We start from the raw sequence: 57,671 nt of genomic DNA, 5'->3' as shown, positions 1-57,671 counted from the left end.
TCATGGTGCATCCTTTCGTGTCGGGGAAAGGATAGTCGTTGCATAGCGGCCTGATTAGATGGCCTATGCGCGACAGGTGTTGCATACGATGCAACAATGATGGACCTGTCTGATCTTCGTGCCTTCGTGCGCATCACCGACCTGATGAGCGTTTCGGCCGCGGCAAGGTCATTGGGCTTACCGAAATCAGGCGTCAGCCGCGCGCTGGCGCGGCTTGAGCAGCAGGTCGGCGCAGTTCTGCTCGATCGCTCGACCCGGCATATGCGCCTGACCGACGCTGGCACCCTGTTTCGGCCGCATGCCCTTCGCATTCTTGCTGATGTCGACGAGGCAGGGGCAGCGCTTGAGGGTCTTGCCGCCGTCCCGAGCGGCACGTTGCGGATCAGTCTGCCGTTCACGATCGCAAGCGCGCTGGTCGCGCCGATGCTGCCCCGCTTCATGGCGGCATTTCCGCAAGTGCGCGTGGTGCTGAAGATCGAGGACCGCATCATCGACATGCCGGCCGAGCTCGTGGACATGGTTGTCCGGGTCGGCCCGTTGGCCGACAGCGATCTGATCGCGAAGCACCTACTGACATCGAAGACATGGCTGTGTGCGAGCCCTGACTATCTCGCGGTGCGCGGCACGCCGCTTCGCGCCACCGATCTCCATGCCCATACGCTGCTCGACTATGCGGATCGGCCAGTGGCCTATCACGACGGCACAGCCGGACCAGCGGGCATCGCCGAATTCTGCCCGCACGCCATCATCTCCGACGCCGCAGCGATCCTGCCTGCGGTTCTTGGCGGCTGCGGCATCGCACGGCTTCCAGACTTCCTCGTGAAATCACATCTCGATAACGGCCGACTTGTCCGGTTATGGCCTGCCGGACGCACCCACGAGGTCGCGATCCACGCGCTCTATCCAAGCCACCGAGCATTATCAGCGAAGGTACGAGTTTTCATAGACGCTTTGGTCGAAGCTGTGAAAAGCCACGCAGATGGATGAGGATCCCGGTTGGCTACAGGGCCATGAGGAATACTCGCGGCATCGGCTGCCTCCGACCTGAACGAACGTCGGATCCTGGTAAGCCGGCGGGAAAGTGCGAGTGTCCGCTTCTGGGTCTTGTCACGGAAGGGTAGGGGCAGCTGTCGACGCAGCTTATGCGCTGCAGCCGGCGAGGTGCTTGACGTCGCAAGTGCCATCTCAGCAGGAGTGACCGCTCTCCAGCAAGGCAGCCTGATCCAAGCGAAGGTCGCGCACCAGGAAGTCGATGAAGGAGCGCACCCGAACCGCCAGCCGCTCGTGCGGCACGAAAAGGGCGTGGATGTCCTCGCCGTCGCCGGGATTGAAAGCGGGTAGTACTTCCACCAGGCGGCCCGAAGCGAGGTCCTCCGCGATGTGGAAGCGGCCAAGGCGAGCGATGCCGCCGCCCGCGAGCGTCATCAGCCGCACCGTTTCGCCGGAACTGCCGAGGAAGGGACCTGTAGGAGTTCGCTGCACCGTCCTTCCGTCGATGCGGAACGGCCAGCTGTCGATGGATCGACGGAAGTTGAAGCGCAGGCAATTGTGATGCTCCAGATCGTGCGGATGCATCGGCTCGCCTCGCTCTTGAATGTAGGCTGGGCTAGCTACGACGGCCATCGTGCTTCGTCCAAGCTTGCGCGCCCTTACGTCGGCATCACGCAATGGGCCGACACGGATAGCCACGTCGGCACGTTCCTCGACTAATCCGACAAGCGCGTCTGTCTCGGTCAGGTCAACCGTCACCGCGGGGTTCTCGCGGAGATACGTGGGAAGGATTGGCAGCAGGCAATGCGTGCCGAACGGGACCGATGCATTGACCCGCAGAAGGCCTCGCGGGGAACGATCTACATCGAAACTGCGCTCAACTGAGTCGATCTCCGCGACCAGCCCCTCGACGCGCTCCCGGTAGGCTCGGCCCTCTGCTGTTAACGCGAGCGCTCGGGTCGTCCGAGATGCCAGCTGCACTCCCAACCGCTGCTCCAAACGTGCCATTGCACGGCTCACGGCTGAGGGCGTGAGCCGCAGCGCTCGTGCAGCCGCAACGAAGCTGCCGTGCTCCGCCACAGCTAAGAAGATCATCATCTCGCCAAGCCGATTATCCATGCTGATTGGTGACTCCGATGCACTTCTGCGTTGATGAAGTTCGATCTAATCAGCATTGGTTGGAGCGCATAGGTGTAGCGGCGTTAACAAGGAGATGACACTTGGACCTGCAACTCGATGGCAAGACCGCGGTTGTTACCGGCTCGACCGCCGGTATCGGCTTGGCGATAGCCGAGCGGCTTGCACTGGAAGGGGCCGCGGTTACGATCTGTGGCCGCGATCGCGCGAAATTGGACGCGGCCGCACATCGGCTGAGCAAGGCAGGACGCGTTGCAACCGTACTCGCCGACACGGCGACGTCAGCCGGTGCCATGGCGCTTATCGCGGCAGTGCCCGACGCCGACATTCTTGTGAACAATCTCGGGATTTACGAGGCGAAGCCGTTCACCGAGATCAGCGACGATGATTGGCATCACATGTTTGAAGTCAATGTCGTGAGCGGAGCCCGGTTGGCACGTCACTACTTTCCTCGCATGCTAGCGCGTGACTGGGGGCGGATCGTCTTCGTCGCGAGTGAGAGTGCGCTCGTAGTGCCGAGCGAAATGGTCCACTACGGCATGACCAAGACCGCACAGCTCGCGATCGCACGCGGGTTGGCTGAGCAGACGCGCGGTACAGGCGTGACAGTCAATTCGGTTCTGCCTGGGCCTACTCGCTCTGAAGGTATTGTCGAGTTCATCCGATCGGTCGTGGACAACAAGGACGCGCCTGAGACTGAGCGCGAGGCTGAGTTCTTCGCCAAGATGCGGCCGCTATCGCTCATCCGCCGGCTGATTGAGGCCGACGAGATTGCCGCGCAGGTGGCGCTGCTCGCGAGCCCGCTTGGAGCGATCACCAACGGAGCAGCGGTGCGGGTCGAAGGCGGTATCATACCGACCATTGCGTAGGTGGGGCCAATCTCTCTCGACGCAGCCTCTGAATGAAGATGAACGAACGACGAAAGTAGGGATGCGCGCGAGGTGGCGCGAATGACCGCAAATGTGAAGGAAATCAGGCGCCGGCAGGTGTATGATTTCCTCCAAGGCAGGAAGCCGCGGGCCACGGGCGAGGGCTTATGGGGAAAGCGGTTTTCGGGCGGTCGGCTGGTCGGTGCGTTGGCGTGCGGGATGCGCCGTAGCGGGCCGTGATGCGGCACTTGGGAAGGATCTTGGCCATGGATGCCGGGCAAGATCGGCGGTCTGGGCGAGCGTCGATGTGGCTGACGATGTTGCCGGCGCGAGCGGCCTGAACGCCGGAAACGCGGTGACCGCGTGGCGGGATTGGAATGGGCCATGCCGGGTCATGACGCGACGGTCCCGGTCGCGCTGGCGCCATGAGGCGGTGCGCGGGGCTGGCGCCAGCGTTTGAAGGTTTCGATGACGAGCATGCGCCCACCGCAGCAAGGGCATGGCGGGCGGGCGTCATCGGGTTCCACCGGCTCGGTAGCGGTGACGGGCTGCGCGACCCCGAGCAACTCGCGGGCACGTTCGAGATGCGCCTTGCGGGTGGCACCGGCGAGCAGGCCGTAGTGGCGGATGCGGTGGAAGCCCTTTGGCAGGACGTGGAGCAGGAAGCGGCGGATGAACTCGTCCGGGCTAAGCGTCATGACCTGCTGGCGGTCAGCACCACCCCGGCGGTAATCCTTGTAGCGGAAGGTGACGCCGGTGCGGTCGAAGCGCAGGAGCCGGCCGTTCGAGATTGCAACGCGGTGGGTGTAGCGCGACAGATAGGCGAGCACTGTCGCGGGGCCAGCAAACGGCGGTTTGGCGTAGACTACCCAGCGCTTCTTCCGGACCGGCGCCAGGTGACGCAAGAATGCGCGCCGGTCGGCAAGATGCGCGAGGCTGCCGTGGAAGCCGAGCCGCCCGGCATCGTGCAGCGCCATCAGCCGGGTCAGGAACAGGCGGCGGAACAGCTTGCCCAGCACCCTGACTGGCAGCAGAAACGCCGGGCGCGACGATACCCAGCGGCTGTCGTCAGGTGACAGCCCGCCGCCCGGGACAATCATGTGAATGTGGGGATGGTGGGTCATCGCCGAGCCCCAGGTGTGCAGCACCGCGGTGATGCCGATACGGGCGCCGAGATGCTTCGGGTCGGAGGCGATGGTCCTCATCGTCTCGGACGCCGCCTGGAACAGTAGCCCATAGACCGCTGCCTTGTTCTGCCACGCGATGTCGGCAACCTCGGCGGGCAGCGTGAAGACGACATGGAAATAGCCGACCGGCAGCAGATCGGCCTCGCGCTCGGCAAGCCAGGTGCGTGCCGCCGCGCCCTGGCACCGCGGGCAGTGCCGGTTGCGACAGGAATTATAGGCAACCCGCCAGTGCCCACAGTCGGTGCAGGCCTCGACGTGCCCGCCCATGACGGCGGTCCGGCAGGTTTCTATCGCCGACATGACCTTCAGCTGGTCGAGGCTCAGATGCCCGGTACGAGCGGCCCGGTATTCAGGACCGGCAGCGCGGAAGATGTCGGCGACCTCGAGCGAGGCGCGCACCGCACTTTCACCCGGCGGGCGTTCTGCCCTCCATCAGCGCCATCAAATGGTCCAGCGGGCCGGTGACGGCGCGGATCGTGCGCGTCGCGACCTTGGTATAGAGCGCAGTCGTTTCCAGCTTACTGTGCCCGAGTAGCACCTGGATGACGCGGATATCGACGTCCTGTGCGAGCAGGTGGGTAGCGAAACTGTGCCGCAGCGTGTGCGGGCTGACCCGCTTGCGGATGCCCGCTGCCTCGGCCGCCTCGTGAACCGCGCGGTGCAGCTGTCGCGTCGAGATCGGGTCGGTGTAACTGCGGCCCGGGAACAGCCAGCCGTGCGGCAGCAGGACGCTGCGCCGCTTGCCCTCGCGCCACCAGAGCCTGAGCAGTTCGAGCAGCTGCGGCGACAGCATCGCGTTGCGGTCCTTGCGACCCTTGCCCTCCTCGATGCGGATCAGCATGCGCCTGCTGTCGATGTCGTCGGCCTTGAGGTGCGCGACCTCGGATACGCGCAGGCCGGCGCCGTAAGCCACGCCGAGCGCGGCGCGGTACTTGATGCCGGGTGCCGCCTCGAGCAGACGTGCGACCTCATCGACGCTCAGCACATCGGGCAGCTTCCTGGGACGCGGCGCAAGCACCAGCTTGCGCGACAGATCCGGCCGGTCGAGCGTCACGCCGAACAGGAAGCGCAATGCCGATACCGTGGCGCCGATAACGGACTCGCTGGTGCCGTGCTCGCGCTGGTGGATCTGGAAGCGCCGCACATCCTCGGCGGTCGCCGTGTCGGGCGGGCGCTTCAGGAACGCCGCGAAGGCGCGGACGTGGCGGACATAGTCGTGCTGGGTTCGCGCCCGCATCGAACGCATCGCCATGTCGTCGAGCATCCGCTGACGCAGCGGGGTGACGGTGGGTTCGACAGGTGCAGTAGCCATTATGACGTTCCTCTCGTTGAAGGAACTTCATCGTCTGCTGCCGTCGCCGGGCAGCCAAACCTCACCGTCGACGCGCTACCTCACCGCCGGGAACCCATGCCGCGCAGCGGCTTCGTGCATTGGGTCGTGCTAATCGTGGATAGTCGAGGCAGTATTCGACTGACTGGGCTGAGCCGAGCTAGGTCCAAGGGGAGGTGACGTGGAGGACGCTTCCGTGACGTACCTGTCCCATACGGCTTCCTTCCGTTTCAACGAGAGGATCGCACCATCAAACCGTGGGATCAAACACCTAAGCGCACAGCGAGCTTGACCGCCATGTTTGAGGGGTGGCTTTGATAACGGGATGATTTCAGGCTGCGGAGGTGATGGCCGAGATTGAACGGGGCTTCAGCATCATCGTCTGCCTGATGCTCTCGGGATCGGCCAAGGTGCGCGACGGCCGCCCGATCAGATACCCCTGTATCGCAGAGCATCCCTCGCGCGCGACGATCGAAAGCTGCGAAGGCTCTTCGATGCCTTCCGCCAGGACCCGCATTTGCAACGTGGCGCCAAGGCTGGCCACCGATCGCAGGATCGATACGGCCTGCTCGTCATGCTCGATCTCGGCAACGAATGATGCATCGAGCTTGATGCAGTCGAACGGCACCGATCGCAGAACATCGAGCGAGGAGTAACCCACGCCGAAATCGTCCAGCGCTATGGCTATTCCCATGGCTTTCAGCGCGCGGAGTTGTTCGAGCGCGAAGCGGCGATCATGGATGATCGCACTTTCTGTCAGTTCCAAGGTCAGGCGTCCGGCTGGTAATCCGCTGTCAGCCAGCGCGGCACGAACGGTATCGATGAGGCGCGGATCACTCAGATGTTTCGGTGACAGGTTCACCGACACATTATGCTGGTCCGGCCACAACGCCGCTTCGAAGCAGGCTCGACGCAAGATCCAGATGCTGAGCGGCACGATCTCGCCGCTTTCTTCGGCCAGCGGGATAAAGGCCGCAGGCGAAATCATGCCCCTGGCCGGATGGTGCCAGCGCACCAGCGCTTCGTAGCCCGTAATCTCCCCGGTCGCGACCGCGGCCTGCACCTGGAAATGAAGCTCGAACGCTTCGGTTTCTATCGCGGTCCGAAGGTCGGCGACGAGCTCGCGCCGGATACGCGCCGCATCGTCCATTTCCGCGTCGTAGAAGCACGGTTCTGCTGAATGGGCGGACTTTGCCCGGTACATCGCCAGATCAGCTTTCGCGAGCAAGGCATCGGCATCGAAACCGTCGTGCACCGCCAGAGCGACACCGATGTTGGCGCCGATCGCAGCGGTGAACCGATCGAACACGAACGGCGCAACAAAGGCGGTGCGTAGGCGATCAAGGAAATCACTGAGATCTTGTGGTTCGTCATAGGATATGATCGCGGCAAACTCGTCGCCGCCCAACCGCCCGACACATTCCTCAGGTTTCAAAAGGGCTGTCAACCGGGCGGCCAGCGCCATCAGAAGCTGGTCGCCGGCCTGGTGCCCGTAGGTGTCGTTGACCACCTTGAAGCGGGAAAGGTCCATCATGACGACGGCCATGCACGCATAGCCGCCCTTCACCAGGAAACGACGCTCCAACTCCTCAATGAAGCTCATTCTATTTGGTAGATCGGTTAGTCCGTCGTGCAACGCCATGCGACGCAAGCGGCGGTAGGACTCGCTTTGCGTATGGCCGTCGATCAGGGCACTTATCGCTGCGCAGCCGACGATGATGAGTGATGCAACGGCCGTGGCAATGGCAAGGCCAACCATTGTCAGGTCAGACAGACCATCGCCCAGCTTCAGCACGGTGATGCTCATTGCCGCCATGCCTGTGAAATGCAGCGCGGCGACGGCGAGGCTCAACAGCAATACCGCATGCATTCGCCGCCATGGCCGGCGCGTGGTCAGCAGGTGGAAGGCGATTCCGCCGAGTGCGACCGACAGCAGCACCGATGCCACGACATAGCCCCAGGCCCAGGTCACGATGCCGTCGACCCGGTAAGCGGACATGCCAAGGTAATGCATAAGTGAGATCGCGATCCCGACAATGCCACCCCCGGCCAGGCCGCCCCATCGCTTGCAAGTGGCGGCAGTGGCCAGACCGGGCACCGCCAGCCCGATAGCGGCGAGCAGCGACAGGAGCGTCAGCAAGGGGTCAAGCACGACCGGCGCGTGAGCACGAAAAGCCATCATCGCAACGAAGTGCGTGGCCCAGACCATGGTCCCCGTGGCGACGGCCGCCAGCAGCACCCAGCCCAGCCGGCTTTTACCGCTTGCCGATTTGATGCGGCCGAACAGCTGGATGGTCGCCGATGACCCGACGAGACAGACCAGCAAGGCCAAGGCGACGAGCCGTGCATCGTGTTCCTGGGCGATGCACAAGGCTATGCGCATCATGCGGCGTGCCCCCACAGGTCCAGACGGCTTTCCAGCGACATGGCAGCTTGGCGGGCAAGACCCAGAAGATAGGCTTTTTGATCGTCGGAGGCCGGCGCTCGATGGGCCGTATCAACCACGCAAAGGGCGCCGACATCGATACCATTCAGCAGGCGTAGTCGCGCACCGATATAATAGCGGACGTGCGGTTCCCCGAGGACGCCAGGCAAGGTGGCGAAGCGCGGATCGCGCTGCGGGTCACAGCACTCCAGGACGTTCGCGCAACCGAGCGTATAGCTGCAGAAACCTTCATCACGCGGCATGCAGCCTGTTGGAAAACCGTGGCCAGCCGTGACAATCTGTTTGTCACCATGGATCAGCGACATCGCCGCCATCGGAGCGGCAAAGGCGGAAGCAGCGGCGTTGACGAAGCGGTCGAAAACAGGCCCCGGCGACGGGTCCGGACCGGTCAATTCGCGAACCGCCAGGGAACGGCGGTGTTCACGAAACAAGAATTTGAGCATCGACTTCCCGTATCGTCATAGCGAATTCATTCCATGATCGAACGTGTGCTAACAGCTGACTAATGCCGCGGAATAAGGGCATGAATCGCGATATAGCGGCGGGGGAGACGGTTTCTGCGCGTCCGTGCGCGCTTGCGGTCCGAAGCTGTCAATCAGGCAATGGCGCCAACGGCAGTGGCAACGAGGCGGAAAACAGGTCGTAAATCAATGTTAGTCGCTATTGCGTTCCCAAAGGCCCGAACTGCACGCCGCCTTTGTGGCGCTCGGAGTGGTCGTTAATCTGTCATGGCGCGATGAGACCGCGACCGAGACGTTCTGGGTACTTCTTCGCGGACTAGCCGAGGTGGAGTGCTCAGGCTGGATCAGGCCCGGCGTAAGTGAGGATCAGATGGCTCTGGTAGTCAGCGGACTTGCCGGTGCCAAGTGACCTAGGCGTACCCCCCGCGGCAGGCTTTCCGACTACTCGATCGTTTTCGAGACAACTGGTTCGTTGCCGTGCAGGGTCGCTATCATGCGCATTGAACGTGAACGGATGTCTGAAGTTGGCAAGCGCAAGAAGGGGCGTGAGCGTCTGTAACTGGGTCTACTTACACCTCGGTTCGTTCCGCCAACTCCAACGCATCTTCCACGTCCACGCCAAGGTAACGCACTGTACTGTGGACTTGCCTCGGCAAAGTGGAGAGTTCCCTTGAAGTGAAAGGCGAACTCAATGACGAAGCAGCGACGGTTCACGAAGGAGTTTGAGGACGAAGCGGATCGGCTGGTGGCGACCAGCGGACGGACGCAGCGCGAAATAGCGGAGGATCTGGGAGTGGGGCTATCGACGCTGGTGCGCTGGATCAGCCGCAGCCGGGATCGTCTGGTGGATACGCCGGATCAAGCGCCGCAGGCGGATATGGCTGCCGAGTTGAAGCGCCTTCGGCGGGAGAATGAGATCCTTCGACAGGAGCGTGACATACTGAAGCGGGCGACCGCTTTTTTCGCCCGGGAGGGAAATCGATGAGGTTCCAGCTCATCGATCGGGCGAGAGAGGATTTCCCGGTCCACCGCCTCTGCCGGGTGCTCGGCGTCAGCCAGAGCGGCTACTTCGCTTGGAAGGATCGCCCGGCCAGTCGGCGTCAGCGCGATGACATGGTGATGCTGGCGCATGTCCGCTCGGCTTTTGCCCTGTCGAACGGCACCTATGGCAGTCCGAGAATGACGCGCGAGTTGCAGGATGATGGCTTTGCCATCGGGCGGCGTCGCACGGCGCGGCTGATGCGCGAGAACGACCTGCGTGCCCGGCAGAAGCGCAGGTTCAAACGCACGACCGACAGCGAACACGCCTGGCCGATCGCGCCGAACATCATCGACCAGGATTTCACCGCGACGGCAACCAACCAGAAGTGGGGCGTCGACATCTCGTACGTCTGGACACGGGAGGGATGGCTCTACCTGGCGGTGGTCATCGACCTCTTCTCCCGCCGCGTCGTCGGCTGGGCTGTCGGCGACCGGCTGCACCGCGATCTGGCGCTGGCTGCCCTGCGCAAGGCGCTCGTCATGCGGCGTCCCCCCAAGGGGCTCATTCATCATTCGGACCGCGGTAGCCAGTATTGTTCGGTGGACTACCAAGCCGAGCTGCGTCGCCACGGCATCCGCATCTCCATGTCGGGAAAGGGAAATTGCTACGATAACGCCATGGTCGAGACATTCTTCAAGACCATCAAATCCGAACTCGTCTGGCCCACCGTCTTCTATACCCGTGCCCAGGCCGAGCAGGCCTTTGCCCGCTATATCGACGGCTTCTACAACCCCGTCCGGCGCCACTCCGCGCTCAACTACACCAGCCCGCCGCAGTTCGAACAAACCGCGCCACGCTGAGCAAATGCCTCTCCATTTGAGCGGGGCAAGTCCAGAAGAAGCCATCGAGGTTGGTGCGCGTCATCTGCGCATATTGCTCGAGCGTATAGTCGGTGAACGCGGCGCCGATGAAGAGCCCGGCGTTGTTGACGAGGGTATCCACGCGACCGAAGCGATCACAAGCCAGATCAACCGCACGGCGGGCGGTATCCGGATTGGCAACATCGCCGGCGACCGTCACCCAATCGTGCTCATCCGCCGCCTCGATCGATCGCGAGACGCCGACCACGCGCCAGCCACGCGCACGGTAACCGGCCGCGATGCCGTCACCCAAACCCTGCGAAGCACCGGTGACGATCGCGACCTTGGCCGGGTTTTTGGACATGTCAGGCATCTACTGCGCCGATCTGCTTGAGCAGGGTGAGATTGTCCATCAGCGCCCAATGTTCGACCAGTTGGTCGCCTTCGACGCGGAACAGGTCCATGACCTCGATATCGGTGCGAGTGTCCGTCGCCGGGGTGCCCTCATACTCACCCGAATGGGTCGCGACCTGGCGCAGGTGGACAAGGACGCGGTCGCCCTCCGCCACAACGTGCACGATCGGATAAACGATCTCCGAGAAGCCGCCGTGCAGTACCTCCGCCAGCTTTCTGATCCCCGCCAGCCCCTCGACCGCGAAGCCGAGTCCGGGATCGTGGCGGATAAATCCGGGCGCGATGTGGGCGTCCCACCACTTCTCATCTCGGTCTCGGAAGGCGGGAAAATAGGCGAGAGCAAGGGCCTTGTTCGATGCAATCGACATGCTTGGTTCCCAAGGTTGGGGAGGGGGGGACACGCGGGCCCGCCCCCAATTATTACGACAGCGGCGGTTGCCCGTTCGACGCGGTTAATCCACCATCGACCGGCAGGTTTACACCGGTAACGAACCGCGCGTCCTCGCTTGCCAGAAACGCGATCACGCCCGAGATGTCGGCGGGCTCAGCGCCGCGCCCAAGCGGAATGCGCTCTTCAAACTTGGCGATCAGATCGGGCTGTTCCTTCATCCCGGCGGTCAGCGCGGTATAGGTGAGGGAGGGATTCACCGCATTAACGCGGACGCCGTTCCTGGCCTCGTCCATCGCCAGGGCACGGGTGAAGTTGCTGACCGCCCCCTTTGCCGCGCAGTAGAAGCTGTGGTTCCAATCGCCGCCTAACCCCGACACCGACGAGACGTTGACAATGCAGCCCTTCGATTGGCGCAGATGGGGAATTGCCGCGCGGCTCATGTGAACGACGCCGTACAGGTCGGTCTCGATCACCTTGGTGAATTCGGCAAAGTCGCCCTCATCGACCTTGCCGAGATGATCGACGCCGGCGTCGTTGACCAGCACGTCGATCCGCCCGAACCGATCGACTGCCGCCTGGACCAACGCCTCGCACGCAGCGCGATCGGACACGTCGGTTTCATACGCCTCGACCGTACCGCCGAGCTCGCTCGCCAGCTTGTCGAGCGCGCTCTTGTCAACGTCGCCCAGAACCAGCGTCGCACCTTCCTCGGCGAAGCGGCGCGCTGCTCCCTCACCGATCCCCGATGCGGCACCGGTGATGACGACGACCTTGTCGGAGAAGCGCGCCATCATGCGTTCTCCGCCTGTGCGTCGTGCTTGCCTTCACAGAACTCCTCGACCAGCTTGGCGCAGAAGGCTGGTAGATCGTCAGGGTTGCGGCTGGTGACCAAACCCTGATCGACGACGACTTCCTGATCGACCCAGGTGCCACCTGCGTTCTCGATGTCGGTCTGAAGGGTCGGGAACGACGTCAGCGTCCGATCGCGGACCTGATCGGCCTCGATCAGCGTCCAGGGCGCGTGGCAGATCGCGGCAACGGGCTTCTTCGCGGCGAAGAAGTCGCGCACGAACGCGATGACCTTGTCTGACCCTCGCAGCTTGTCAGCGCCGACGCAGCCGCCCGGGATGACGAGCCCGTCGAACTCGTCGGTCGAGACGTCGTCGATCGCGTTATCGATCGTGAACTTCGCGCCAGGATCGAGATCGTTGTTGAACGTCTCCGCTTCGCCCGTCTCCAGACTGATGACGGTGACCTGCCCACCTGCTTCCTCAATTGCAGCCTTCGGCTTGGCGAATTCGGGTTCTTCAGTGCCGCGTGGCGCGATCAGAATTGCGATGTTCTTGCCTTCAAGCTTCATGGATTGTCCTCTCACTATCGGTAGCACTGGCGCTTTGGCTCAGGCCGGGATGTCGTGGATGTCGGCGGTGTTGGTAGCCGCGATACCGTTCTCGCGGTGACGGAAGTCGCTGAGCGCCTGATAGACCTGCATGCGTGCGCGCATCACACCGCCGAGCGGGCGATGGACCTCCAGGCTATGGGCCGGGCGGAACGTCATCACCTCATCGAAATAGCGGACGCGGTCCGGCGCATAGGCTGACTGTCGCGGCAGTCGGATCGTGGCGACGGTGCGGTACTCACTTTCGCTCGTCGGCCAGTCGACGGAGGTGTCCTCAATGGGCTGCGTCACGGCATCGGTCCACAGCTGCGCCCGAAGCTCGAACACCGCATCGTTGCCCTTGAAATAATCGACCGCGGCATGGCGGAAACCATCCTCATCCTGATGCGGGTCGAGCTGCCAATCGGCGAGCGCCTGTTGCCCGGCCGAAACGGGAAAGGCCCCAATCTTCGCGACGTGATCGCCGAAGCGTACCGGGCACTGGCTGAAATATTCCTCGACCAGCGGGTGGCTGAAGGGGTGGCCATAGAAGTCGAGCGTCGGGCTTGGGCCCACACCAACCGCGTTCAACACCTTGTTGATGTTGCGAGCGACGGAGGCGGCCGCGCTCTTCACCCCCTCAGGCATGGGAACCGTCAGGCCTATTTTCTTGGCTTGCGAGAGGAAACCCGCGGCGGTGCCCGCGGGGAAGGTGGTGCCGCTGGCGAGGACGAAGTCCTGCGTCGGCGCATCATGGCCGGGCAGCTTCGCGCCTTCGACGCCGAACACCTTGATCGACATGCCGCGGTGGGTCGAGACTCGATCGCCGAGCTTCTCGCCCGGTCCTTGCGCGAAGCGGACGGCTACATCGAACGTGCCTGGTTCCGCGAAGAGGCCTTGTGCGAGTTCGGGCGGCAACCCGGGCGCGACGATGAGCTTGCCGATCACACAGGCCGTACTCTTGGCATGACTCGCCCGTACCGCGTGCCCGTCTCGCTTCTCGACCGTCTGGCTCTCCTGGGTCATGCCCTGGATGATGCCGTCGATGCTCTCCTGTTCGTCGGGCTCGCGTGTTTCGATGTCGGGCGAATAGCGCAGATAGGTCATGGGATGTCCGATCATTTGGCGGGTGCGAAGGAGAACAGCTGCGTCTTGATCGACGGCGGTGCGCCGGGCGTGAACCAGTTGGTGTCCTGAATATGGCTGGCGGTGACGTACATCGTCCCGTCGCGCCCTTCGGAGAAGGTGTCGGGCCAGCGCAGCCGGCGGTCGGTCAGCACCGTCTCAACGATCGCGCCGTTCAGCCGCTTGATCGCATAGTCGGTCGGTGAGGTCAGGTAGAGCACGCCCGCCTTGCTCATCCACAGGCCGTCAGCGACGTGGGTCTGCGCGACCATCTTCACCGCTGCCGCCCTGTCGGCCTCGCTGACGTCCGACCGCAGCTTGGCGGTGTCGATTGAATAGAGCGTCTTGCCGGTCAGCGCCTGATAGTAGAGCGTCTTGCCATCCTTGGAGATGGCGATGCCGTCCGCAGCGAAAGCGGGTTGGCGGCCGTCGGGGCGGACCAGCGGCTTGCCGTCGAGCGTGACCTTCACCGTCTTGTCGATCTGGGTTGACGCGTGCCCGTCGAGGGCGCGGTGGCTCTTGCCGCTTTCCAGGTCGACAATGATGATCGCGCCGCGCGTGCCGCTGTCGGTAATGTAGCCGGTCTTGCCGTCGGGCGAGAAGCGGATGTCGTTGAGGTAGGTGCCCTGCAGCGCCACATCGCCGGGAACTAGGATCGTCTTCGTCACCGTATTCGACGCCAGATCGATACGGACGAGTTTCGGCGCGCCTTCAAGTATCTTCTCGTTGCCCGGCGCGCCGGGATCGAGCACCCACAGATTGCCGTGGCCATCGGGCACGATCGACTGGACGCAGACAAAATAGTCGCCGACCGGCAGTTCGTTGGCGCGGGCGTTGCGCCAGCTGTTCCATTTGGCGTCCGGATAAGGACGCAGACTACCGTCCTTCATCACCTCCGCGACGGAAATCGGCGCGTCATCGGTCCAGCGGGGGAAGTTGACGAAGCGCCGGCCATCCTCGGTCACGGCGACGCCGGTCGCCTGATGGTCGAACTGAGCCACCTGCGTCAGTTGGGCACTGCGTCCCTGAGCGTGGGCGACGCCGGCTGCGGCCGCGGCGACCAAGCCGATGGCGGCAATCCCAGCGGCATAGGGGGCGGCTTTTTTCATGGGCAGGCTCCTGTCGATCGTATCTGTGAGAGCGGCGAAGTCGCCGGCGAATAGAGTAAGGAGGTGGCGCACCACCGCTTGCGGGTTCTCGCGCTGCGGAAAGTGGCCGACCCCGGTCATGGTGATGCGCGCGAACGGCCCGGCAAATTTTGGTCGCACGTCCTTCGCGGTCGAGGACGGATTCACGCCGTCGGCATCGCCGTGGATGTAGAGCGTCGGCAGGGACAACGTCTTGGTCGTCTTGACCTTGTCCTCCAACCAAGCGCTTCGTGGATCAGGTTCCGCTTCGCCCCAGCGCGCGCGATAGCTGTGGAGCGTTACGTCGGCCCAGTCGGGATTGTCGAACGACCGGGCGACACGATCGAACGTCACCTCGTCGAACCATCCCGGTGGCGACCAGTTGACCCAATGCAGATGGGTGAACCCGCGACGGTCGGCACGCACCGCCTCCGCCCCGCGCGCGGTTGCCATGAACCAGTGATACCATTGCCGCTGGGTCTGCTCGAACGGCGGCGTTGGCATGCCGCCGAGCCGGGGCGGGGTCGACAGCATCGCCATCCGCTCCACCCGATCGGACCAACCGGCGGCCAAGGCCTCGGCGGTGTTCGATCCCCAGTCGTGCCCGGCGACCATGAAGCGGTCGATGCCGAGCGCGTCCATGAGCGCGATCATGTCGATCGCAAGCATCGCGCTGTTGCCGGTTCGCAAGACATCGTCGTTGAGGAAGCGGGTGGCGCCGAACCCACGCAACGTCGGCACGATGACCCGGAATCCTTCGGCGGCCAGAGCAGGTGCCACCTGATCCCACGTGGATGCGTCATCCGGCCAGCCATGAATGAGGAGCAACGGCTGTCCATCTTCTACGCCGTAAAGCGCCACCTCCATGTTGAGGTCGCCGGCGGTAATCATCGGCATTAGTCAGCCTCCTGGCGGTTCCAGCTTTTGCGAGCGTTGGTCGACCCTGCCGCTCCATCACTGCTTTGGAAGCATGGACAGGACGACCTGCAGAACGGCCAAGCGCTCAATTTGTCTCCGGGCTGACCGGCACACCTGAACATCAAAGGATCAAGCGCCACCTTTGCCGGGCGTGGTCGCAAATCCTATCGAACAGAGAAGGGGCAGCGGCCGACAGGCCGCCGCCCCGTGCGTTCAGCGCCGAGTCGCGGGCGCCGCGAACGCTGCTCGCAGTCGAGCAACCGCCAGATCGTTCGCCTGCTTGGCGCCGTTCACGACCTTGGCCATGCCGAAGAACTCATGGGTCACGCCTGGGAAGGTCTTCTGCTCGACCTTGTCACCGGCCGCCCGCATCGCGGCCGCTAACGTCTCGCCATCCGAGCGCAGCGGATCGATCTGCGCGTTGATGATCGTCGTGGGCGGAAGCCCGCGGAGGTTCGCGGCAACCAGGTTCAGGCGCGGATCCTGCGCATCGGCTTTGCTGTTCTGGTAGTAATAGCCGAACCACGGCAGCATCGCGGCGTTGAGCGGCTTGGCGTTGGCCGAATCCTTCCGCGAGGGCAGCGTCATGCTGCTGTTCGCGATTGGGTAGACCGAGACGATGTGCCGCGGCGCAGTCAGGCCGTTGTCGCGCGCGTAGATCGCGGTCGCAACCGCGAGGTTGCCGCCCGCGCTCTCGCCGACCGTGGCTATCCGTGCAGGGTCGCCACCCCAGCTCGCCGCATTCTGCAGCGTCCAGCGATAGGCCGCGGCCGCATCGTCATGCTGCGCGGGGAACTTGAACTCGGGAGCATGGCGGTATTCGACCGAAACCACGATCGCGTTTAATGCCTTCGACATAGCCCGCGGCGCGGCATCGTAGGTGTCGACGTCGGCGATGACCCAGCCACCGCCGTGGTAGTAGACGACGACCGGCATCGGCTTGCCACCTGCAGGAGCATTCGCCGGCTTGTAGATCCGCACGAACTGCTTGGGATCGCTGCCGTACGGCAGGTCCCGCGTCACCACCGCAGGATCAGGCGCGGTCGACATCCCCTTGTTCTGCATCGCTGCCCTGGCTCCGTCTGCGGCCGAGGGCTGCATACGGGCTTCCGCAGGTGTGAGCGTCTCAATCGGCTTGCCGCCGAGCGACGCAAGTGCGTCCAGGACCGACTGCATGTCGGGCGCGGCCTTGGGCGGTTGCACGGATGTCGCGGGAGGCGGTGGCGGAGGTGGTGCCGTGATCGAGCGGGCGGACTGGGCCAAAGCTGGAACGCCTGTGATCGCGGTCGAGGCAGCGATCAGCATTGAGATGGTTTTGCGCAATGGTCCCTCCTATAACTATCCGTTTCCTAACCATCTGGCGACACTTCGCGTTTCGGTACGAAAATAGACGCAAGGCTTGAGCAGCGAAGTTTGGGAGTATGGGCGGCGGCATGGATGATCAGGCTTTGAAAGCGGCTGGAACACGCAGTTCCGACGGTGCTGCCGGGTGAGGCCAATGCGCTGCTGCGTGTCTTGAACGACGCTGGCCGCGTCGTCCTCGCGCCGCATCTGGAACCGGTGCCGTTTCGCAACGGCGACATGATCGTACGCGGCGGAAAGCATCTGCTACCCGTCGACCGGCATCGCCCCGGTACTCGACTTTCTTGAGGATGACCGCCGCCACGCGGTCGCGCTGGTTGGAAGCGAAGGGTTCATCGGTTGGCAGCTACTGCTTGGCAACGGGCGCTGGTCGCATGACGTGGTGATGAGGGCCGAACACGGCACGGTGATGAGGCTGTCGGCTGCGGCGTTGCACGAGATACTTTCCGAACGTCTGGCGATTCAAGCCGTCCTGCGGTCTCCCGAAAGGAGTCCGCCTTCAAACAGCCAGACCTTCTACTTCATGAAAGTGAGAGGCTATGCCAGCGAACGTCGGGTTCTGGGACGAACGGACGTTCGAGCCGCCCAGCCGGATCGACCGCTTTGTCCCCAAAACACACCGTTCTTAGTATCAATCCGTCGACATGAACGAACGGCCGAAGCTCGGAAGCCTGAATCGGCCCGCCAATGTCCACTTGTGGGTCTACCCGCCAAGCATGTGCCGATTGGCGCCCTGCGGTTATTATGGCGCGCAATAGGCTGATGGACCACTTGAACCTCTGCTTGGCTGCCGGACCCCTAAAATTGCATCTTCCAGCGTCCACAAACACCGGCTAAATCACGATTGAAAATTGTGCCAATGCATTGTAGCAATGGTGTGTGCAGGCGGTACCTGCACGCTAGTGGAATCAAGTACTTAGCGAGCAGCTTTGCTGGGATGGGAATACTGCCGCCCCAGCCAGTTACTGATTGCCCCTGCCAAGGGTATGGACAACTGCGGTTTTCCGAGGCTTGGCCGGGATTCAACCATCGCAGTGGTGTTAAGTGACGCCAGTCCCTGATGCCAGTAATTGAGAACCTCACCCGCCGCAGCGCGGTCTATTGGTGGTGGCGAAGCCGGCGTTTGGCGCCAGCAAGTGCAAAACCTATAACCGTAGTGACGATGGTCGGCCTTCTGACGAAGGACCAGCCGGTCGCATGTCGACGCGCGGTCGCGATGACCGGGCGGAACGAGACGGTACGGATGAGCCTGCACGAGAAGATCGAGGGTGACGGCCTGACAGCCGACCAAGCCAGTGCGGTGTTTCAGGAGGAGGTGGTCCGCTACCGGCACATGCTCGCCCATCAGCCCCAGTGGATCAAGCAGGATGTCGAGAGACCCCAGATTCGGCACTGCAGATAGGGCGAAAGGTCAGCTTTCATGCCGGGTAACCGGATAACGAGCATGATCGCGGGAAGCATTATGGCCAGCAGGTAGAGGTGGCCCGGTTTGTCTGCACAGGCTCGTGGCATGGACAAGTGGGTTGCCGCTGGTTGATCATGCCGCTGCGAGTAGCGGCTGGTCGAGATATATCCGGTCGGACGTGCGGCCGCCAAGCGCGGAATCCGGCCTGACGGCATTGTACAAGGCCGTGTATCCGCCGATGCCGGCGCGGGCTTCGGGGACCGAAGCGCAGGCGTTGAGGTAGACTTCTTCATATTTTACCGGGCGCTAAAGGCGCTCCACGAACATGTTGTCGCGCCAGTAGGTTTTGCCGTCCATGCTGATGACGGTCTTCTCGCACAGGAGGACGGCGGTGAACGCGGTGCTGGTGAACTGCGAGCCCTGGTCGCTGTTGAAGATCACCGGTCTGCCGTAGCGGGCTGGTGCTTCCTGCAGCGCCTCGATACGGAAGTCGGCACCCAGCGAGATCGACACCCGCCACGCCAGTATGCGCCGGGTGAACCAGTCCATGACGGCGACGAGATAGACGACGGCGCGCGTCATCGGGAGGTATGTTATGTCCCGTCGCCCAGACCTGCTTGGGCCTCGTCACCGCCGGATTGCGCAGCAGGTGCGAACAGACATTATGCCCCGGTGCCGGCCTCGACGTGTTCGGGCGGCGGTAGAGCCCTTCCAGCCCCATCCGCGTTGCGACATGCAGCCGGCCGATCTCAACGCCTTCCCGCCGGGGCAGATCGCGCAACATCCAGCTGCCGGCAAACGGGTAGAGCAGGTGCAACTCGTCGATGTGCCGTATGACGGACAGGTCGGCGTCCGGCACGGCGCGTGGCAGATAGTAGATGCTGCCACGGCTGATCCCGAGCTGCCGCGCCTGAGCGACCAGCGGCAGCGCATGTCCACGATCGATCATCGCCTTGCGCCCGGCAACAGACCGGCCTCCCCGAGCGGCCAAAGAGCCATTCGCCAGTGTCCGCTCTCCGATTTTTACGTGCAGCACCATGACGTCGATCGCCGGCTCGGCCACCGCCGGCTGTTCCGAACACGTCCGCTCCGCCCTCCAGCGGCCGTGCCCGCCTCCTGTTCGCGGCCAGCGCGGCCGCCGTCAGATCGGCAATCACTTATCCCCGCTATGCCAAATTCCCGAGCCACCTTTCGCACCCATGACGAGCTTGTCCCATGCGGCTTACTTCTATTCCAACGAAAGGATCGCACCATAAAACCGCGGAATTAAACAGCTAGCCGGAATTGAACAGGTTGACGGCAGCAGTGATAGCATCTGTAGTGATGGTCGTGTTCATCATATCTTATAATTAGCCGGATACGCTTTGGCCATCTGCTTGTCTCATAGGAATGTACGGTGCTCCGGAATATGAAGGTTTCCAGCCAGGTCTATGCCGGCTTCGGCGCCATCATGGCGCTGTTGCTGTCTGTCGCGGCGATTGCGACGATGCTGGTCGGCTCGATCGGCGAGGATTTGAGAACGGTCAACGAGAGCAACAGCGTCAAGCAACGCTATGCGATCAACTTTCGCGGCAGCGTGCACGATCGGGCCATCGCTCTGCGTGACGTGATCCTGGCCGATACCGGCGAACTGCCCGGCATCCGCCGCCATATCGACGAGCTGACGGCCAAATATGCGCAATCGGCCGGCCCGCTGGACGCCATGCTTGCCCCCGCGGCCCAGCCGCAGCCCGAAGAGACGCGAATCTTGGCGGACATCAAGGAAACCGAACAGGTCACCCTGCCGCTGATCGATGATGTGATCCGTCGCCGCCTGAGCGGCGATGCGACCGGCGCGCATGCCGTGCTGATGGCCAAGGCCCGTCCTCAGTTCATCACCTGGCTGAAGCAGATCAACCAGTTCATCGATTTCGAAGAAGGGCGCAACAAAGCGATCGGCCAGAGCGTCACCGATCAAATCAAGCGTTTCGAGATCATCATGCTGGTCGTGTGCCTGCTGGCGCTGATCCTTGCCCTTGCGATCGTCCGGTGGTCGACGGGCAGCATGCGCATCCTGCCCGACATAATCGCCGTCCTGCAGCGGATGACGGCCGGTGACCGCACCGTCCCCATCCCGGTCGTGGCGAGCCGGAACGAGATCGGCGAGCTGGCCGAGGCGATGCAGCAGTTCCGCGACCAGCTCGCCGCGGTCGAAGCGGAAAAGAGCGATCAGACCGACCTGATCGTCGACAGCCTGGGCAATGGGCTGGCCGATCTGGCCAACGGCAACCTCGTCGCCCGCGTCAACGATGATCTGGATGGTCCATTCGTCAAGCTGAAGAACGACTTTAACACCACTGCCACCTCGCTGCAGACGACGGTCGCGGAAGTCGCCAAGGCAGTCATCGCGATCAAAGACGGGGCCGGCGAGATCCGCTCCGCCTCCGAGGATCTGTCGCGGCGGACCGAGCAGCAGGCGGCCAGCCTGGAGGAAACCGCCGCGGCGATGGACGAGATCACCGAAACCGTCCGCAGCACCGCGGAACGGGCGGCCAGTGCCAATATGATGGTGCGCAACGCGCGCACCGTCGCCGAACAGTCCGGCCAGGTCGTCCGTAACGCGGTCGTCGCGATGGACGGCATCGAGCGCACCTCAGTCGAGATTTCAGAGATCATCAGCGTCATCGACGGCATTGCTTTCCAAACCAATCTGCTGGCGCTCAACGCGGGGGTCGAGGCGGCGCGCGCGGGCGATGCCGGCAAGGGCTTCGCCGTCGTCGCCTCCGAGGTCCGCGCGCTGGCGCAGCGGTCGGCCGACGCGGCGAAAGACGTGAAGAGCCGCATCCACGCATCGGCCGAACAGGTGGCGGCCGGCGTCCGGCTGGTAGGCGAGACGGGCGAGGCGCTCGCCTCGATCATGTCGAGCTTCGGCAAGGTCGACAGCCTCGTCGAAGAGATTGCTTCCTCCGCCGATCAGCAGTCGAAGGCGCTGGTGCAGGTCAACGTCGCGATCGGTGAGATGGACAATGTGACCCAGCAGAATGCCGCAATGGTCGAGGAGGCCAGCGCCGCGGCCCGCAACCTTGCCGAGCGCGCGGACGGGCTGGGCGACCAAATCTCCCGGTTCCGCACGGGGGCGGCGCCGGCCGGATCGATGTCGCCCGTGCATCAGCTGCGCGCCCGCATCGCCCCCCTGACGTCCTCACCGCGCCCCGCCGCGCCGGCACCGCGGGTGGCGGGAAACACCGCGATTGCCGCCGACTGGGCTGAATTCTGAAAGCGGTCCTTCGGATGAGGGCCGGCACGGGATCGCCCGGCGGCCCGCCCCCGTTCGTTCGCCGCTGCCCCCTTTTGTGCTTTCTTCCCTTGCCGATGCAGCGGCAGACGGCTTAACCCTGGTTGCAAAAACTGCGCTTGGGGGTTCGCATTGCAAGTTGAACGTGCCGCACGCGCGACCTTTGTGTGGCGCGAGCGGCGAGGCGTGCGTTGGCGGGTAAGGAGTAGCGCAAGATAGCCAGGACGATCACCAATCCGTTGAACGATACGCCGGTCGAAGCCGCATGTCGTGGATTTGAGACGTGACGGGCGACAGCTTGAACGCCTTCAACTGCACTATGGGGGCGTCACATAGAAGGGGTAAAGATATACGATAGCGGCTATTATGCCGGGAGCCGGACGGTCTGACGAAGCGCGACCTCTCGACACGGGGCTGTTCCGTGGGCTGGCGCTGCGTGGCTCCTACCACACCTGCTTTCGCGCGTCGGCGCTAGCGCAGTCGGGCTACAACGCGTCGAATACGCTGATCCTGAACGGGACGCAGGCGATCGTGCGGGTCGCAGCGGTCGACAATCCCGCGGCGCGACCGATCTCAAGCCCGAAAAATCCCAAAACGTGTCGATCGGGGCAGTGTTCGAAGCGAGGGGATTTACGGCAACACTCGACGTGTATCGGATCAAGGTGCGCGACCGGATCGCGATCTCGTCGACGTTCCAGAATACGCGGCTGACCAACTTCCTGGCCGCCAACGGCAGTCCGGCTTTGCCGCGCTGTCCTTTCTGACCAATGCGGTGGATACCCAGACGCAGGGTATCGATCTGGTGGTGAATTACCGGCACAGCTTTGGCGACGGTAGCCGGTTCAGCGGCACGCTGGCAGGCAATTACAACAAGACCCGCTTCGTTCGGATCGCGGGCACGCCTGCACCGATCGCCGCGCTGGGCATCACGACGCCATTGTTCGACCTGACGCAGCAGTTGCGCTTTGCGGACAGCCTTCCCCCGCGACAAAATGACCCTCGACCTCAACTATGCGCGCAGCGTTATCATGCGATATCGGCTTTCGCTTTCAACGAGCGATCGGTCTTCGTTCGCGCCGGCCTCGCCTTTTGAACAGGGCGGGTATCGGCGGCGGCGGCAGACCGGGCGCAAATGCCCAAGTGACACCGGCCGGCATCGACGATAACCCGCCAGCGTGATCGCCGTCCGGCATCTTCTGGCGCAACGCTGTCTTGCCGTGCTGATCTGCGCGGCGGCTTTGCTGCTGAAGCTACTGGTGCCGACCGGGTACATGATCGGGAACGATCACGGGGCGCTCGGCATCGTCATCTGCCCGAGCGCGGCACCGATGATGACGATGCCGGCCGGTGACGGCGCCATGGCGGCGATGCATGACACGGCGCCCGAGCAAGGGCCATCGAAGGACCATGGCAAGTCCGAGATGCCATGCGCCTATGCGGGCCTGTCGGCGCAGATGCTCGGCGCCGTCGATCCGGTCGTGCTGGTGGCCGCGCTTGCCGTCGTGGCGGCGATGGCGCTGCTCCCGGCGCCGCGGCGCGTTCATCGATCCGCGCACCATCTACGGCCGCCCCTGCGCGGCCCTCCGCTCCCCCTCGACTGACAACTGCGGATCGCCCGGTCTGACCAGACGCGGCCGCTGGCTTTCATGTGATCCGGCCCGCACGCGCGGTGCGCGCCCGCGACGTTTCGGCGGGCATGCGGCGCCGGATCCCGGCCATGTTCGCTCTGGCCGGAATGTGGGGAATGGCATGTTTCGAGTTCATCGTCTGACAGGCGCGGCATCCTGCCTGCTGCTGTCCACGGCCGCCGTCGCGCAGGAGCGTGAGGCGTCCACCACCCGGCCCGATACGCAGGTGGCGATCGGCGGAGGCGAGATCGTCGTCACCGCGAGCGCGATGGCGCGATCGACCGCCAACGTGCTGTCCTCGGTCGACGTGCTCGGCGGCGATGTGGCGCAGCGCCAGAATGTCGACAATGCGTGGGAGCTGTTCGCGCGGCTGCCGGGCGTGCTGCTGACCGATTTCAACCAGGGTACGACCTCCGGCCGCTTCTCGATCCGCGGCTTTAACGGCGAGGGCGAGATCAACGCCGTCAAGCTGCTGATCGATGGTGTGCCGTCCAACGACAATGCCGGGCGGATGGACTTCATCGACATGGTGTCGCCGCTCGACATTGCCTCGGTCGAACTGGTGCGCGGCACGTCCGACCCGCGCTGGGGCCTCCACGCCATCGCCGGCAGCGCGAACGTCAGGACGCGTACCGGCAGCACCTATCTCGACGCGCGCGGCATCGCCGGCGCGTTCGGCACCCGGGACGCGCAGCTCTCGGCCGGGGTGGAGGGTGGCCGGCTGAGCCAGAACTACCTGTTCGCCTATCGCCGGACCGGCGGATACCGCGACCATGCCGGTCTCGACCGGCTGAACTTCGCGGGCAAGTGGTTCTACGACCTTGGGCCGGCCAAGCTCGGGGCGATCGTCCGCCACAGCCGCGCGGCGGCGGAGGAGCCCGGCTATCTGACCGATGCCGACGCGTATCGCGACCGGCGCCGGTCCTATGCGGTGTCGGAAACCGATGGCGGCACGCGCCGCTTGTCGCAATACAGCCTGCATCTCGATGCCGATCTTGCCGCCCGCCTGTCGCTGACCGCGGTCGGCTATGCCAACAGCATCGACGACAATCGCTATGTCCGCTTCTCCGCCGATGTCGCGCAGCAGCAGCGGCTGACCGACGAGCAGCAATATGGCGTCGTCACCGGCCTTCATTGGCATGCCGCCGACTGGCTGATGGCGGAGGCGGGCGGCGATGTGCAGTGGCAGCACAACCGGAGTTTGCGCTGGACCACCGACCGCCGCACCATCGTGGCGGCAACGCGCGACCAGGATTTCGACCTGACGGTCGGTGGCGCCTATGTGCAGGCGATCGTGACGCCGGTGCGCTGGCTGACGGTGACGCCGGCGTGGCGGATCGACCGGGTCGGCGGCACCTTCACCAACCGGCTGAACGGGGTCAGCTACCCCCTCAACGACTATGGCACGATCAGCCAGCCCAAGCTGTCGGTGGCGCTAACGCCGGCCACAGGCATTACCGCCTATGGCAATCTCGGCCGCACCTTTCAGATCGGTGCCGGCTCGGGCACGTTCGTCGTGCCGCCGCGGGTCCGCGACCTCGACGCGTCGATCAACGAAGGTGTCGAGGCCGGGATAAGGCTTGCAAAGGGCCGCTGGCTGACCGCGCGCGCGGCGGTGTGGCAGCAGACCGCCAGCGGCGAATTGCGCCGGCGCCTGAACGATCCGTCGGGCGAATTCGACAATCTCGGCGAAACCCGCCGCCGCGGCTTCGACCTGGAGGCAAACGTGCAGCCGGTACCGGGCCTCTCGGTTTGGGCAAGCTGGTCGCACCAGAAGGCGGTGATCCGCGTCGCCGATCCCGCCGCGCCGCTGACCGCCGGGAACGAGATCGATCACGTTCCCCGCAACGTCTACACCGCCGGCATCGAATGGGCGCCGGCGGCGCTCCCATGGCGCGCTTCGCTATGGGGCAATGGTCAGTCCGCCTACGAACTGAACACGGCGAACAGTCAGGGGCGCTATGGCGATTATTTCCAGGTCACCGCCGAGATCGCCTATCGGCTGACCAAGGCGATCGAGGTGTCGACGCAGATCCGCAACCTGACCAACGACCGTTATGAATATGTCTGGTTCGACGGGGCCCAGCGGCTGCACGCGCCCGCCGATCCGCGCAGCCTGTTCGCGGCGGTGCGGGCGCGCTTCTGACGCCCGATAGGGGCGAGGGTTTCGCCACCGCTCGGGCCGACCGGTTCGTGGCCGAGCGGTGGCGGCGGCCTCAATCCTTGCGGATCAACGCCTTTGCCTGTTCCGCGGCGCTAGCGGTCGTCGCCTCGCCCGAGCGGATATCGTCGGCGAGCAGCATCAGTTCGTGCGCGGTAACCGATCCGGTGTCGGCGACCTCGCCCAGCGTCAGGCCGTCCTGGGCCGCGATCCGCGCGTCCCATGCGGCACGCACGGTCGCCCAGTAATCTCGGGTCCGCGCCCAATAGTCATCGGCGGCGGCGGTCCGGAAATCGGTGGCGGGGACATAGGTATTGACCACATATTCGTGAACAAAGGTGGTGGCGCGCCCATCCTTGCTGCCGATCTTGGCGTTATCCTGTTCATGGACCCAGCCGCTTGGCGTCAGGACGTGGCGATTGGTGCCGAGATAATGGTCATAGGGTACGCCGCGCGTCGCATCGCGGCGTGCGAGCGGGCGGCGCGTTTCCTCGCTGGTCCAGCGGGTGGCGCCGTCATCATATCGCCAGCGGCCGATCGCGCCGTAGCGCGGCGAGTCGTCGGTCTGCCACACGGTCTGCGACCAAGCGCCGCGACGCTCCCGCTCCGCCACCGGGCGCAAGCGCCATCGACCGGGTGCGACATAGGTGAGCACGCTGGCCGGCTGGTACGTCCAGTCCTGCCGCCAATGCTTCACCACCATCGTCTGGCCATTGCCGTCGCCGACCACCAGCAGGTGCTGCAGCACGATGTGGTCGGGCGTATCGACGATCGCGCGGACGACTTCGTGGCCGCCGCTGAGCTTGGCCGGGTAGGGGGTGTAGCCGGCGACGAGCGGCGTCGTTTCGCGCATGTCGAACGTCACCTTGAAGGTGCCGGCCATCGCCATGATCGCGGCATGGTCGCGGGCGCGGTCGGCATATCGGGCCTGTTCGGTCTGGGCGGTGGCAGAGGCGGCAAGCGCAAAGGGAGAAACGGCGAGCGCGAACGCAAGTGGGAAGCGGGTCATCGGGACGATCCTCTAGAAGCTGAAGGACAGGGAGGCGCCGGCGTTGCGGCCCGGCTGCGAAAAGGCGTCACGGATGGTGGAGGTGGCAGCCACGCCGCGCACGTCACTCCACCAGAAATACCGGCGGTCGGTGATGTTGAAGACGCCCACCCGCAGCGTCGCGCGCTCCATGACGCGCAGCGAGGCGGTGGCGTCGAACACCCAGAAGCCGTCCGGCGTGAAGCAGGTGGTGGTCGCCGTGTTGCAGGTGTTGTTGGTGTCGGACAGGTCCTTGCCCGCCGAATGGGTGGCAACGACTTCGGCACGAAACGGGCCGCCGTCCGGCTGGTAGAACAGGCCTGCCACCAGCTTGACCGGCTCGATACTGTCGAGCGGCCGCGTGCCGGCGATACCGTTGGTCCGCATCGTGCCCTTGGCATAGGATACCGCCGCGCGGATGCCGACGCCGACCGGCAGGCGGGCCTCGCCACGCGCTTCCAGCCCCTCGATCCGGACCCGGTTCCAGTTGACGAACTGGAAGGTCGCCGGATCGGCAAAGTTTCCGAACTGCCCGCCGACCTGTTGCTGGTCGATGAAGTTGCGGAAATGGCTGCGAAAGGCGGTGCCGCTGAGCGACCAGCGGGCGCCGTTCAGGCGGATGCCGCCCTCAACGCTGCGACTCGTTTCCGGCTTCAGGTCGGGATTGGGGATCGAGCGATAGGCCTGGGCAAGATTGGCGAAGCCGTTGTTTACCTGGTTCGGCTCGGGCGGCTTGAAGCCTTGGCCATAATTGGCGAACAGCCGTACCATCTCGGTCAGCTTCGCCACCGCGCCGATCCGCGGCGTCCATTTCGATCCGGACTGACCGCGCGGGACAAAGCCGGTGAACAGCGGATCAGTACGCGGGTCCAGCCGGTAATGGTCGTAGCGGATCGCGGAAAACAGCGTCAGCAACCCGTCGGCGATCGCGATCTCGTCCTGCACGAACAGCCCGAACAGCGTGTAATCGGTGGTAGGGAATGCGCGCGTGGGATAGGTTTCGCCCGCCGGCGGCACGGTGCCGTCGCGCACACCCGTCTGGCGGGTATGCGAATAATCCGCGCCATAGGCGAACAGATGCGTGAGGGGGCCGGTCGCGGCGCGGCTTTCCAGTTGCAGCGTGCCGCCATAAACCCGGTTGTCGAAGGCGTTGATGCGGATGCGATCCACCGCTGTGTTCCGATCCTCCCAACCGGTCTGCACAGTGCCGCTGTCCTGAACGAAGGCGGCGGCGCGGATGCCGCTGACGATGCCGTCTCCGGTATAACGATAATCGATCGTGCCGCGGTCGCGCGCCGCGGTGTCGCGTGCGTGCAGGCTGCGAACGGCGGTGGGGGCCAACAGGCCGGCGGCGGAGGGCTTGGTGATCGCGCTCAGCACGTCGGTTTTAACCACCGAGCCAAAGCGTTCATAAGTCGCGCGCACCCGGCTGTGGTCGTCCGGCGTCCAGACGATCCGCGCCAGCAATGCGTCGGATTCGATATCCTGCGGATTGGGGGTGGTGCGGTCGGTGTCGGCGCTGTCGTTGCGGCCCTTGTTGTTCAGCGCATGACCGTCGCGGCGGGTATAGGCGAGCATCGTCTGCACGTCGCCCTGCTGACCGGCAAGCACGAAACCCTTGGTCCAGCTATCGTCCGATCCGTCATAGCCGAGGCGCAGGCCGCCGCCGACCTGATCGCCGCCGCGCAGGAAATCCTGCGGGTCCTTCGTGATGAAGCTGACCGCGCCTGCGACGCCGTCGCTTCCGTAAAGGGCGGATGCCGGGCCACGCAATATCTCTACCGAGCGAACGAGATCGAGATCGACATAGTCGCCGCGTCCCACCGACTGCGCGCCGAAGCTGAAGGCGTCCGGTACCCGCACGCCGTCGACGGTGATAAGAACGCGGTTGCCCTCCAGCCCGCGGATGTTGAAGCCGCTGTTGCGGTCGCGACCCGTAGCGGCGCCCGCCGCGGTGAAGCGTGCCGGTGCACGGCGCACCGCGACGCCAGGTTCGTAGCGGACCAGATCCTTGATGTCGGTGATCAGCCGGTCGTCGATCGTCTTTGCGTCAATGACCGATACGGTCTGCGGCACGTCTTCGACCCGTTTCTCGCTGCGCGTGGCGGTCACGGTGATCTCCGCACCGGTTTCTTCATTCGCGCTCGGCTGAACAACCTGTGCCGCAACTGGCGGAGCCGCAAGAATGAGTCCCGCAACGGCCGTGCCGTGCAGGAGGTACGCATGGTTCATAGTGCCTTCCCCTTTCCCAATCAGGTAATGAGAATCACTATCACTAGCAAGATTTTTTGACGCTACTTTGCGGGTGGCCGCCCCCGCTGGTCGTAACCGGCTATGAGTGGACGTCGCCTGGAGGGCTATTTCTGCCGTATCCGTGATTGGGGGGATCAGCCACCGGCACGGCGGCTGCTCGGCAGATGTCCGAACCGCTCACGATAGCGTTTGGCGAAGTCGCTCATGTGGACGAACCCCCAACTCGCGGCCACCTGACGGATCGTCTCGTTTTCGGAGAGGCGAAGTTGCGCATGCACCCGGTCGAGACGCCGTGCGATGATGTAGTTGATCGGCGTGCAGCCCATCTGCTGCTTGAAGGCGATTTGCAGCGCACGCACGCTGATGCCGACGGCTTCGGCCAGATCACGGATGGCGATCCGCTCACGCAGATGCGCTTCGATGTAATCGATCGCCTGTCGGACCGCGCGGCCGGTCGCGGTGGGAATGTGCAAAGAGGGTCCGGTGCCGATCATCGGCCAGCTTGCGGCGAGTTGATAGAGCAGCACCTCCTGCAACAAGGGAAGCATCAGGTCGATCGGGCCTGCCGCTGTTGACAGATGCTGGCGCAGGGCGGTTACCGTGGAGCGCACGGCGCGCAAACCGGTGGTATCGAGATCGACCACCGTTTCGAATTGCGGCAGCATCGTCGTCTCTGCGCCGAACAGCGCACGGCAGGCGTCCAGAACGGCACTGCGGCTGACGGTCGCGCTGATCGCGGAAAAACCCGGCGTGGCCTGTTCACGCCGCATCACGTCGAATGAGGTGAGCAGCGCCTGTGCAGGGCTTACGATGACGTCCGCCCCGTTCTGGTTGATTCTTACCATGGCTCCGGTCTCGACGAACCGGATCGTGACGAGTTCGGCCGTCATCATCGGGCTGGTGATGAAGCCGGTCCGGCTCTGGGTTTCCCAGACACTGAGGGTTTCGCTCTGGCTGCCCTGAAAAGCCAGATGGACGCTTCGGCCCTGAGTCGCAAAGCTGACCGCGATGCCGCCGCTCGCGTTCAGGCGTTCCAACTGGTCGGGGCTGGTGACGCTGTGAGTGAAGCCGGCTTGCGGCCGCCAGCCCGTCGCCACCTCGTTATCCACCCCATGAGCATCAATCCTGCAGCTGCCGATCTTACTTGACATGCGATATATATGCACCACTGAGACAGGTTGTCATGCAAAGATTGCGAAGGCTTTCATAACGTCTCCGCAATGGTGACGAGGTGGCGAACGGCTACCATGTCAAAATTGCGAAGACGTGTTTACCACCATTTCGATCGATAACTGTAAACCGTTGATTTTGTCTAACTTTTCTCGGTTTTCGTCTTCAATGGCACCCTGATTTGCTTTAAAAGTCTAATATCGATTGCCATTTTGGGGCAATCGTCGGACGGAGGAGCATCCAAGAAATGGCAAGTCGTGACGTCGCCGTCGCGCATCTGCGCAAAGCGTTGTCGATCCTCGACGCGGAGTCGAGCGATGTGACGGCATGTCACGTACAGTTGGCGATCGATCTGATTCTCGGGCCCCGTTCCGGTACGCTCGACACGGGGTCATTGACCGCTGTCGCGACGTCGGCGGCCGCCTGAATGTTGCGGAGTCCGGACCGGATCCAGGCATTCTGTTCAGGGATTGCTCTGCAGGACGCTGGCAAGACCTCAGGACATCATGGCTTGCGGATCAGCGCAGCCAGCGAAAGCAAGAGCGTGTTCATGATGATGCGCAGCAACTGTCACACCGATTTGGCGGAAGATCATGAGTTGGCGACCGAAAAGGTCGACACGGCTCTGGATGTGCTGAGCCATTTCGACGGTTCGATCTTCAGGGGTGACGGATGCTGGGCGGATCCGTCCGCCGCCTTGCGCGCGATCCGCGAATCCATCGCGCTCCTGCAAAGCGCCGAGGCGATCGCGTTGCGCGGGCTGAGGGCGAAACCGGTCGGCCCGGACCGCGACACGGACCTGCCCTCCAGCGAAGAGGCGCGGTCGCTGCTGCCAGGATGATCGTGCCGCCCGGCGGTGGCGGGGTTCGGCAGCCGCCGACCCCGCCACCGTCGCGACGCGGTTTATTCGCCGGTCAGATGCGCCTGGGCCGCGGCCTTGGCCTCGCTGGCATTCTTCGGCTTGCGCGCAGGAGCGGCGCCGGCCTTGCGACCAAGGCCGATCTTGTGGGCCATGGCGCGGCGGCTTTCCGAATAGGTCTCGGCAACCATCGGATAATCCGGCTTCAGGCCGAAGCGTTCGCGATAGGCTTCCGGCGTCAGCCCGTTGGTCTTCAGGTGGCGGCGCAGCGTCTTGTAAGGCTTGCCGTCGATCATCGAGATGATGTGATCCTTCGACGCGAGCGACTTTCGCACCGAAACGGCGGGCGTATAGTCCTGCGTGTCCGGCTGCGCGGTATCCTGCACCGTGCCGCTGGCAAGCTGTGCCACCGTGTCGTGCATCGTGCGCAAGAAGGCCGGCACGTCTTCCGCCGAAACCCGCGTGTTGGAATTGCCAAGCCAGGCGACCGTCAGTTCCGTTGCCAATTCTACCGTGTTGAACACGTCGTCCGCCATATCAAGTCCTTGCATCGTGGGAGTTCGATTGGGTCGAGTTAATTACAATCTCAAGCTAAGCAAGTGTTTTGCGAAGAGTTTTTGTCAGAATGCGACAGGATTGGGCCGCGGCTTTGCTGATGCCCGCGATTGGGATAAGGCGGGGGCATGGCTGTTATCGGAACACGGATCGACGAAACGGGCATGCTGATCCGCGATGGCGGTGGCTTCTACCTGCGGCGTGATCTCGGCGGCCGCTATCTGCTGGCGCTGCCGCGTACACCGGTCGATCTGGTGGAGAAGCGGGTGCGGCTTGTCGGCACGCTGGTCGGCGACGATCTGGTCGATGCAGACGGCGTCGCGCCGGCGTGACCTGCCGCCCGATCTGAGACCGGTTCTCCGCTACCTGCGACAGCCATCTGTCGCCAAGCCGCATTTTGCCCGCTAAAGGCGGCGCCCCAATTGGAGACGATCATCATGAACAATGCCGAACTCGCCGAAACGCTTGTGACCAATCACGGCCTGACCAAGGCCGATGCCCGCAAGGCGGTCGACGATCTGATGGCCGCCATCGTGGCCGCCGCCGCCAAGGGCGACGAGGTGTCGCTTTCCGGCTTCGGCAAGTTCAAGATCAAGGACAGCCCGGCCCGCGAAGGTCGCAACCCCGCCACCGGCGAGACCATCCAGATCGCCGCTGCGCGCAAGCTGACCTTCGTGCCGGCCAAGGCGGTCAAGGACGCGTTGAACGGCTGAACCGGACCGGCGACCGCGCGGGGGGCTCCTCGCGCGGTCGCCCGTTTTCCGTTACTTCCCGCCCGGCGCCACGCCGAGCTGGTCGAGCATGAACGCCTGCCACTCGGCGTTCTGGCGATAGCGTTCGAACCGGCCCGACTTGCCGCCATGTCCCGCCTCCATGTTGGTGCGGAAGAGGAGCGGATTGCTGTCGGTCTTGCGCTCGCGCAGCCGGGCAACCCATTTCGCCGGCTCGTAATATTGCACCTGGCTGTCCCACAGGCCGGTGCCGACGAACATCGCCGGATAGGCCTTGGCCGCGACATTGTCGTAGGGCGAATAGCTCAGCATATAGTCGTAGAACGGCTTTTGCGCCGGATTGCCCCATTCGTCATATTCGAAGGTGGTGAGCGGGATCGACGCGTCGAGCATCGTCGTCACCACGTCGACGAACGGCACCTGTGCGACGATCACCTTGTAGTCGGCGGGTGCCATGTTGGCGACCGCGCCCATCAGCAGCCCGCCGGCGCTGCCGCCCATCGCCGCGACCCGGTCCTTGGCGCCATATTTCTGCGCGACGAGATAACGCGTCACGTCGATGAAGTCGGTGAAGCTGTTCTTCTTGTTGAGCAGATGGCCGTCATCATACCAGCCGCGCCCCATCTCCTGCCCGCCGCGGATATGGGCAAGCGCGTAGACGACGCCGCGATCGAGCAGGGCGATGCGCCCGGCATCCACCGCCGGGTCCATCGATATGCCGTAGCTGCCATAGGAATATTGGAACAGCGGGGCGGTGCCGTCGCGCGCCACGCCCTTCTTGTACACCACCGACACGGGGATGCGCGTCCCGTCGCGCGCCGGCGCCCATAGCCGTTCGGTGACATAGTTCGCCGGATCATAGCCCGGCACCGGCGCGACCTTCAGCACCCGGCGCGCGCCCGTCTTCGCATCGACCTCATAGGTGGTCGTCGGCGTCTTGAGCGAGCCGTAGCTGTAGCGCACGACGCGTGCCCCGGGCTCCTCGTTGACCGACAGCGCCATCTGATAGGCGGGCTCGTCCGCCTCGACGGCGGTCGACCGCCCCTGCGCGTCCAGCAGGCGGATCATCCGGTTGCCGCCCTCGCGCTGGTTGATCGCGACAAAGCCGTCAAACGGCTTGAAGTCCTCGATGAACACGCTGTCGCTTGGCCGTGTCAGGTCCTGCCACCCGGCGACGCCCCCGGCGATCTGCGCATCGGCGACGGTGACCAGCTTGTAGTTCTTGGCCGCGCGATTGGTGCGGATCACCCAGCGGCCACCGGCATGATCGGCACTGTAGCGGAACTCGCGCGCGCGCGGCGCCAGCACGGTAAAGCGCGTCGGATCGCCCGCCGGGGCACAACGCTGTTCGTCGCTGACCGTGCTCTGCACGGTGATGCACGCGTATCGATCGTCCATCGTGCGCATGATGCCCATCTGGAAGGTGTCGTCCTTCTCCTCGTAGAGCAGGCGGTCGGCGCTGACCGGGGTGCCCAGCACATGCGCCATCACCCGGTAACCGCGCAGCGTGACGGGGTCCTTGGCGATGTAGAGCAGGGTGCGGTTGTCGTCCGCCCACACGATGTTGGGCTCCACATTGGTGATCGTGTCGCTCAGCACGCGGCCGGTGGCGAGATCCTTGACCTTCAGCACATATTGGCGCCGCCCGACGACATCCTCCGCCCACGCGACCAGCTTGTTGTCGGGGCTGACCTGCCATTCGGACAGGGCGAAGAAACTGTGGCCCCTCGCCATCACCGGCTGGTCGAACATCAGTTCGGCCGGGGCGTCCGGTGTGCGGCGCCGTTCGACCACCGGATAATCGGCACCCGTGGCGAAGCGCGTCTGATACCACCAGCCATTGTCGCGGTAGGGGACGCTGCTGTCGTCCTGCTTGATGTGCGACACCGTTTCTTCGTACAGCCGGGCCTGCAGCGGCTTGAGCGGGGCCAGCCGCGCATCGGCATAGCCGTTCTCCGCATTCAGATAGGCGAGCATTTCCGGATTTTTGCGGCTGTCATCGCGCAGCCAGTAATAATCGTCCTCGCGCACGCCGTTGGGCGACGTGACCTGATAGGGCTTTTTGGCCGCGCGTGGCGCCTCCTGCGCGGTGGCGGCGACGCCGATCATTGCCGCACCTGCCACCATCAACCTCATCATCGCTGCGTTCCCCTTGTTCCGGAACGCCAAGGCTAGGCGCGGCATCGCCCGGCCGCCAGCAGGAAAATGGCGGCCGGGGCGGGGGCGTCAGGGGCGAGGCTTACGGCCCGACATCGGCGGCGTCGGACTTGACGCGCAGCGCCTTGCCCGCCTTGAACCCGAGCGCGGAGCCGATGCGATCGTCCCAGCCATAGGGATCGTTGCGCACGATCGGCTCGCCGGCCTCGTCGAACAGCACGGTGTGGTAGAGCATGCGGACCGGGATCTGGCGCGGCAGCTTGACGAACGTCTCCTTGCCCGTCGCCCGTGCCTTGTGCCACTCGTCCAGCACGCCCTCGTCGCGGGCGAGCATCTCGGCGAAGCCGAGCGCATCCTCCACCCGCACGCAACCATGGCTGCGCTGGCGCTGCACCATGTTGAACATTGCCTTGGCGGGGGTGTCGTGCAGATAGATCGCATGCTCGTTCTGCATGTCGAACTTGACCAGTCCGAGCGAATTCTTCGGACCCGGCTGCTGCACGATCCAGCCATCCTTCCAGGCCATGTTGTTCGCGCGAAGATAACCGGCGCCCTTGCTCGCCAGCTCCTTCTTCTGGATCGAACGGGGCACCGTCCAGGTTGGGTTCGCGACCAGGCGGAAGATGGGGGAGCCGAGTTGCGGCGTTTCGGTATCCGGCTCGCCGACGACGACCTTGCGGCTGTCGACGATCTTCCCGTCGCGCCAATAGGTCAGGCGTGCCGCGGCCAGGTTCACGTCGATCCGGGTGGCGGGCGGATTGCGGTCCAGCCAGCGTACCCGCTCCATGGCGATCGCGATGGCGCGCGCGCGGTCGAGGTCGGACATGTTGAGGATGGCCAGCGCCTCGTTGCCGATCAGGCCATCGGGCTTCATCCCGTAATCCGCCTGCATCGTACGCACGGCCGCGACCATCGCCGGGGTATAGCGATCCCCTTGCGCGCCCTCGGCCGGCAGATAGTCCAGCACCACCAGTTCGCGGGCGATCGCCGGAATGCGCGGATCGACCGCGTTCGGCTCGATCGCCTCGCCGGTGCCGGCGATGGCGGGTGCCGGGCCGTCCGGCTGGCGGCTCAACTTGCGATAGGCCGCCGACAGCCGCTTGTAATTGGCGTCGGTGGGCGCCAGCCCGTTCAGCCAGCCACTGATGTCGTCGGCGCGCAGCGCCGCGGCCAGACCGGCGCGCAGATCCGGATCGGGCCGGGGCACGGTATAGACCTCGTATAATTTGGCCGGATCGGTTGCGCCGCGTGCCAGCGCGCCGGCAAAGTCCAATGCCTGCTTGGTCAGGGCGGCATTGTCCGAACCGCTCGCGGCGAAGGGCAGGTGATCCAGGCCGTGATCGGCACGCGCGGCGATGGCGTCGCGCAATTGCTTGCTCGTCCGGTCGCTCCACTGTGCGGGTTGTGCCGCCTCGCTGGCATTCGACCCCGCCGTCTGCTCCGCCGGCTGCGTGTTGCAGGCGGCGAGCAGCAGGGCCAGCGCTACCGAGGTCCCGAATTTCGAATGACCGATTTTCGAATGCCCGATTATCGAATGCACGTGTTTCTCCGCCAATGGTTGCCGGGGGAAACGCGCGACCCGGCCACTCGGCTCCCGCGACGGAAACGCGTCCGTAACGAAACTGTCGCGGCTCTGACCTTTGAGTGACACGCATACCGGTTAGCCGCCCGGCAAAGGGCGCCAAGCCAATGGCGCCAAAGGGGAATTTACTCGATGGTGTCTCTTCGCAGCCTGTTTCGGGCATCGGTTTCGCTCGCCCTCGTCACCGGCACGGCCGGCATGGCCAATGCCCAGTCTGCACTCGGGCAGGATGAACGCACGGGCGGGAGCGATGCCGATGCGACCGGCGAGGATATCGTCGTCAACGGCTCCTATGCCCGCAGCCTGTCGGCGGCCGCGGAAACCAAGCGCCGGGCGGCTTACGGCGTCGATTCGATCAGCTCGACCGATATCGGCAAGTTCCCGACCCAGAATGTCGCGGAAGCGTTGCAGCTCGTACCCGGCGTCGCGATCACGCGGCCGCGCGGCGAGGGGCTGTATGTCAGCGTCCGGGGGCTCGGGCCGCAGTTTCAGAATACACTGATGAACGGTCGCACCGTCGCCCTGAACGACCTTATCGAAAATGGCGGCGCCGCCGGGCGCCAGTTCCGCTTCGAAATGCTGCCGGCCGAATTCACCAGCAGCATCGATGTGGTGAAGACGCCCACCGCCGACATGAGCGAGGGCGCGCTGGGCGGCAATATCGACGTCAAGACGTTCCGCCCGCTCGACGTGGGCAACCGGACCACGCTGAACCTGCGCGGCACCTACACGACGCAGACCGAGAAGGTGAAGCCCAACGCGACGATCCTGACCAGTGCCAGGAGCGCGGACGGCAGCTTCGGCATCCTTGCCGGCGCGCAATATTGGGGCAAGGCGGTACGCAACGACCGCTTCATGAATTTCGGCTGGCTGCTCGATCGCTATACCGCTGCCGCCGCCGGCGGACTGCCCACCGGTCTTTATTCGCCCACCCGCACCCGCCCGACGGTGGAGACCGAGGATCGCAAGCGCGTGTCCGGCATCGTGTCCGCCCAGTGGCGTCCGACGCCCGAGCTGGAGACCACACTGGATGTGATCGCGACGCGGCTGGATGTCGCCTATGACGAATTCGGGCTCGACATCTATCCCGACGATCCCGGCACGTCGGTGGTGCCCGGATCGGTCGTGCGCGACGGCGACACGATCACCCGCGCGACGATCAACCGCGTCCGCTTCATGGCCTCGCGCGAATACAGCCTCAACCGGCACGACCTGCTGACGATCGGGCTGAAGCAGACCTGGAACCCGGATCGCTGGCACCTGTCGGCCAATGTGAACTGGTCGGCCGCGCACAGCTTCCATCCCGATTACCGGACCGGCACGGTGCGCAGCCGCGCGGTGTTCAACGCGCCGCTGACCTATGACGCCTCGGGCGGGTACAAGGTGCTGCCCGTCTTCACCACGCCGGTCGATCCCACGGTTGCGGCCAACTACACCCTCTACCCCTTCAACATCGCGCCCAAGGACAGCAAGGACTGGGACAGCTATTCGCGGGTCGACGTGGCGCGCGACATGGGCGGCGTGCTGGCCAAGCTGGCGGCGGGTGTCGAATATCATTGGCGCAAGCGCGACTATTTCCGGCGCGACTATAACGTCAATCCGGCGGCGAACACGCCGCTCACGTCGCTTGGCGCGGGCGCGTTCGAACAGATGCCGTTCAACGATTTCCTGAAGGATGTCGGCGGCGCGGTGCCGCGCAACTGGCTGGTGCCGGTGACGGGCGCGTTCGTGAACGCCTTCTTCACCCCCACGGTGGAGAACGCGCCGCTGACGCTGGGCGATCGCCGTTCGTCCTTCGTGGTGACGGAAAAGATCGCGGCGGGCTATCTGCGCGCGGATTACGAGCTGGGGATGATCAGCGGCAATGTCGGCGTGCGCTACGTCCACACCGATCAGGTGGCGAGCGGTACGCTGACCAGCGGCACCACCGCGACGCCGGCCAGTTTCCCCAAGACGTTCAACAACGTGCTGCCCAGTTTCAACCTGCGTGCCGACCTGTCCGCCACCCTGGTCGGCCGCCTGGCCGCCAGCCGCGTCCTCACCCGCCCCAACGTCACCGACAGCGCCCCGCGCATCACCGTGTCGACCGACGCCCCCACCGCCAGCGGCGGCAACCCCGAACTCGTCCCCTTCCTCGCCACCCAGTTCGACGGCTCGCTGGAATGGTACTTCGCCCCGTCCGGCCTCCTGTCCGGCGCCGTCTTCTACAAGGCGATGGACGACTATATCACGCAACAGAACCTCAACATCGACATTCCCGGCCGCGGCACCGTCCGCCTCGCCACCCAGGTCAATGGCGGCAATGCCAAGGTCTACGGCGCCGAGGTCGCCTACAGCCAGGTGTTCACCTTCCTGCCTGCGCCGTTCGACGGGTTCGGCGTGCAGGGGTCGTACACGCACACCTCGGTCAAGGCGGATTACACCGCGGGCTCGCGTACCATCCGCGACCAGCTGATCGGCTTGTCCAAGAACAGCTTCAATCTGGTCGGCTTCTACGACAAGGGACCCTTGTCGGCGCGGCTTTCCTATGTCTGGCGCGACCGGTACCTGGCGGGGACCGGCAGCACGGTGCAGGCGCCGACCTATGTTGCGCCCTTCGGATCGCTGGACGGCAACCTGTCCATCCGCGTCACCGACGCCGTGACGCTCAGCCTGGAAGGGATCAATCTCGCCGGCGCGCGGCAGAACAGCTACAACGACGACCGGCTGCGCTTTGGCGAGATCAACTATTATGGCCGCACGATCCTGTTCGGCGCGCGGGCGGCATTCTGATGATGAAGCGCGCACTTCTTGCCCTTTGCGCACTGGGAGCGGTGGCGGCGGGCGAGCCGCCCGCGCGGATGAACGACATCCAGGTCGTCGGCTCGCACAACAGCTTCAAACGACGCATTCCCGCCGCGGTGATGGCGGAGTTGCGGCGGCGCGAGCCGAAGCTGGCGGACGGGCTGGATTACGATCACCTGTCGATCACCGAACAACTCGACCGCGGGGTGCGCCAACTGGAACTGGACATCTTCGCCGACCCGGACGGCGGCCGCTATGCCGACCCAAAGGGCGAGGCGCTGGCAAAGGCGGCGGGGGAAGAGACGGGCTTTGACCGGGCGGCGATGCTGCAACCGGGGTTCAAGGTGTTCCATATCCCCGACATCGATTATCTGTCCGGCTGCGTCACCTTTCGCCGCTGCCTGGCGGAAATCGACGCCTGGTCGCGCGCCCACCCCGATCACCTGCCGATCATGGTCACGATCAACGCCGCCGACCAGCCCTCCGGCCGCCCGGGCATCACCGACCCGCTCCCGCTGACCGCCCCCTTGCTCGACGCCCTCGACCGCGAACTCCTCGCCGTCCTGCCCCGCGACCGCCTGATCACCCCCGACACCATACGCGCCCACGCACCAAGCTTGCGCGACGCAATACGCACCCGCGGATGGCCCACACTATCTGCCGCGCGGGGCCGGTTGTTCTTTCTTCTCGACGTCCGGCCCGCGGTGGGCGAACTGTACCGCGCCGGCCATCCTTCACTGGCCGGGCGGCCCATCTTTGGCTGGTACGACGTGGGAGATCCCGATGCTGCGGTGGCGATCGTCCAGGATCCGCTGGTGGACGGCGCGTTGATCCGGCGTTTGGTGAAGGACGGCATGATCGTCCGCACCCGCACGGATGCCAACACGTTAGAAGCGCGGGCGGGCGACTATCGTAAGGCTCGAGCCGCAATTGCCAGCGGTGCGCAGGCTGTCAGCACGGATTATTATCCGGGCGCCCCGACACGCATGGGGCGAAACTTTACGGTGACGTTGCCGGGCGGGGTGATGGAGCGGTGCAATGCCTTGCTGGTGTCCGGGCATCGTGATGTGGGGAAAGACTGCCGGTAAGGTGAGGCGACAGCGCGCGTTCATGTTGAGGATGCCAAGGGCGCGGATGCCATGGCGGTGATTGCGCGTGTCTGCCGAGCGGCAGATGAGGCAGGTCACCATATGGTGTCGCCGGTAAGCGCGAAGGGACCCGATGCTGAACACGATGATGATGCTGGCGCTGTCGAGTGCTGCCGCAGCGGCGAGCATTCTGGGCAGCAATCCGACGCAGGGTGGGGCGTGCGAGGCGGGAACTGGGCAGCGGGTCATGGTGACGGTGCGAGGGCTGAAGGGGGCGACGGGGATGGTGCGCATTCAATTGTACGATGGCCCCGGATTCCTGAAGAAAGGCACGTGGTTAAGCCGTGTCGAGGCGAAGGCCAACCGGTCGGAGATGACGATGTGCATCGCCGCGCCTCGCCCCGGACAATATGCGATCGCGGTGCGCCATGACGCGAACGGCAACGGCAAATCCGACTGGAACGACGGTGGCGGCTTCTCACGCGATCCCAAGCTGTCGCTGCTCAACCTGAAGCCGAGCTTCGACAAGGTGGTCATCCCGGTCCATGCCGGCACCACCAACGTCTTGGTGACGATGAACTACCGGCAGGGATTGAGCATCGGGCCGGTCGATTGAGCGGTGCCATGAATCTCTGATCTTTCCCGCCGCCAACTTTGTGCTAACAGGCGCCGGCATGACAGGATTCAAAGTTCCGAGCTTCCAGGATCGCGCCGCAGCGGCGCGTGAAGCAAAGCAGCGCGCGTTGGAGAAGATGCGCAACAAGCCCGTGGTCGATGCGGCGGTCGTGGCAGAGCGCCTGGCAGCGGCCGAGGCGAAGGAGGCGGCAGCGGCCGAGCGACGGGCCGCCCGACAGGCCGAGATCGAGCAGAAAAAGGTGGCAAAGGAAGAGCTTCGCGCCAAAGCCGCAGCCGAGGCCGCGGAAGCCGCCGAGCGCGCCGCAGCCGCGCGCCGGCCCGCACCGCCGCCCGTCTTGCCCACCCCGGCCGAATTGAAAGCCGCGCGCGATGCGCGCTATGCCGCACGCAAGGCACGCCAGCGGGGATGACCCCCCGCGAGCTGATTGGCGTTGCCGAGGTACCCGGGGGACCGCCGCTCAGGCTGTTCCGCCGGGGCGGCGACTTCATGATCGTGCTCGAACGCAACGAACTGATGAGCACGCGCATGAGCGGGTCCGAGGTCGCACTCGGCACCATGACGTGCGAGCGGTTGCGCGGACATCCCGCGCCGCACCTGCTGATCGGTGGATACGGCATGGGGTTCACGCTGCGCGCGGTGCTGGGGCTGCTGGGCCCTGACGCGCGGGTGACGGTGGCCGAGCTGGTGCCGGGCATCATCGAATGGGCGCGCGGGCCGATGGCGGCGATGACCGACGGATGCCTGGACGACCCCCGCGTCACGCTGGCGATGGGCGATGTGGCCGAGGCGATCCGCGCCGGCGTCGGGCGTTATGACGCGATCATGCTAGACGTGGACAACGGGCCAGACGGCCTGACCCGGCCGGCGAACGACGGCATCTACACGCCGGGGGGGCTGGCCGAGGCCCGCCGTGCCCTGCGCCCCGGCGGGGTGCTGGCGATCTGGTCTGCGGGTGTGGATGCGGCGTTCACGCGGCGGCTGGGGCAGGCGGGGTTCGCGGTCGATGAGGTGCGGGTGAAGGCGCGCGACAACGGCAAGGGGCCGACGCATGTGATCTGGTTCGCGCGGCGTTAGAGCGGGATGGCTTCATTCTGATAGGCTGATACGCGCGGCGATGCGTCTCTCGATACGTCGTCTCGATACGCGGCTTTGCCGCTACTCGACGACTACTCGAGACGAACGGGGGAGTGGATCGATACGGCGTCTCGGTACGCGCCCTTGCCGCTATTCGGCGATTGATCAAAACCTAGGCCGGATCGACATTCATCGTAGCCAGATCATGGCGGCGGCGAGATGAACGAAGCCGGTGAAATGGGTGGTTCGGCGGTCGTAGCGAGTGGCGAAGCGGCGGAAATGTTTGAGGCGGCTGAAGCATCGTTCGATCTGGTTGCGATGCCTGTAGATTTCCGCATCGTGCGGGATGGCGACCTTGCGGTTGCGCTTGGACGGGATCACCGCCTCGGCGTGCATCGCGGCGATCTGGTCACGTAAGTCGTTGCCATCATACGCCTTGTCGGCAAGCACCGCTTTTCCGCGCTGACCTTCGAGTAAGCCGGATGCCGAGGCGATGTCGCTGGCTTGGCCGGGCGTGATGCGAAACCGCAAGGGGCGGCCGAACGTGTCGGCGAGCATGTGTATCTTGGTGGTCAGTCCGCCTCGGGAACGCCCCAGCGCCTGATCCTTGGCCCCCCTTTTCCGGTCGCCGCCTGTTGGTGCGCGCGAACGATGGTGCTGTCGATCATCAGATACTGGTTGTCGCGGTCAGCCGTCAGCGCCTCGAACACCCGCTCCCAGACGCCAGCGTGGCACCAGCGGCTGAAGCGTCGATGGACTGTCTTCCACTTGCCGTAGCGTTCCGGAAGGTCGCACCAGTGTGCGCCCGAGCGCAGTACCCAAAGACATCCGTTCACGAACAAGCGGTTGTCCGCACCCGTCCGGCCAGGATCAGCGCTCTTGCCGGGAACCAGCAACGCAATCCGCGACCATTGCGCCTTGCTCAACTCGTACCGCTTAATCCCCATCATCCGCTCCGCGCCACAACACGGATGCCTATGAATCAGCCTTTACGCCATTTGGGAATCCTGAATGTCGATCCGGCCTAGGGCAAGGGATGGATCAAGCCGGTGTCATCCAATCCTAGGTCGTGAACTCATAAACGACCGCTGTCGGTAACCCGCCTGGAGGTCTGAGATTGGCAGGATAGCGGAAAGGCTGCTTTTGGGCACGCCATGGTGGTTAGCTGACCTTCATCGTGGCAAGCGTATGCTTGAACTGCGAGGTAGCGAGCATGCCCATGAGCGACGATAAGGGGGAGCAACGTCTCCCACTAACTATCATTCCGGTGGCTATCGCAGTCGCCTTGCCAATCCTGCAAAGCGTATTCGAACACGGATGGCTCGAAATGGCTTTTGGTGGATGGGCGTTGCTGTTTTGGATCGCGGTGCTGGCGTGGGTAGCGTGCGTGGTGCTGGCGATCAAGCGCTTTAAATCATGGTGGTTGCTATTCACAATGCCGTTGGTGCTGCTCCCCGTCGCGATGGCAGGCGGTCTCTTGGCCGCCTGCGCGACCGGTGATTGCCTTTAACAGGATCCTTGCACGTCCGCTTCTGGGGAGCGCAGCGATAATGATCGACGGCGTAGTTTGGGCGGTTTCGGGCATTTCGGGTTTATGAGTCTACGACCTGGTCGGGCCAGCCGGGCATTTCCTTGCCAGCGGCGCGTTTGTGGAAGCGCCCCACCCCAATCCAGCGACAGATGAACGGCACCCGGTGCTGTTCACCTGTCGATCCTGAAGGGGAGGGGCCTCTTGTTTGTATCAGCGGCCTGCCTTGAAGCGGATGGCCTGGCCGCCGCCGGGGGCGAGCGACAGGATGATCGTGTCGCCCTTCTTCACGCGCTTCGTCTCGAAGGCGATCGCGTGGCGGGCTTCGGTGGCGTAGGTGGCGCCGGGGCCGTCCTTGTAGATTTGCGCGGTGTAGGTGCGGCCGGGTTCGAGGAAGTCGAGCGTGACCGTCACGTTGCGCGGGTTTTCGTCGGTGATGCTGCCCAGATACCAGTCGCGGCTGTTGCGATCGGCCCGCGCGAAGGTGACGAAGTCGCCGACCTCGCCGTTCAGCACGCGGGTGTCCTGCCAATCGGTGGGCACGTCGCGGATGAAGCGGAAGGCGTCGGGGTATTTCGCGTAGTTCTCCGGCGTGTCGGCGGCCATCTGCACCGGCGAATAGAGGACGACGTAGAGCGCGAGCTGCTTGGCGATGGTCGACTGGATCGGGCTGTTGTCCGAACCGGTCAGGCTGAGGACGCCGGGGGTGAAGTCCATCGGCCCCTCCAGCATGCGGGTAAAGGCGAGGTTCGCTTCATGTTCGGGCGGGTTCTTGCCGGGCCATGCGTTATATTCCATGCCGCGTGACCCCTCGCGCGCCAGCCAGTTGGGGTAGGTACGGCGCAGCCCCGTGTCCTTGACGGGTTCGTGCGCGTCGATGCCGACGCGGTATTTGGCGGCGGCCTGCACGACGCGCAGGTGGTGGTTCACCATCCACTGGCCCTCATGCCATTCGCGCGCAATGGAGCCGTCCGGGTTGGCGCGCTCGATCTGGCCGGCATCGGCGACATAGCCGGTCTTCACCACATGCTCGCCGTGATCGGCGGCGAATTTGAACGCCTGGTCGAACTGGCTCTCGTAATGGCTGGCGGCACCGCCGGTTTCGTGATGGCCGATCAGCGAAACCTTCTTCGACTTGGCATAGTTCGCGAGATAGTCGGCATCGAAGTCGGCGGTCGGGGTGGCGAACTGCATCGCACTGCCATTGCCGGCCCAGTCGCCGTCCCAGCCGACGTTCCAGCCCTCCACCAGTACGCCCTGGATGTTGTTGGCGCCGGCAAAGTCTATATATTTCTTGACGTTGGCGGTGGTGGCGCCGTGGCGGGGGCCACGCGCCCACGTCCAGTCGCCCTTGATCATGTTCCACCACACGCCGACGAACTTGCCCGGCTTCACCCAGGACACGTCGCCCAGCTTGTTGGGCTCGTTGAGGTTGAGCATGAGGTGGCTCATATAAAGGCCAGGGGCGTCGTCGGCGATGAGCAGGGTACGCCACGGCGTCGTCCAGCTTCCCGTCTTGACCACCTTCGGCCCGCCCGAGCCAGGAGTGAGGACGGTGCGCAGCGTGTTGCCTTCGGTCTTCATCACCGCGGTGGAGGCATAGTCGACGAGGGCGGCCTCGTGCAGCGCGACATGCGTGCCGCCGGCCAGCTTCAGCGTGATCGGGGTGGCGGCCGTGCCGACCGCGGACAGGGGGGTGCGCTGGTAGAGATATTCCTCGCGATTCCACTGGAACGCGACCTTCCACCAGGCGGTGGCATCTTCGGCGAAGCTGAATTCGGTCAGCTCGTCTGCAATGTTGGCGCCGTGCATGTTCGCCTGATCGGGCACCTCGTAGCGGAAGCCGATGCCATCGTCCTGCACGCGGAACACGACGTCGATGACGCGGTGGAGCGGCGTCGTCTCCATGAGGCGAACGCGCATCTCCTTGTGATTGTCGCGAATCGTGCGCCATTCGCCCCAGGGTTGCGTCCATGTCGTGTCGACGGGCTTGGCATGAGTGACCGACTGGATGCGCAACTGACGCTCGATCTTGGGCGCGTCGGTGAACAGGAAGCCGAGGCGCGACGGGGCGACGATCAGCGTGCCGCCGCGCGAAACGGACCAGAGCGCGCGGCCGTCATTGTCGGTGGTGACGGAGACGGCGATGCGGCCATCGGGCGAGGTTTCGATCGCCTCCGGCTGGTCGGCGGGGCGGGCGAACTTGAAGGTTTCGTTGACGGCCGGGGCGGCGGTGTCCTGCGCGGACGCCGTGGTGGTGGCGAGGCCGAGGGCCAGCAGGGCGGCGATACGGGTCATGCGATCTTCTCCGCGATCAGGGCGGCATAGGGGCCGAAGCGCCAGCCGGTGCAGTCGTTGACATGGGTGAGGGGGCGCCACGCATCGGCGTCTTGCGGCGCCCAGCGGGCAGGGGTTTCGGCCATGTTGAAGACGCAGAGCAGCGTCTGATCCCCCTCATGACGCTCGAAGGCGAGCAGCGTATCGGTGACCGTGACGAGGTGCAGGTCGCCGGTGGCGAGCGCGGGGTTGTCGCGACGCAGGCGGATGAGCGCGCGCGTGAGGTTGAGCAGCGAGGCGGGATCGCCCTCCTGCCGGTTGACCGCGAACTGCGCATGATCCTCGCCCAGCGGCAGCCAGGGCCGGGCGTCGGAAAAGCCGCCGTTCACGGCGTTGCTGCTCCACGGCATGGGCGTGCGGGCGCCGTCGCGCGACAGGGTGAGCGGCCAGTTGGCGATCGCCTCCGGATCCTGCAGCCGGTCGAAGGGCACGTCGACCTGGGTGAGCCCCAGTTCCTCGCCATTATACAGGAAGACATTGCCGCGCAGGGCGAGCAGCAGCAGCATCTTCATGTGCGCGAAACGGTCGCGATAGTCGGGCGCCACCCAGCGCGAGACGGCGCGCGGCGCATCATGGTTCTCGAACGCCCAGCTCGGCCAGCCGATATTGTCGCCGGCCGGCCAGCGCTCCAGCGCCTCGGCGACGACCGCCGGGGTCAGGCGATCGGCATACAGGAAGTCGAAGCCATAGGCGGTGTGAAGGCGCTTCGCCCCTTCGGTGAACAGCTTCATCTCGCGGTCGGCATCGTCGCCGCCGACCTCCGCCACGGTGAAGCGGCCGTCATATTCGTCGAGCAGCGCGCGGATGCGCTCCAGAAAGGCCGGGATGCCGGCATGGCTCTGATTGTGGATCTTGAGCTGGTAATCGAACGGACGGGTGCGGACCTTGCCCGTGTCGGGGGCGGGCGGATTGTCGGTCAACTCATGCGTGTGCATCATGAAGTTGATCGCATCGAGGCGGAAGCCGTCGACGCCGCGATCGAGCCAGAAGCGCGCGGTGGCGAGCAATTCCTCCTGCACCGCGGGCAGGTGGACGTGAAGCTGCGGCTGTTCCTTCAGGAAGTTGTGGAGGTAATATTGGCGGCGGCGCGCGTCCCAGGTCCAGGCCGGGCCGCCAAAGACCGATTGCCAGTTGGACGGGGGCGAACCGTCCGGCTTGGCATCGGCCCAGACATACCAGTCGGCGCGCGGGTTGGTGCGGCTGGCGCGGCTTTCGACGAACCACGGATGCTCGTCGGAGGTGTGGCTGTACACCTGATCGATGACGACGCGTAAGGACAGGTCGTGCGCGCGGGCGACAAGGGCGTCGAAATCGGCCAGCGTGCCGAAGATCGGATCGACGTCGCGGTAATCGGCGACGTCATAGCCGAAATCCTTCATCGGCGAGGTAAAGAAGGGCGAAAGCCAGATGGCGTCGACGCCGAGGCTGGCGACGTGATCCAGCCGGGCGGTGATGCCGGCGAGATCGCCAATGCCGTCATTGTTGGAGTCGGCAAAGCTGCGCGGGTAGATCTGGTAGATCACCGCGCCTTTCCACCAGGGTTTTGGGAGGGGCATCAACGGGGCTCCGCGGCGCAGACGGCGTAGCCGAAGGCGGGAAGGGTGAGAAGGAGGCTGCCGGGTGCGGCGGCCTGTGTGGGGCAGGGGCCGGCAAGGGCGGTGAAGCGCGTGGCGGCAGTGTCGACCTCGACCCCTTGCGTGACGGGTTTGTCGCTGGTGTTGAAGGCGAGCAGGATCTCGCGGCCCGTGTCGGGATCGATGCGGGAGACGGCGAACAGGCCGGGCTTGTCGTCGCGGGCGCGGATGATCTGGCGGCCGCGGGTGAGGGCGGGGTGGGACAGGCGCAGGCCCGCCAGCGTCGCGATCTGTCGGTAGAGCGGGTGGCTGGTGTCGAAGTTCGCGGTGGCGGTGGTCGCGGTCGTGCCCACGAGCTTGTTGTCGTTATAGACCGCCACCTTGCTGGCGAACATGTCCTCGCGGGCGTCCTGATCGTTGCCGTCGCCGGCAAAGCCCTGCTCGTCGCCGGAATAGATGGTGGGTACGCCCCGCAACGTCATGAGCATCGCATGGCCGAGCTGGACGCGCTTCAGCACCTCGTCGTCCGACGCATTCGGGTTCGCCTCGCGCACGTCGCGGGCGAAACGGCCATGGTCGTGATTGCCGAGAAAGGTGGGAAGGATCATCGCGGTGTCCTCACCCCGCGCGTAGAGCACGTCGCCCTCGAACAGGGAGGCCAGCTCGCTGGTCGGCTTGTTGCCCGCCACCGTGTCGATCACCGCGTTCATGAAGGCGAAGTCGAGGACCGCCGGGTAATCGGCGATCTTCGTCCAGCGCGCGAGATAGCCGGGCTCCATGCCCGAGGTGACTTCGCCGAAGATGTGGAAATTGGGGATGCCGTTGGCACGCGCGCGCGCCTGCATCGCGGGCACGAAGCTGCGCCAGAATTCGGGGTTCACATGCTTGGCGGTGTCGACGCGGAACCCGTCGACGCCGAACCGGTCGATCCAGCCGCCGAAGATGTCGATCATGCCGGCGATGACGCGCGGGTTCTCGGTCATCAGATCGTCGAGGCCGGAAAAGTCGCCGGTGGTGCTGCTCTCGTCGGCAAAGGTCGTGTTGCCGCGATTGTGGTAATAGATGGGATCGTTGAGCCAGGCGGGGGTCTTGGCGTTCCGCTCCGCAGGCGGAACGTAAGGGGTGTAGGCGTAGGTCGGGTCGGTAAGCTTCGCGAAGTTCTGCGGCGTCTGCACGCCGTCGCCCGCAAAGCCGGGATTGATGGCGGCACCGTTCAGCCCGCCCTTGCGGCTATAGGGATAATTGCCGCGATCGCGGTAGGGGCAGGGCGATCCTTCGGCGCATTCGCGGTACTGGATCACATCGGCGGTGTGGTTGACGATGATGTCCATATAGACCTTCATCCCGCGGCCGTGCGCGGCATCGATGAAGGCGCGCAGGTCCGCCTCCGTGCCGAGGTGCGGATCGACGGTGGTGAAGTCGGTGATCCAGTAGCCGTGGTAACCGGCGCTCTCCCGGCCCTTCGCACCCTGGACGGGCTTGTTCTTGAAGATCGGCCCAAGCCAGATCGCGGTGGCGCCGAGCGACTGAATATAGTCGAGACGCTGCGTCAGCCCCTTGAGGTCGCCGCCGTGGAAGAAGCCCTTGTGCGTCGGGTCGAAACCGGTCCGGAGCGGGCCGCCGGTCAGGCCGCCGCGGTCGTTGGCGGGATCGCCGTTTTCGAAGCGGTCGGGCAGGACGAAGTAGATCACCTCGTCCTGCGGCAGGCGCTGGCGATAATCCTGGGCGGGCGCCGCGGTGGCAGTGGCGAGCAACGTGCTGGCGAGGAGGGCGAATAGTCTCATCAGGCGGCCTTTGAAACGGGGGCGGCGCAGTGCGCGGCGATGAAGGCGTCGTGGGCGGGCATGCGCGCGGCGACGGCGGCGGCATGGGTGCGGGCGAGCGCGAGGAAGTCGGCAAGGTCGGCAGGCGGGATCGCATCGGCGAGCGCGTGGTGGCCGAGGGGCTGTACGCCCTGGCCGATCAGGACCTGGAGCCAGCCGACCTCGGTGAACAGCTCGTCGCCCTCGCGCAGGATGCGGCCATTGGCGCGGAACAGGGCGAGGCGCTCGGCAAGGCTGTCGGGCGGGGGGGCGTCGCGGCGTGCCTGCCAGAAGGGCTCGGGCCGGGCATTCGCGTGGTAGTGGAGGATCAGCAGGTCGCGGATCGCCAGCCATTCCGCCTCGGTACGGCGGTTGAAGGCGGCGATGTCGGCGTCTGCCAGCGTCTTGCCCGGCCAATATTCGAGCAGGCGGGCGATGCCGGACTGAACGAGATGGATGCTGGTCGATTCCAGCGGCTCCATGAACCCGGCGGCGAGCCCGAGCGCGACGCAGTTGCCGACCCAGGCGGCGCGGCGGCGGCCGGTGGTGAAGCGTAAAGGTCGCGGCTCGGCGAGAGGCGCGCCGTTGCATCCGGCGAGGAGGCGGGCGGTGGCCTCGTCGTCGGAGAGATGGGCGCTGGCATAGACGATGCCGTTGCCGGTGCGGTGCTGGAGCGGGATGCGCCATTGCCAGCCGGCGGGGTGGGCAGTGGCGCGAGTGTAGGGGGACAGCGGATCGAGGCGGGCCGTGGGAACGGCGATCGCGCGGTCGCAGGGGAGGTGGTGGGACCAGTCCTCGAACGCGGTGCCGAGGGTTTCGCCCAGCAGCAGGCTGCGAAAACCGGAGCAGTCGACGAACAGGTCGCCGGCGACCCGGCGATCGCCTTCGAGATGAACGGCGGCGATGTGGCCGGTTTCGCCGTCGCGCTCGACGCCGGTGATACGGCCTTCGATGCGCTCGACGCCTGCGGCCTCGGCATGGCGGCGCAGGAAGGCGGCGTAGAGGGCGGCGTCGAAATGGAACGCCCAGGCGATGCCGCTGGGCAGATCGGGGCGCCCATGGTCGCGGGCGAAGCGGCCGGCGGCGGCCGCCTGCGCGGCGGCGCTGTGGTCCCAGAGCGAGCCGGGGCGGCCGGCGCGCAGCCAGTAATGGTGAAAGGGAACGAGGCCGAGCGCGCGGCCGATGGTGCCGAAGGCGTGGGTGTAGCGGCTGCCGTCGCCGGACCAGCCCGCAAATTCGATGCCGAGTTTGAACGTGCCCTGCGTCGCACGCAGGAACGCGTCCTCGTCGATCCCCAGCATGTGGTTGAAGATGCGCAGCGCAGGGATCGTCGCCTCGCCGACGCCGATGGTGCCGATCGCGTCGGATTCGACCAGCCGGATGCGGTGATCCGGCGGCAGGAAGCGGGCAAGCGCGGCCGCGGCCATCCAGCCGGCGGTGCCGCCGCCGACGATGACCACGCTTCGTGTGCTGGAGCCGGTCATGAGCCTCCCCTCGGCATGCGATGCCCCCTCCGGGGTGGAGGGGGCAGTCGGCGACATCAGAAGCGGTAGGTGAAGCCGGCGAGGAAACGGCGGCCGAAGCGCTGGAAGTCGATCACTTCGGCGGTGTTGGTGCCGTTGATCGTCTTGAACGGCTCGTCGGTCAGGTTCTGGCCCTGGAGAAACAGCGACAGGCCATTGAAGGTGCCGGACGAGAAGTCGTAGCCGATCTGGCCATCGACGATCAGTTCGCCGGCCGCCCGGCGGCGGGTACGCTGCGCACCGAAGCCCGACAGTTCACCGATGAAGGTCGAACGGTAGCGGACCGAGCCACGCACGTTCAGACCCCACTTCTCGAAAAAGGCGGTGCCGTTCGCCACCCAGCGCGAGTAGCCGGGAATATCCTCCGCCGCGCCGCCCGGCGTGGGGGTGATTTCGGTCTTGGTATAGGAGCCGCCCCCGGTCACGCCGAACCCATCGAGCGCACCGACGATCTGGCCGAGCGGCAGCGTGCCGGCGAGTTCGACGCCGTAGATCTTGCCGCCCTCGCCGTTGATCGGAATGGTCGCGCGGCCAAGCGTCGGCGTGCCCGCAGGAGCGGCCGGGGGCAGCGGGAAGCCCGAATAATCGTACGGAACCTCCAGGTTATAGACGAAGCTCTTCAAGTCCTTGAAGAACCCCTGCACCGCCAGATAGCCACGATTGCCGAAATACTTCTCGATCGTCACGTCATAGGAATTGGAACGGATCGGACGGAGGAAGGGATTGCCCCCGCTGCCGGTCAGGATGCCTTCCTGAAGGCTGAAGCCATAGCCGAGCGCGACACGCATGTCGTCCATGCGCGGACGCTGCATCTGGCGGGCGGCGGCGGCGCGGATCACCCAGTCGCTGGCGAGACGCAGGCTGAGGTTCGCGCTGGGCAGGATGTCCAGATAATCGTCACCCCGCGTGATCGTGCTGAAGCCGGTGCCGTTGAAGACGAGACCGGACGACTTCTGCTCGGTGAGCATCGCCTGCACACCGATATTGCCGGTCAGTTCCGCCGACCCGATCGGCTGGCGCAGATCCGCCTGGAGATAGGCGGTCATGATGTCCTCCTTCACGCGGAAGGCGGAGGATACCACGTCGTTGCTGTTGTTGCGGGTCAGTGAATAGACGCCGCCATCCAGCACGGCACGCGGATCGTAGCTGAGCATCGGTCCGAGGCCGAGATAGGACAGGTTGGTCGGGTCGAGCCGATACTGGCTGGGCAACGTGCCCTGCGCAGCGCCACTGGCAAGTACCAGGAAGAACTGGTTCGGCGTCAGCGACTTGTCATGCGTCGTATAGTTGAGGCCAAAACGAGCCGCCGATATCGGGCTGCCGATCTCCCGCTCGATCTCGGCGCGGTACTGGCGGATCGAGTCGCGGACCGAGCGGTCATTATAATAGCCGGCCTGACGCGTGGCGCCGCCCCAGCCGAGCGGATCGGTAAGCTGGATGAGGTCGGGATCGGAATAATTGAGGGTCGGCGTGAAGGTGGTGCCGTTCGGCGTCGTCTGGAAACCGATGGTGTCGGTCGCGCCGTTACCGGGGCCGAAACCCGTGCCGGCATAGCTTTCCAGCACCAGCTCGCGACGCTTGGTGAGCGAGTAGGACACGTCGACCTGGGCGTTCCAGCCGTCGTCGCCCTCATATTTGGCATTGTAGCCGAAGGAGTAGAGCTTGGCCTTGCGGTCGAAGGCGTCGTTGCGGACGACCGCCTCCACGCCGTTCCATGTGCCGCCGGTGACGAGGCCGTTGGTGACGGTCGGGTTGGTAAGCGTCGGCGCGGGCGAGCCGAAGCCGAGCGGCAGTTCGATGCCGCGCTTGATCTGCTCGTCCGAGAAGTCCGAGTAAAAGGCGTCGAGCGTCGTGGTGACGGTATCGGTCGGCTTCCACTGCACCGTGCCGGACAGGCCGAGGCGCTTCAGCGTGGTGGAGGTGACATAGGATTTGGAGCCGCCGATGACGTTGGTCGGCGTGCCGTTCACCGGCACCTGCGCATAGCCCCAGGCGTTGAACTCCTGGATCTGGTACGGCTCGTCCAGATAGGAGGCGGACAGCGCGACGCCCAGCGTATCGTCGGCGAACTGGTCGACATAGGTCGCGGTCGCGCGGTAGCCGAATTCCTTGGAACCGGCGTTCAGCTTGCCGATATCGGCATAGGTGCCGCGCGCGCCAACCGAGATGACCTGCCGGCCATAATCGAGCGGGCGGATGGTGCGCAGATCGACGGTGCCGGACAGGCCCTGACCGATCAGGCCGGCCTGCGCAGTCTTGTAGATCAGCACCTGATTGACGACTTCGGCGGGATATTGGTCATATTCCACCGCGCGGTTGTCGCCAGTCGAGGTCTGTTCGCGGCCGTTCAGAAGCGTGGTCGAGAAGTCGGGGGCAAAGCCGCGGATCGAGATGGCGTTGGAGCGGCCGTTGACGCGCTGCGAGGTGACGCCGGGCAGGCGCGCGATCGACTCTGCGATCGACGCGTCGGGCAGCTTGCCGATATCCTCCGCCGAGATGGATTCGACGACAAGGTCGCGGGTCTTCTTCTCCACCACCGCATTTTCCAGCGCGCGGCGGAAGCCGGTGACGACGATGTCCGCGCCTTCCTCTTCCGGTGCCGATTGGGTCGCGACGGGCGATTGCTGGGGCGTGGTGTCACCGGTGACGGCGGCGTTGTCGCCCTGCTGGTCGGCGGCGCTGGCGGGCTCGTTGGGGTTTGCGCCGGTGCTGGTGCTGGCGGCCGGATCGGGCACAGTGGTCGATGCCTGGGCGAAGGCCGGGCTGGCGAGCGTCAGGGCCAGCGAGCTGGCGCCGAGATGAAGCGCGAGGCGGGCGGCGCGCGCCGACGCGGCGGTACGAACGATCATAACTATCCTCCCCGAGGAGCCCTTGGCGCTCTTGTGTCGCCATGAGCATGTGTGTGTATCCGCAATGGATTTTGCCGCGGTGGAAGCCAAGGAATGCGCATACGTATTCTATGCGGCCGATATGGTACCGTTGCAGCCGGGCCACGGTTGACGGCGTATCGCAGCGGTAGGATGAGACGGGGGTGACCGGCCGCAAGCCCACCTCCTTCGACATCGCGCAACTCGCCGGCGTGTCGCAGCCGACCGTCAGCCGGGCGCTGCGCGGCAGCACGACGGTGAGCGCGGCGACGCGCGCGCGCATCCAGGCGATCGCGAAGCAATTGAACTATACGGTGGACCGGGCGGCCTCCAACCTGCGGTCGGGGCGGACGCGGACACTGGCGCTGCTGCTGTTCCGCGACCCGTCACCGGGGCATACGCTGATCAACCCGTTCTTCCTCGGCATGCTGGGATCGATGATGGGCGCGTGCGCGGAGGCGGGATACGACCTGCTGATCTCGTTCCAGGATTTCTCGAGCGACTGGCATGTCGATTATGAGGACAGCCACCGCGCGGACGGGCTGATCCTGCTGGGGTACGGGGACTATGCCCAGTACCGTGCACGGCTGGAGCAACTGGTGGCGCAGGGTACGCGCTTCGTGCGCTGGGGATCGGTGGCGGCGGGGCAACCAGGGCTGACGGTCGGGTGCGACAATGTCGCGGGCACCGCGGAGGCGACACGGCACCTGATCGCGCGCGGGCGGCGGCGGATCGCGTTCCTGGGCGATGCGACGGACCATTACCCGGAATTTCACGATCGATATCACGGCTATGCGATGGCGCTGGCGGAGGCGGGGCTGGGGGTCGATCCGGCGTTGCAGGTGCCCGCGCTGTCGAGCGAGGAAGCGGGCGAACGGGCGGCGCGCGAATTGCTGGCGCGGGGGGTGGCGTTCGATGCGATCGTGGCGGCGAGCGACCTGATCGCGCTGGCGGCGATGCGCGTGCTGCATGCCAGCGGACGGCGGGTGCCGGACGATGTGGCGCTGGTCGGGTTCGACGATATTCCGGCCGCCGGTTTCGCCAGTCCGCCGCTGACCACCGTGGCGCAGGATGCCGACGGGGCGGGGCGATTGCTGATCGATACGCTGCTCGCCGAACTGGGCGGGCGACCGCGGCGCAGCGTGCTGTTGCCGACACAATTGATGGTGCGCGGGTCCACCGGCGCCTGAACAGATACAAGAAAAAGGGAGAGGGTGATGAAGAAGCCGCGGCAAGGCTTTCGGGGCCTGTGGAATATTTCGTTCGGCTTTTTCGGCATCCAGATCGGCTTTGCCCTGCAAAATGCCAATGTCAGCCGCATCTTCCAGTCGCTGGGGACGTCGGTGGACGATCTGGCGTTCCTGTGGATCGCGGCGCCGCTGACTGGGCTGCTGGTGCAGCCGGTGATCGGGCATTACAGCGACCGGACCTGGGGGCGGCTGGGGCGGCGGCGGCCATATTTCCTGGCAGGCGCGGTGCTGGCGACGGCGGCGCTGGTCGCGATGCCCAATGCGCCGGTGCTGCTGGTCGCGGCGATCCTGCTCTGGCTGCTCGACGCGTCGCTGAACGTGTCGATGGAGCCGTTTCGCGCATTCGTGGGCGACATGCTGCCCAAATCGCAGCGGACCGCGGGCTATGCGTTCCAGACCGGGTTCATCGGCGCGGGCGCGGTGGTGGGCAGCCTGGCGCCGATCGTGCTGACCGATGTGTTCGGGGTGGCGAACACCGCCGCTGGCGGGGGCGTGCCGCCATCGGTGCAATATGGCTTCTACATCGGTGCGGCGGCGCTGTTCGCGGCGGTGCTGTGGACGGTGCTGACCACGCGCGAATATTCGCCCGCCGAAATGGCGGCGTTCGAGGATGCGGAGGGCGAGGTTGCCGCCGCCCCCGCCACGGTGCGGCGCGGCAGCGGGCTGGCGCCGTTGTGGATCGCGCTGGGCATCGCCGTGATCGTCGCGGTGGAGCGGCTGGCGCTGGACAAGCCGCTCTATATCCTGGGCGGCGGGTTGATCGCCTATGGCGCGGCGCTGATCGTCAGTGCGGGGCTGGTGCGGCGGGGCCGCGGCGACAATGCGCTGAGCCAGATTCTCGGCGACCTGGCGGCGATGCCGCAAACGATGCGGCGGCTGGCGCTGGTGCAGTTCTTCACCTGGTCGGCGCTGTTCATCATGTGGATCTACACCACGCCGATCGTCACCGCGCGCGCCTTTGGTGCGACCGATGCGGCGAGTGCGGCGTATAATGCGGGCGCGAACTGGGTCGGCGTGCTGTTCGCGGTGTATAACGGCGTGGCCGCGCTTTGGGCGTTCGTGATGCCGGCGCTGGCGGCGCGGATCGGGCGGCGTGATACGCATGTCCTGGGGCTGCTGAGCGGGGCTGCGGGCTTTGCCTCGTTCCTGGTGGTGCGCGATCCCATGGTGCTGGTGGGATCGATGGTGCTGATCGGCATCGCCTGGTCGTCGATCCTGACCATGCCCTATGCGATCCTGTCGGCCGCGCTGCCGCAGGAGAAGCTGGGCATCTATATGGGGCTGTTCAACATCTTCATCGTGCTGCCGCAACTGATCGTGTCGTCGGTGATGGGCGAGGTGGTGCGCCGCTTCTTTCCGGGCGATCCGGTATGGGCGATGGGCATCGCCGCCGCGGTCATCGTGGCAGCGGCGATGGCGATGCTGCGCGTGCCGCGGCGAGCGTGATCGTCGCGCAAAGCCCGCCCTCGGGCCGGTTGGCGAGGGTGATCTCGCCACCGGCATCGCGGACGATGGAGCGGGCAAGCGCGAGGCCGAGGCCGATCCCCCCGGTCTCGCGATTACGGGAGGTTTCGAGGCGGGTGAAGGGATCGAAGACGTCGCCCAGACGGTCGGGCGGGATGCCGGGGCCGCAGTCGATGACGTGGATGGCGATCCGCTGACCTTGCGCGTCGATGCGGACATCGGCCGCCTCGCCATATTTCACCGCATTCTCGATCAGGTTGCGAACCGCGCGGCGCATCAGCGAGGGGCGCAGGCGCAGGCGCAGGCGCGGGGTTTCGGCGAAGCTGACATCCTGGCCGAGATCACGGAAATCCTCCACCACCGCATCGACCAGCGCGGCGAGATCGACCTCGGTCGCGGGCTCGCTGGGACGACCCATGCGGGCGAGCGACAGGATGTCGTCCAGCATGCGGTTCATTTCCGAAATGGTGTCGGCCATGCGGGCGCGGTCGCCGTCATCCTCCACCGATTCGATGCGGACGCGCAGGGCGGCGAGAGGAGTGCGCAGATCGTGGCCGATCGCGCCCAGCATCCGGTCCTTCTCGTCCAGCATCGCCGCGACGCGCAGGCGCAGCGCGTTGAAGGCGGCGATCAGCGCGGACACGTCGAGAGGGCCCTGTTCGGGCACCGGCGGCCCCTCGATACGAGGGTCGAAGCCCTCGGCGGCGCGGGTGAGGTCGCGTAAAGGACGCGAGATGCGGCGGCCGATCCAGAGGACGGGCAGGAGGATGATGCCATAGAGGATCAGCGTCTGGAAGATCAGGCGCCAGACGAGGTACATGGTGTCGTGGGGCCAGCCGGAGCGGGTGACGAGCCAGCCGCGACCGGGCTGTTCCACCGCGATGACCAGCTCGGCCCGCCAGCGTCGCGGCGGCTGGCCCCGGCGGTTCTCCACTTCGGGACGGGGCGGGCGTACGCCGGTGACGATGCGCAGCGGCGTGTGCCCGGCCTCCGCCAGTCCGGCGCGGATCGCCGCCTCCACCGTCGGTTCGGGCGCCATCGCCGGGCCGATCGGATTGAACGCCATGCGGCGGACGCGACCGCGATCGGCGACGGGGCCACGCCCGTTCGCGGTGCGCTCGATCGCGTCATTCAGGCGGGCGATGGCGGGGCCGGTGACCTGTTCGAGCAGCAGGGAGCGGCGCTCGCGCAGCAACAGGCCGAAATTGATCGCCTGCGCGACGAACAGCCCGATCGCGACGAGCAGCGCCATCTGCCCGGCAAGGCTGCGCGGCCAGATGCGCATCATGCCGGCATGCTCACAGGCGGGTGACCTCTGCGGCCAGCGTGTAGCCGCCGCCCCAGACCGTCTTGATGATGTCGGGCGCCTTGGGATCATGCTCGATCTTGCGGCGCAGGCGGCTGACCTGATTGTCGATCGCGCGGTCGAAGGCGGCGGCCTCGCGTCCTTGCGTCAGGTCGAGCAACTGGTCGCGGGTCAGCACCTGGCGGGGGCGGGTGACGAGCGCGAGGAGGAGGTTGTATTCGCCGGTGGAAAGGGGGACCGAGACGCCCTCGCGATCGACCAACGTGCGCTCGCCCGATTTCAGCACCCAGCCGGCAAAGGCGTAGGAACCGCTTTCGGGCGCGTGCTGGCGGGTGCCGCCGGACTGGGTCCGGCGCAGTACGACCTTGACGCGGGCGGACAGTTCGCGCGGCGAAAAGGGCTTCACCACATAATCGTCGGCGCCCATTTCCAGCCCGACGATGCGGTCGGTCTCCTCCGACCGGGCGGTGAGCAGGATGACGGGCACGTCGCTGGTCGCGGCGATGTGGCGGCACAGGGAGAGCCCATCCTCGCCGGGCATCATGATGTCGAGAATGACGAGATCGATCGCATAGGCGGCGAGGCGGGTGCGTGCGCTTTCCGCGTCGCCCGCCTGGGTCACGCGAAACCCCTGTTTGGTGAGGTAAACGGCAAGCGG

Annotated in this window: 48 protein-coding genes and 2 pseudogenes (2 of these 50 cut by a window edge); 22 read left to right on the top strand and 28 right to left on the bottom strand. The window is 65.2% G+C overall.

What is annotated here, in order from left to right:
* A protein-coding gene (locus GQR91_RS15510; RefSeq protein ID WP_149683624.1) for an epoxide hydrolase family protein crosses the window boundary here: on the bottom strand, positions 1-4 show its 5' portion. It extends 1,175 nt beyond the left edge of the window; only the first 4 of its 1,179 coding nucleotides appear in the window; it begins with the start codon at positions 2-4; its stop codon lies off the left edge, out of view.
* A gap of 92 nt (positions 5-96) precedes the next feature.
* On the opposite strand from GQR91_RS15510, the gene GQR91_RS15505 reads away from it, so the two are divergent.
* The gene (locus GQR91_RS15505) at positions 97-987 is read left to right on the top strand and encodes a LysR family transcriptional regulator (RefSeq protein ID WP_149683623.1); all 891 of its coding nucleotides are present in this window, start codon (positions 97-99) and stop codon (positions 985-987) included.
* Between the two features lie 198 nt (positions 988-1,185).
* On the opposite strand, the gene GQR91_RS15500 is transcribed toward GQR91_RS15505, so the two are convergent.
* A complete protein-coding gene (locus GQR91_RS15500) occupies positions 1,186-2,109 on the bottom strand; it encodes a LysR family transcriptional regulator (protein WP_149683622.1) in 924 nt (307 codons plus the stop codon).
* 101 nt (positions 2,110-2,210) lie between these two features.
* Between GQR91_RS15500 and GQR91_RS15495 the strand changes: the two genes are divergently transcribed.
* Complete coding sequence (locus GQR91_RS15495) at positions 2,211-2,996, top strand: SDR family NAD(P)-dependent oxidoreductase (protein WP_149683621.1); 786 nt, start codon at positions 2,211-2,213, stop codon at positions 2,994-2,996.
* A 392-nt stretch (positions 2,997-3,388) separates the two neighbouring features.
* On the opposite strand, the gene GQR91_RS15490 is transcribed toward GQR91_RS15495, so the two are convergent.
* The 4 genes from GQR91_RS15490 to GQR91_RS15475 form a co-directional block, all read right to left on the bottom strand.
* Entirely contained in the window at positions 3,389-4,582 is a 1,194-nt protein-coding gene (locus tag GQR91_RS15490; RefSeq protein WP_149683620.1) for an IS91 family transposase, read from the bottom strand.
* A 7-nt stretch (positions 4,583-4,589) separates the two neighbouring features.
* Positions 4,590-5,495 (bottom strand): tyrosine-type recombinase/integrase, encoded by a 906-nt coding sequence (locus GQR91_RS15485; protein ID WP_149683619.1) that lies wholly within the window; start codon positions 5,493-5,495, stop codon positions 4,590-4,592.
* Positions 5,496-5,844: 349 nt separating this feature from the next.
* A complete protein-coding gene (locus tag GQR91_RS15480; protein WP_164727763.1) occupies positions 5,845-7,899 on the bottom strand; it encodes a putative bifunctional diguanylate cyclase/phosphodiesterase in 2,055 nt (684 codons plus the stop codon).
* Positions 7,896-8,402 carry a GAF domain-containing protein gene (locus GQR91_RS15475; protein WP_149683586.1) on the bottom strand — a complete coding sequence of 169 codons (507 nt, stop codon included), beginning with the start codon at positions 8,400-8,402 and terminating at the stop codon, positions 7,896-7,898. The genes GQR91_RS15480 and GQR91_RS15475 overlap by 4 nt, the downstream gene beginning before the upstream one ends.
* Before the next feature lie 709 nt (positions 8,403-9,111).
* On the opposite strand from GQR91_RS15475, the gene GQR91_RS15470 reads away from it, so the two are divergent.
* Positions 9,112-10,262 (top strand): IS3 family transposase gene (locus GQR91_RS15470; RefSeq protein WP_164727759.1). Its coding sequence is split into 2 segments (ribosomal slippage): positions 9,112-9,376 and positions 9,376-10,262, totalling 1,152 coding nucleotides; the frame shifts between segments, so codons are not numbered across the junction.
* Here the strand turns inward: GQR91_RS15470 and GQR91_RS15465 are convergent.
* The 7 genes from GQR91_RS15465 to GQR91_RS15435 form a co-directional block, all read right to left on the bottom strand.
* The gene (locus GQR91_RS15465; RefSeq protein ID WP_211368622.1) at positions 10,216-10,635 is read right to left on the bottom strand and encodes an SDR family NAD(P)-dependent oxidoreductase; all 420 of its coding nucleotides are present in this window, start codon (positions 10,633-10,635) and stop codon (positions 10,216-10,218) included. The two genes, GQR91_RS15470 and GQR91_RS15465, sit on opposite strands and share 47 nt — an antisense overlap.
* On the bottom strand, positions 10,628-11,044 hold the full coding sequence (locus GQR91_RS15460; protein ID WP_149683674.1) for an ester cyclase: 417 nt from the start codon (positions 11,042-11,044) through the stop codon (positions 10,628-10,630). Before GQR91_RS15460 ends, GQR91_RS15465 begins: the two co-directional genes overlap by 8 nt.
* Before the next feature lie 52 nt (positions 11,045-11,096).
* A complete protein-coding gene (gene budC / locus GQR91_RS15455) occupies positions 11,097-11,858 on the bottom strand; it encodes a meso-2,3-butanediol dehydrogenase (protein ID WP_149683677.1) in 762 nt (253 codons plus the stop codon).
* Entirely contained in the window at positions 11,858-12,427 is a 570-nt protein-coding gene (locus GQR91_RS15450) for a type 1 glutamine amidotransferase domain-containing protein (RefSeq protein WP_149683673.1), read from the bottom strand. The genes budC and GQR91_RS15450 overlap by 1 nt, the downstream gene beginning before the upstream one ends.
* 39 nt (positions 12,428-12,466) lie before the next feature.
* Complete coding sequence (locus GQR91_RS15445; protein ID WP_149683672.1) at positions 12,467-13,552, bottom strand: catalase family protein; 1,086 nt, start codon at positions 13,550-13,552, stop codon at positions 12,467-12,469.
* Between the two features lie 11 nt (positions 13,553-13,563).
* On the bottom strand, positions 13,564-15,594 hold the full coding sequence (locus GQR91_RS15440; protein WP_149683671.1) for an L-dopachrome tautomerase-related protein: 2,031 nt from the start codon (positions 15,592-15,594) through the stop codon (positions 13,564-13,566).
* A 234-nt stretch (positions 15,595-15,828) separates the two neighbouring features.
* Positions 15,829-16,938: an alpha/beta hydrolase gene (locus GQR91_RS15435; RefSeq protein WP_235904237.1), complete on the bottom strand. Its 1,110-nt coding sequence runs from the start codon at positions 16,936-16,938 to the stop codon at positions 15,829-15,831.
* Positions 16,939-17,094: 156 nt separating this feature from the next.
* Here GQR91_RS15435 and GQR91_RS15430 point away from each other — a divergent pair, with 156 nt between their 5' ends.
* Both GQR91_RS15430 and GQR91_RS15425 read left to right on the top strand, forming a co-directional pair.
* Positions 17,095-17,265 (top strand): hypothetical protein, encoded by a 171-nt coding sequence (locus GQR91_RS15430; RefSeq protein ID WP_160146876.1) that lies wholly within the window; start codon positions 17,095-17,097, stop codon positions 17,263-17,265.
* Between the two features lie 874 nt (positions 17,266-18,139).
* Positions 18,140-18,379 carry a hypothetical protein gene (locus GQR91_RS15425; protein ID WP_183961249.1) on the top strand — a complete coding sequence of 80 codons (240 nt, stop codon included), beginning with the start codon at positions 18,140-18,142 and terminating at the stop codon, positions 18,377-18,379.
* 135 nt (positions 18,380-18,514) lie between these two features.
* Here the strand turns inward: GQR91_RS15425 and GQR91_RS19660 are convergent.
* A pseudogene (locus tag GQR91_RS19660) lies at positions 18,515-19,482 on the bottom strand (IS3 family transposase); the annotation flags it as partial.
* Between the two features lie 296 nt (positions 19,483-19,778).
* Here GQR91_RS19660 and GQR91_RS15415 point away from each other — a divergent pair.
* The 5 genes from GQR91_RS15415 to GQR91_RS15400 all read left to right on the top strand — a co-directional run bounded on the left by GQR91_RS15415 (position 19,779) and on the right by GQR91_RS15400 (position 25,430).
* Positions 19,779-21,638: a methyl-accepting chemotaxis protein gene (locus GQR91_RS15415; RefSeq protein ID WP_311732285.1), complete on the top strand. Its 1,860-nt coding sequence runs from the start codon at positions 19,779-19,781 to the stop codon at positions 21,636-21,638.
* 470 nt (positions 21,639-22,108) lie between these two features.
* Positions 22,109-22,420, top strand: coding sequence for a TonB-dependent receptor (locus GQR91_RS19815; RefSeq protein WP_149682463.1), 312 nt, complete (start codon positions 22,109-22,111; stop codon positions 22,418-22,420).
* Positions 22,421-22,428: 8 nt separating this feature from the next.
* Positions 22,429-22,749: a hypothetical protein gene (locus GQR91_RS19340; protein ID WP_149682462.1), complete on the top strand. Its 321-nt coding sequence runs from the start codon at positions 22,429-22,431 to the stop codon at positions 22,747-22,749.
* Positions 22,750-22,831: 82 nt separating this feature from the next.
* Complete coding sequence (locus GQR91_RS15405; RefSeq protein ID WP_149682461.1) at positions 22,832-23,257, top strand: DUF2946 family protein; 426 nt, start codon at positions 22,832-22,834, stop codon at positions 23,255-23,257.
* A gap of 148 nt (positions 23,258-23,405) precedes the next feature.
* Positions 23,406-25,430, top strand: a complete 2,025-nt coding sequence (locus GQR91_RS15400) for a TonB-dependent receptor (protein WP_149682460.1) — start codon at positions 23,406-23,408, stop codon at positions 25,428-25,430.
* A 70-nt stretch (positions 25,431-25,500) separates the two neighbouring features.
* Here the strand turns inward: GQR91_RS15400 and GQR91_RS15395 are convergent, their stop codons facing one another.
* From GQR91_RS15395 to GQR91_RS19910, 3 genes are all read right to left on the bottom strand, one after another.
* On the bottom strand, positions 25,501-26,454 hold the full coding sequence (locus GQR91_RS15395; protein ID WP_149682459.1) for a DUF6607 family protein: 954 nt from the start codon (positions 26,452-26,454) through the stop codon (positions 25,501-25,503).
* Positions 26,455-26,466: 12 nt separating this feature from the next.
* Entirely contained in the window at positions 26,467-28,704 is a 2,238-nt protein-coding gene (locus GQR91_RS15390) for a TonB-dependent hemoglobin/transferrin/lactoferrin family receptor (RefSeq protein WP_149682458.1), read from the bottom strand.
* Positions 28,705-28,859: 155 nt separating this feature from the next.
* Positions 28,860-29,822 (bottom strand): helix-turn-helix transcriptional regulator, encoded by a 963-nt coding sequence (locus GQR91_RS19910; RefSeq protein ID WP_164727762.1) that lies wholly within the window; start codon positions 29,820-29,822, stop codon positions 28,860-28,862.
* Positions 29,823-30,142: 320 nt separating this feature from the next.
* Between GQR91_RS19910 and GQR91_RS15380 the strand changes: the two genes are divergently transcribed.
* Both GQR91_RS15380 and GQR91_RS15375 read left to right on the top strand, forming a co-directional pair.
* Positions 30,143-30,322 (top strand): hypothetical protein, encoded by a 180-nt coding sequence (locus GQR91_RS15380; protein ID WP_149682456.1) that lies wholly within the window; start codon positions 30,143-30,145, stop codon positions 30,320-30,322.
* On the top strand, positions 30,323-30,736 hold the full coding sequence (locus GQR91_RS15375; RefSeq protein WP_149682455.1) for a hypothetical protein: 414 nt from the start codon (positions 30,323-30,325) through the stop codon (positions 30,734-30,736).
* A gap of 62 nt (positions 30,737-30,798) precedes the next feature.
* On the opposite strand, the gene GQR91_RS15370 is transcribed toward GQR91_RS15375, so the two are convergent.
* Positions 30,799-31,290 carry a Ros/MucR family transcriptional regulator gene (locus tag GQR91_RS15370; RefSeq protein WP_112382762.1) on the bottom strand — a complete coding sequence of 164 codons (492 nt, stop codon included), beginning with the start codon at positions 31,288-31,290 and terminating at the stop codon, positions 30,799-30,801.
* A 147-nt stretch (positions 31,291-31,437) separates the two neighbouring features.
* Between GQR91_RS15370 and GQR91_RS15365 the strand changes: the two genes are divergently transcribed.
* Both GQR91_RS15365 and GQR91_RS15360 read left to right on the top strand, forming a co-directional pair.
* A complete protein-coding gene (locus tag GQR91_RS15365; protein ID WP_149682454.1) occupies positions 31,438-31,641 on the top strand; it encodes a DUF5818 domain-containing protein in 204 nt (67 codons plus the stop codon).
* Positions 31,642-31,746: 105 nt separating this feature from the next.
* On the top strand, positions 31,747-32,022 hold the full coding sequence (locus GQR91_RS15360) for an HU family DNA-binding protein (protein ID WP_112382917.1): 276 nt from the start codon (positions 31,747-31,749) through the stop codon (positions 32,020-32,022).
* Positions 32,023-32,073: 51 nt separating this feature from the next.
* Here GQR91_RS15360 and GQR91_RS15355 read toward each other — a convergent pair whose 3' ends face one another.
* Complete coding sequence (locus tag GQR91_RS15355) at positions 32,074-34,179, bottom strand: S9 family peptidase (RefSeq protein ID WP_149682453.1); 2,106 nt, start codon at positions 34,177-34,179, stop codon at positions 32,074-32,076.
* 100 nt (positions 34,180-34,279) lie between these two features.
* Positions 34,280-35,737, bottom strand: a complete 1,458-nt coding sequence (locus GQR91_RS15350) for a L,D-transpeptidase family protein (protein WP_235904026.1) — start codon at positions 35,735-35,737, stop codon at positions 34,280-34,282.
* Between the two features lie 174 nt (positions 35,738-35,911).
* Between GQR91_RS15350 and GQR91_RS15345 the strand changes: the two genes are divergently transcribed.
* The 5 genes from GQR91_RS15345 to GQR91_RS15325 all read left to right on the top strand — a co-directional run bounded on the left by GQR91_RS15345 (position 35,912) and on the right by GQR91_RS15325 (position 41,362).
* Positions 35,912-38,551 (top strand): TonB-dependent receptor, encoded by a 2,640-nt coding sequence (locus tag GQR91_RS15345; protein WP_149682452.1) that lies wholly within the window; start codon positions 35,912-35,914, stop codon positions 38,549-38,551.
* Positions 38,551-39,651, top strand: a complete 1,101-nt coding sequence (locus GQR91_RS15340) for a Ca2+-dependent phosphoinositide-specific phospholipase C (RefSeq protein WP_235904025.1) — start codon at positions 38,551-38,553, stop codon at positions 39,649-39,651. The genes GQR91_RS15345 and GQR91_RS15340 overlap by 1 nt, the downstream gene beginning before the upstream one ends.
* 133 nt (positions 39,652-39,784) lie before the next feature.
* Positions 39,785-40,267: a DUF2141 domain-containing protein gene (locus GQR91_RS15335; protein ID WP_149682451.1), complete on the top strand. Its 483-nt coding sequence runs from the start codon at positions 39,785-39,787 to the stop codon at positions 40,265-40,267.
* A gap of 58 nt (positions 40,268-40,325) precedes the next feature.
* Positions 40,326-40,697, top strand: coding sequence for a DUF6481 family protein (locus GQR91_RS15330; RefSeq protein ID WP_149682450.1), 372 nt, complete (start codon positions 40,326-40,328; stop codon positions 40,695-40,697).
* Positions 40,694-41,362: a spermidine synthase gene (locus GQR91_RS15325; protein ID WP_149682449.1), complete on the top strand. Its 669-nt coding sequence runs from the start codon at positions 40,694-40,696 to the stop codon at positions 41,360-41,362. Before GQR91_RS15330 ends, GQR91_RS15325 begins: the two co-directional genes overlap by 4 nt.
* A 189-nt stretch (positions 41,363-41,551) precedes the next feature.
* On the opposite strand, the pseudogene GQR91_RS15320 reads toward GQR91_RS15325, so the two are convergent.
* A pseudogene (locus GQR91_RS15320) lies at positions 41,552-42,309 on the bottom strand (IS5 family transposase).
* Between the two features lie 272 nt (positions 42,310-42,581).
* Here GQR91_RS15320 and GQR91_RS15315 point away from each other — a divergent pair.
* Positions 42,582-42,872, top strand: coding sequence for a hypothetical protein (locus GQR91_RS15315; protein WP_149683300.1), 291 nt, complete (start codon positions 42,582-42,584; stop codon positions 42,870-42,872).
* 231 nt (positions 42,873-43,103) lie between these two features.
* Here the strand turns inward: GQR91_RS15315 and GQR91_RS15310 are convergent, their stop codons facing one another.
* Genes GQR91_RS15310 through GQR91_RS15290 form a run of 5 tightly spaced genes read right to left on the bottom strand, consistent with a single transcriptional unit; the run spans position 43,104 to position 52,975 of the window.
* Positions 43,104-45,188, bottom strand: coding sequence for a glycoside hydrolase family 97 protein (locus GQR91_RS15310; RefSeq protein ID WP_149683299.1), 2,085 nt, complete (start codon positions 45,186-45,188; stop codon positions 43,104-43,106).
* Positions 45,185-46,783 carry an alpha-amylase family glycosyl hydrolase gene (locus GQR91_RS15305; protein ID WP_149683298.1) on the bottom strand — a complete coding sequence of 533 codons (1,599 nt, stop codon included), beginning with the start codon at positions 46,781-46,783 and terminating at the stop codon, positions 45,185-45,187. Before GQR91_RS15305 ends, GQR91_RS15310 begins: the two co-directional genes overlap by 4 nt.
* On the bottom strand, positions 46,783-48,585 hold the full coding sequence (locus tag GQR91_RS15300; RefSeq protein ID WP_149683297.1) for an alpha-amylase family glycosyl hydrolase: 1,803 nt from the start codon (positions 48,583-48,585) through the stop codon (positions 46,783-46,785). Before GQR91_RS15300 ends, GQR91_RS15305 begins: the two co-directional genes overlap by 1 nt.
* The gene (locus GQR91_RS15295; RefSeq protein ID WP_149683296.1) at positions 48,585-50,087 is read right to left on the bottom strand and encodes a tryptophan halogenase family protein; all 1,503 of its coding nucleotides are present in this window, start codon (positions 50,085-50,087) and stop codon (positions 48,585-48,587) included. The genes GQR91_RS15300 and GQR91_RS15295 overlap by 1 nt, the downstream gene beginning before the upstream one ends.
* Before the next feature lie 56 nt (positions 50,088-50,143).
* Positions 50,144-52,975 (bottom strand): TonB-dependent receptor, encoded by a 2,832-nt coding sequence (locus GQR91_RS15290; protein WP_149683295.1) that lies wholly within the window; start codon positions 52,973-52,975, stop codon positions 50,144-50,146.
* 182 nt (positions 52,976-53,157) lie between these two features.
* Here GQR91_RS15290 and GQR91_RS15285 point away from each other — a divergent pair, with 182 nt between their 5' ends.
* Together GQR91_RS15285 and GQR91_RS15280 are read left to right on the top strand one after the other, a co-directional pair.
* The gene (locus tag GQR91_RS15285; protein WP_149683294.1) at positions 53,158-54,183 is read left to right on the top strand and encodes a LacI family DNA-binding transcriptional regulator; all 1,026 of its coding nucleotides are present in this window, start codon (positions 53,158-53,160) and stop codon (positions 54,181-54,183) included.
* A 27-nt stretch (positions 54,184-54,210) separates the two neighbouring features.
* A complete protein-coding gene (locus GQR91_RS15280) occupies positions 54,211-55,689 on the top strand; it encodes an MFS transporter (protein ID WP_149683293.1) in 1,479 nt (492 codons plus the stop codon).
* On the opposite strand, the gene GQR91_RS15275 is transcribed toward GQR91_RS15280, so the two are convergent.
* Positions 55,640-56,995, bottom strand: a complete 1,356-nt coding sequence (locus GQR91_RS15275; RefSeq protein WP_235904147.1) for a sensor histidine kinase — start codon at positions 56,993-56,995, stop codon at positions 55,640-55,642. The two genes, GQR91_RS15280 and GQR91_RS15275, sit on opposite strands and share 50 nt — an antisense overlap.
* A gap of 10 nt (positions 56,996-57,005) precedes the next feature.
* Positions 57,006-57,671 carry the 3' portion of a response regulator gene (locus GQR91_RS15270; RefSeq protein WP_149683319.1) on the bottom strand. Its footprint extends 54 nt past the window's final position, so only the last 666 of its 720 coding nucleotides appear in the window; the start codon falls outside the window, past its right edge — the gene reads right to left on this strand; the stop codon is at positions 57,006-57,008.

The sequence above is a fragment of the Sphingomonas carotinifaciens genome (assembly GCF_009789535.1).
Classification (GTDB): Bacteria; Pseudomonadota; Alphaproteobacteria; order Sphingomonadales; family Sphingomonadaceae; genus Sphingomonas; species Sphingomonas carotinifaciens.
The sequence above is the reverse complement of the archived record's forward strand: the minus strand, read 5'-3'. Positions and strand labels throughout refer to the sequence as shown.

Coding starts and splice junctions, on each gene's coding strand:
- GQR91_RS15450 (WP_149683673.1), bottom strand. CDS start 12,427: ATGAAGCTTGAAGGCAAGAACATCGCAATTCTGATCGCGCCACGCGGC.
- GQR91_RS15305 (WP_149683298.1), bottom strand. CDS start 46,783: ATGCCCCTCCCAAAACCCTGGTGGAAAGGCGCGGTGATCTACCAGATC.
- GQR91_RS15480 (WP_164727763.1), bottom strand. CDS start 7,899: ATGATGCGCATAGCCTTGTGCATCGCCCAGGAACACGATGCACGGCTC.
- GQR91_RS15365 (WP_149682454.1), top strand. CDS start 31,438: ATGGCTGTTATCGGAACACGGATCGACGAAACGGGCATGCTGATCCGC.
- GQR91_RS15325 (WP_149682449.1), top strand. CDS start 40,694: ATGACCCCCCGCGAGCTGATTGGCGTTGCCGAGGTACCCGGGGGACCG.
- GQR91_RS15460 (WP_149683674.1), bottom strand. CDS start 11,044: ATGTCGATTGCATCGAACAAGGCCCTTGCTCTCGCCTATTTTCCCGCC.
- GQR91_RS15390 (WP_149682458.1), bottom strand. CDS start 28,704: ATGAACCATGCGTACCTCCTGCACGGCACGGCCGTTGCGGGACTCATT.
- GQR91_RS15315 (WP_149683300.1), top strand. CDS start 42,582: ATGAGCGACGATAAGGGGGAGCAACGTCTCCCACTAACTATCATTCCG.
- GQR91_RS15345 (WP_149682452.1), top strand. CDS start 35,912: ATGGTGTCTCTTCGCAGCCTGTTTCGGGCATCGGTTTCGCTCGCCCTC.
- GQR91_RS15375 (WP_149682455.1), top strand. CDS start 30,323: ATGTTGCGGAGTCCGGACCGGATCCAGGCATTCTGTTCAGGGATTGCT.
- GQR91_RS15355 (WP_149682453.1), bottom strand. CDS start 34,179: ATGATGAGGTTGATGGTGGCAGGTGCGGCAATGATCGGCGTCGCCGCC.
- GQR91_RS15290 (WP_149683295.1), bottom strand. CDS start 52,975: ATGATCGTTCGTACCGCCGCGTCGGCGCGCGCCGCCCGCCTCGCGCTT.
- GQR91_RS15275 (WP_235904147.1), bottom strand. CDS start 56,995: ATGATGCGCATCTGGCCGCGCAGCCTTGCCGGGCAGATGGCGCTGCTC.
- GQR91_RS15400 (WP_149682460.1), top strand. CDS start 23,406: ATGTTTCGAGTTCATCGTCTGACAGGCGCGGCATCCTGCCTGCTGCTG.
- GQR91_RS15475 (WP_149683586.1), bottom strand. CDS start 8,402: ATGCTCAAATTCTTGTTTCGTGAACACCGCCGTTCCCTGGCGGTTCGC.
- GQR91_RS15335 (WP_149682451.1), top strand. CDS start 39,785: ATGCTGAACACGATGATGATGCTGGCGCTGTCGAGTGCTGCCGCAGCG.
- GQR91_RS15380 (WP_149682456.1), top strand. CDS start 30,143: ATGGCAAGTCGTGACGTCGCCGTCGCGCATCTGCGCAAAGCGTTGTCG.
- GQR91_RS15360 (WP_112382917.1), top strand. CDS start 31,747: ATGAACAATGCCGAACTCGCCGAAACGCTTGTGACCAATCACGGCCTG.
- GQR91_RS15330 (WP_149682450.1), top strand. CDS start 40,326: ATGACAGGATTCAAAGTTCCGAGCTTCCAGGATCGCGCCGCAGCGGCG.
- GQR91_RS15370 (WP_112382762.1), bottom strand. CDS start 31,290: ATGGCGGACGACGTGTTCAACACGGTAGAATTGGCAACGGAACTGACG.
- GQR91_RS15295 (WP_149683296.1), bottom strand. CDS start 50,087: ATGACCGGCTCCAGCACACGAAGCGTGGTCATCGTCGGCGGCGGCACC.
- budC (WP_149683677.1), bottom strand. CDS start 11,858: ATGGCGCGCTTCTCCGACAAGGTCGTCGTCATCACCGGTGCCGCATCG.
- GQR91_RS15440 (WP_149683671.1), bottom strand. CDS start 15,594: ATGCCGATGATTACCGCCGGCGACCTCAACATGGAGGTGGCGCTTTAC.
- GQR91_RS15505 (WP_149683623.1), top strand. CDS start 97: ATGATGGACCTGTCTGATCTTCGTGCCTTCGTGCGCATCACCGACCTG.
- GQR91_RS15395 (WP_149682459.1), bottom strand. CDS start 26,454: ATGACCCGCTTCCCACTTGCGTTCGCGCTCGCCGTTTCTCCCTTTGCG.
- GQR91_RS15425 (WP_183961249.1), top strand. CDS start 18,140: ATGGTCGGCCTTCTGACGAAGGACCAGCCGGTCGCATGTCGACGCGCG.
- GQR91_RS15465 (WP_211368622.1), bottom strand. CDS start 10,635: ATGCCTGACATGTCCAAAAACCCGGCCAAGGTCGCGATCGTCACCGGT.
- GQR91_RS15310 (WP_149683299.1), bottom strand. CDS start 45,188: ATGACCCGTATCGCCGCCCTGCTGGCCCTCGGCCTCGCCACCACCACG.
- GQR91_RS15340 (WP_235904025.1), top strand. CDS start 38,551: ATGATGAAGCGCGCACTTCTTGCCCTTTGCGCACTGGGAGCGGTGGCG.
- GQR91_RS15280 (WP_149683293.1), top strand. CDS start 54,211: ATGAAGAAGCCGCGGCAAGGCTTTCGGGGCCTGTGGAATATTTCGTTC.
- GQR91_RS15445 (WP_149683672.1), bottom strand. CDS start 13,552: ATGACCTATCTGCGCTATTCGCCCGACATCGAAACACGCGAGCCCGAC.
- GQR91_RS15500 (WP_149683622.1), bottom strand. CDS start 2,109: ATGGATAATCGGCTTGGCGAGATGATGATCTTCTTAGCTGTGGCGGAG.
- GQR91_RS15300 (WP_149683297.1), bottom strand. CDS start 48,585: ATGAGACTATTCGCCCTCCTCGCCAGCACGTTGCTCGCCACTGCCACC.
- GQR91_RS15485 (WP_149683619.1), bottom strand. CDS start 5,495: ATGGCTACTGCACCTGTCGAACCCACCGTCACCCCGCTGCGTCAGCGG.